Source organism: Pseudomonas sp. Van50, assembly GCF_055390755.1.
In genome coordinates, this window is the sequence record NZ_AP024343.1 from 4,186,479 (window position 1) to 4,244,149 (window position 57,671).

Below are 57,671 nucleotides of genomic sequence, written 5' to 3' on the forward strand. Positions count from 1 at the left end.
TCCCAACAGGCGTGCACCACCCGGAAGCGGCCAGCGTCGACAAACAGCGGCAGCTCATAGAACCATTCGAGAAAGTCATGCCAGTCGCCGGGATGCTGCTCGAACTGGGTCAGTGTCTCGTTGAGCAGGCGGGCATGGCGCGGCGTGTGTTCGCGCACGTAGCGCTGGCCGCTGCCCGGCAATGCCGGTGTGCTCCAGCCCAGGGCGTTGAACTCGTGGTTGCCCATGATGCACAGCGCTTGGCCGGCCATGACCATGTCATGGACGATGTGCAGCGCCTCGCGGATCCGCGGGCCACGGTCGATGATGTCCCCCAGGAACACGGCCATGCGCGACGGATGCCGCCAGACCCCGCCCTGCTTGTGGTAACCGAGTCGGTCCAGCAGGTGTTCCAGGGTCAGGGCGCATCCATGCACGTCACCGATCAAATCGTAACTGCGCGCAGGATCGAGCATCAGTCGCCTCCACCCCCCAACCGACTGCCCCAGCCAAGCTTGGTCCGGCAGACTTCGTAGTAATTGTGATCCAGCGGATGGATCAGGCGCAGCTTCTGCGCTTTTTTGCTGACGGTGATGGTATCGCCCGGCGCGCAGGTGAAATGGTTCTGGCCGTCACAGGACACTTGCGGGTAGATCTGCATATCCTTGGACACGACGATTTTCAGCTCACTGTTGCCATCGACCACGATCGGTCGCCCAGACAAGGTATGGGGGTACATGGGCACAATCACAATAGCGTCGAGCTTGGGATGCATGATCGGCCCGCCGGCCGACAGCGCATAGGCGGTGGAACCGGTGGGGGTGGCGACGATCAGGCCATCGGCTTTCTGGCTGCAGACGAACTGGCCGTCGATGTACAGCTCGAACTCGATCATCCGCGTGGATTTACCGGGGTGCAGCACCACGTCGTTGAGGGCATCGCCCTGGCCGATGGCCTCGGCATGACGGCGGACCTCGGCCTGCAGCAGGAAGCGGTTTTCCACCAGGTAGTGGCCGTCCAGCACCTCGGCGACCTTGATCTCCAGCTCGTCGGGGCGGATATCGGTGAGGAACCCCAGGCTGCCCCGGTTGATCCCCAGCACCGGGATGTTGTGTCGTGCCAGGGCCCGGGCGGCCCCCAGCAGGCTGCCGTCGCCGCCGACCACGATGACCATGTCACAGACTTCGCCGAGCATCTTGCGCGACGACGTCTGCAGGCCATGGCCCGGCAGGACTTCGGCGATGGTATCTTCGAGGATCACATGCAGGTGCCGCTCCAGGAGGAAACGTTTGAGACGGCGAACGGTGTCCAACACCTGCGAACTGCCCAGGCGACCGATGATGCCGATATTGCGAAATTGCTCCATGAGGCTCCTGCGAGGGTCTGCGGCGGGCGAAAAACACGATTATGGGCGAAAGCGCGCCGTAGACAAAATCCTTTAAGCCTTGCCCATGGCGCAATGCTGTTCATCCAAGGTTTAGCTGTACCACTGTGGCGAGGGAGCTTGCTCCCGCTGGACTGCGAAGCAGGCCCCTTGGGGCGGTTGCTATGCAACCGAGCGGGAGCAAGCTCCCTCGCCACGGGTTCTTTACTTTCCTGGAATGAACAGCATTGGCCACAGAGCGGCTATGCTCGCAAAATGATCCTGTTCCCTGAATTGCTGGACTTGCCCCGACGCCTGCACCATCCCGAAGTGCGCGATCTCGCGTGGGCGATCATCGCCCCGCCGATGCTCATCGACACGCCCTGGCCCAGCGCCATCCCCTGGCTGGCAGTGACTGGGTGCAGGAGCCTGGCCGACTGGAACACTGGCTGCGGCAACTGGACCGCGACAGCTATCCGTTGCTGCACTGCCTGTCCCAAGGGCGAACGCGCCGCCTGGGCCTGTATTACGAAAGACTGTGGCAGTTTGCCGTGCAGCATGCCCCAGGCATCGAATTGATCGCCGCGAACCTGCCGATCCGGCGCGAAGGCCATACCCTGGGGGAACTGGACCTGTTGCTACGTGATCGCGACGGCATCCACCACCTGGAGCTGGCTATCAAGTTGTACCTCGGGCCCCAGCACGGAAACGGGCTGGACGCCGCGCAATGGCTGGGCCCGGGCTGCCATGACCGGCTCGACCGCAAGCTGGCGCATCTGCGCGAACACCAACTGCCGATCTCGGCCCGCCCGGAAAGCCGCGAGGCCCTGGCGGCACTGGGAATCGAGCCTTCGGGCCTCGAACTGTTTCGCTCCGAACTCTGGCTGGGCGGGTATTTGCTCTACCCCTGGCCGGGCCAGGCCGAACCACCGGCCGGCGCCCACCCCAGGCATTTACGCGGGCGCTGGCTGCGTCAACGGGACTGGCCTGCGTTCATTGCCCAACGTCCGCCGGGTCGCTGGCAACCCTTGCCCCGCGCCGCCTGGCTGGCCCCGGCGCATTATCCGGCCGAGCAAACCTGGAGCACCGCGCAACTGGAGGCCTGGCGAATGGCCCTGGACCCCATGGCGCCGGCGCAATTGATGGTGCGCCTGAGTGAAAACGCCGAGGGTGATTGGGAAGAAGCCGAGCGGGTGTTCCTGGTGGCGGATCGTTGGCCGGATGTGCCGGGCGGTGGCTGAGCCTTGTGCTGCCTGTCAGGGCCTCATCGCGAGCAAGCTCGCTCCCACATTGGAAAGCACTTTTCTGCAAAAGTGAGTTCCCACACTGGAATGCACGCCCTTGTGGGAGCGAGCTTGCTCGCGATGAAGCCAACTCGGTTCTAGAAGGACAACCGCACAGCCAGCGCCGCCAACGTCACCAGCAACACCGGCACGGTCAGCACAATCCCGACCTTGAAGTAATACCCCCAGCCGATCTGGATGTTCTTGCGCGCCAGCACATGCAGCCACAGCAACGTCGCCAGGCTACCAATCGGCGTGATTTTCGGGCCCAGGTCACTGCCGATGACGTTGGCGTAGATCATCGCCTCCTTCACCGCCCCGGTGGCCTGGCTGGCATCGATGGACAAGGCGCCGATCAGCACCGTCGGCAAATTGTTCATGGCCGACGAGAGCAGCGCCGTCAGCACACCGGTGCCCATGGCCGCGCCCCACACGCCATATTCGGCGAAACCGTCGAGCCAGTGGGCCAGGTAACCGGTCAGCCCGGCGTTGCGCAGGCCATAGACCACCAGGTACATGCCGAGGGAAAAGATCACGATCTGCCAGGGCGCTTCCTTCATTGCCTTGCGGGTGGAGATCTTGTGGCCGTGGGCCGCGACCGCCAGCAGCAACGCAGCACAGACCGCCGAGATCGCACTGATGGGAATCCCCAGCGGCTCCAGGGCAAAGCAGCCCAGCAGCAGGATCACCAGTACCGCCCAGCCGGCATAAAACGTCGCCTTGTCGTGGATCGCCGTCGCCGGATCATCCAGTTGATCGGGGTCATAGTCGCGCGGAATGTCGCGACGGAAGAACCACAGCAGAATGGCCAGGCTGGCCGCCACGCTCACCAGGTTCACCGGCACCATGACCGCCGCGTAACGGTTGAAACCAATGCCGAAGAAGTCCGCCGAGACGATGTTCACCAGGTTCGACACCACCAGCGGCAGGCTCGCACTGTCGGCAATGAAACCGGCGCCCATCACGAACGCGAGGGTCGCCGCCGGGGAAAACCGCAACGCCAGCAGCATCGAGATCACAATAGGGGTCAGGATCAACGCTGCCCCATCATTGGCAAACAACGCCGACACCAGCGCCCCAGCAACACCATGAACGCAAACAGCTTGCGCCCGCTGCCCTTTCCCCAGCGGGCCACATGCAAGGCCGCCCAGGCGAAGAACCCCGCCTCGTCCAGCAGCAGGCTGATGATGATCAGCGCGACGAACGTCCCGGTGGCGTTCCAGATGATCTGCCAGACCAGCGGGATATCACTGACCTGCACCACCCCGCTCAACAAGGCCAGCACCGCCCCCAGCGTCGCACTCCAGCCAACGCCCAGCCCCTTGGGCTGCCAGATCACCAACGTAATGGTCAGCAGGAAAATCAATGACGCGATGAGCATGCGCTACAGCCTTGAAAAAGGGATGGGAAAAAAGTAATCAGCAGCAACGTGCCACCGGACGATCAGGCATGGCATTCAAGCGCTGCACATCCGCTGTCAGCCAGGCGGTACTGGCCGCCAACGCCTGCTCCAGCATCGTACTGACCCAGGCCGGTAACTGCGGGTGCTGGCGGTAATAAACCCACTGCCCCTGGCGTCGGTCGCTGAGCAGCCCAGCGTTGCGCAACTGCGCCAGGTGCCGGGAGATCTTCGGCTGGCTCAGGCCCAGCGCGGCGGTGAGCTCACAGACACACAACTCGCCTTCACGGGCCACCAGCAACGCAATGCGCGTACGGGTGTCATCGGCCAGGGCCTTGAAGACATCGACGGGATTGGGGTAATCGGGCATGGCGTGGGAAGCCTGGGATGAGCGAATGGCGAATATATGGATATTCGAATACTCAGTAAAGCCCTGGATAGGTCGCGCAAAACGCTTTTGTGGCGAGGGAGCTTGCTCCCGCTCGGTTGCGCAGCGACCGCCCAAAGGGGCCTGCTGCGCAGTCCAGCGGGAGCAAGCTCCCTCGCCACGGGGTACGGGTTATGTCAGCTAGCGCGGTTCGCCATTATCCGGCGGATACCCAGCGCCACATGTCGCCGCAAACCATTTGGTTAAGCAGTCAAGATCCGCTTTCTTTATAGCTGGCGAATGCGAATATTATCCACATCGGTGATCCCAATTTCTGTACTGAACCCCAGCATATCGATTGGAGCGTCAGGTGTTAAGACAGTTGAATATGGCTCCCAGCTATGCAGAGGATAGATGAGGAGGCTAAATTGTCGCTGCCCGGATCCATTGCCAAAAAAAACCAAGGGAGTGGCGCCGGAAAGGCTGCGGCAAACAAAGCTAAGCTCATAGCGAACACCCTGCTGGAGTGAAATACGCAACAATGCTCCCCCGTGGTCAGCTGGGGCCTCCCGCCCCATTCGGCCAAAATAGTTACCATCCTCATGAACGACTTCAAACAATTTTGCATCTTCCCAACCATTAGCATTCCCACCATCAAATGGGGTGTAATGATCCACCGTCCGCTCTTCGTTTCGAACCATATAGGTCCGCAACGGAAAAGTAACCGCCTCACTCTGGCTGTTGCTGCGATTGAAAGTAACCCGCAACACCACCTTCAACTGAGATCCATCACGCAGTTTCTCAAGCTCGGCCCGAGGAATCTCTTTAGACAGCCCGGCAGATACTTCGCCCTGGACAACTTCTTTATTGGTGTAAAGCGTAATCGTATAGTCAGACCCATCACTGGCGACCCCTTCGCAGCTTAGCCAGACCCGCTGGCCGGCGGCAATCAGCGGCCAAGGTGCCGCCGTGACACGGGCATCCCCCGTGAAGCTACCCAGGTCCAACTCACTACCAATTCCCCCCTGCGCCGCCTCCGGAATCAGAGGCATCGCCAGGCTGGCCGCAGGCATCGCCTGTACATTCAGCGTAAACGAATCCGAAGGTGGCGACTCCACGCCAGCCTGGATCACCGTATAGGTGACGGTCACCGCCTTGCCCAAGCTAAACGCCACTACGCTGTTGTCGATCGGTACTTCCCAGCCGTCCCTGACGGGCCATTCGTCCGAGGTGTAGGAGCCTTCGGCGGGCGTGCCCGGGGCGCCGGTCCAGGTGACTTTCAGTTTGTCGCTGGGCTGCAGCGCGGCGTTGGCCGGTACCACGATGGTCAGCGAATCCTTGGCATTGACCGGGTTCAGGGTGGCACCGTTGGCCTCTTTCACCGAGGGGGCCGTCAGTTCCAAGGCCGAACCGACCGTCAGGTGCCGGACGATGGAGTTGCCCAGGGGCGTAGCGCCACGGGTGATGGAGTAGCTGACATCCACGGTGCCATTGAGGTTCTCGCTCACATACCTGAACGGCACAGTAAACGGCACCACCTTGCCCGCTGTATTACCCGTCAAGGTTCTCGACTGGTCCGGGGCATTGCTCGACGAGCCGCGCCAGCGCAGCACGACAACATCCTCGGGCAGGGTTGCGGTGTAGGTGGCGATGACGTTGGCGCCGATGACAGGGTTGACGTCGTCCGGGTTCAACACGTCGTTGGGCGCTTCCACGACCGTAGGAATCGGCAGCGACGGCGCCGCGGCACCCACCGTCAACCTCAAGGACTCCGATTCGGGCTGACCGTTCACGCTGTAGTACACCGTGAGCGAACCGCCATCGAGGCGCTTGACCTGCTCTTTGTCCAGGTTCGCCAATACCGGCGCGCCAACCGCCTCATCGCCCACGATGGCCGTCACTTCATGGTAAGTCGGAAGCGTGGTGGAGGTACGACCGTCGCAAATGATGATGATCTCATCGCCAGCGACACGTCCCGGATAGTAGGGAACGGAAAGCGTGTAGAAATTCAGGTCCGGGTCCAGCGTGCCGCCCACGGCTTCCACAATGTCGGGGGCCAGGTATTGGCGGGTATCGCCGATCACGGTCACAGAGGTGCTTTTCGACGGAAGGTCCCTCTCGCCACTGCGGATCCGCACGTAACCCACCGTGGCCCGCCCCTTGGCGATCGCCGCGACATCGGCATGGGGGATGGTGAAATCGTAGAAGTAGGGAATGGTTTGAACCGTTTCCTCCAGCGGACCGACGATCACCGGTGAACTGTCGGCGGCGGTGCCGCGCCAAGTCATGCGCAAGAGATCTCCGATGGCATGCTCGTAGCGGTTGGCGGTAACCCGCACAGTGACCGGATTTCCGGCCAGTTCGGCGAGGTCGATTTCTTCAACGGGAAAACCATTGACCAGCACCAACGGCGGATCGAGCCGGTTATTGTTCAGATCCACCAGAACATGGCTCACCGCCGACCAGCGCCAGTAGCCGCCTGGGTAGTTGCCGCATTCATCAACCACCTGATAGGCCACGGCAAGGGCATCGCTGTCTTCGGCAAGCTCGATGACCTCGAGGGGGACAGTGATGATGATCTCCTCGTCCTCCTCCCCTTCGGCCACCGTGCGGTAGATGTTTTGCGTGCCCCAGGCCAGATTGATCCTGTCATTGCGGCGCATGAACTTGTAAGGCTTGATGGTCACCGGCACACCCGCCGCAGCCTCTTCGGGGCCAACGCCATTTTCAATAATGTCCTGGGGAATCGAGTACTCCAGGCCCGAGTGGCCCGGTGTGCCCTGGTCTTCATCGTAACCGCCGGGTGGGTCGAGTTTGACCAGCAGCTTCCACTTCGGCTCCGACTTCAGGGGATCCGCGGCGCCTGCGGGCAGCACACTGTAGAACACAGGGAAAGCGTCGCCCCTGACGATATGCCCCTCATCGATACGGAAAACCAGACGGTAGTCTTTCTGGTTTGCGTCGATATTCGTACTCCAGACCGGGGTGGTTTCGTCGTTCCAGTAGAGTTTGAAGGCATCACCGATCTCCATGTTGTTCCAGGGATCGACAATGCAGAGCAACCCGCCTTCCACCAGCCTGGCCGGGATGCCGGCGTCATAGTCTTCCACCGGACGCGTCCAACCCGGGAAAATGGGTGGGCGAAGGTCAAGCAGCGTCTGGTTGTCGGGCGAGCAACGCGGGGGGAATCGCTTTTCCATGGAGAACACCTCGATGGTTGAGGGGCTGCCCAATAAAACAGTAGAGGCGCAGTGAACGTAAGGTGATTAGGACGCACTGGAATGAGAGCGTCTACTGTCAGAGTTGACAGTAGGGTGGGGATTTAAAGCGATACATAAAACCCGTGACGAGGGAGCTTGCTCCCGCTCGGTTGCGCAGCGACCGCCCAAAGGGGCCTGCTGCGCAGTCCAGCGGGAGCAAGCTCCCTCGCCACAGGGTTTCTGAAATCCCGGGTATCAGGCCTTCTTATGCTGCTCGACCCACTTGCCATAGGCATCGATGAATTTCTGCAAGAATGGCCTGACGGACTCCGACAGGTTGCCCGCCTCGTCGAACGCCGTCCCGGCGTTACTCAGGTAGCCTTCCGGCTGCTGCATGCAGGGCACGTCAAGGAACACCAGGGACTGGCGCAAATGATGATTGGCGCCGAAACCGCCAATGGCACCCGGCGAAGCACTGATCACCGCACCCGGTTTGCCACTCAGGCAACTCTGGCCGTAGGGACGCGACCCCACATCGATGGCGTTTTTCAACGGTGCCGGCACCGAACGGTTGTACTCCGGCGTGACGAACAACAAGGCATCGGCCGCGCCTACCTGCTGGCGGAAAGTGCTGTAGGCTGCCGGAGGGGAAACATCGATGTCTTCGTTGTAGAGCGGCAACTCGCCAATCTCGATGATGTTCAGCTTGAGGTTGGCTGGCGCCAGGTCAGCCAGTGCCAGCGCGACCTTGCGGTTGATCGATGCCTTGCGCAGGCTGCCCACCAAAACGGCCACTGTGTAGACATTACTCATGAGAGGCTTCTCGACTGTCGGCTCAAAGGAGCCTGTAGTTATAGATGATCGGGGTGACAATTGGACCAGTGGAGCGACAAAAACCGGCCGGCTGGACTATTTTTTTCATGTAGGAAAACTTACCGCGCTTGACCAGGGTCTACAGAACCGCAAATCGAGTGATTTATTTCCAGAGGTTCTAAGCAATGGCAGCAGTACTTGTCGGACAATTTCATGCGCGGGACGCCGAAGGTCGCGTCTATTCAGTGCATGAGTTTCAGGAATCGACCCCGTCGCCCGACGGAAACGGCAAGGAGCCTGTCACTACCTATAAATTGGCTATCGGTGATCGAGTCAACAAACTCGACGACGGAAAATTTATTCTCGTGCAATCTCAAATCGAATTGACGCGCGAACCGGAAACGCCACTGCCCACTCAAACGCCCGCTGAAACGCAAATAGCTTCATAACCGTTGGTTATGAGCAGAAGTCATACCCGGACTTGGGTTAGGATTCAGCCACTCAATGGCTCATCCGCCGAACATGGACTTCTTGCATGCGTTTACGCCACATCGAAGTGATCCAGGCGCTGCTGCAGACCGGCCACCTCGGCACGGCGGCCGAATGGCTGCAACTGCCGGTGGCGGAGGTCGAGGCGATACTGCGCGACGCCGAGGCCCAATTGGGTTTCATGCTGTTCGCCAGCGTGCGCGGTCGCTTGCAGGCCACCCGGGAAACCCTTGAATTGCGCGACGGCATCACGCGGGTGTATGACACCCTCGAACCGGTGCAGCGCCTGGCCAGCAGCCTGAAACACCATCAAGCAGCCCCCTTGCGCATTATCTGCACACCGCCGCTGGCCCAGCGGTTGCTGCCCCAGAGCATCGCCGCCTTGCGTCGTCGCCATCCGGATGCGCCGTGCACCCTGCTCAGCCGACCGACCCGCGACATCGTCCACAGCCTGCTGTTGCGCGAAAGCGACCTGGGCCTGAGCCTGCACGACCCTGAACATCCCGACATCCATTGCCAGATGATCGCCCAGGGCAAACTGCAGTTGCTCGCGCCTCACGGCTGGCTGCAACCCCGTCAAAAATATATTTCGCTTCAGGACCTGGCCGGCCAGCCGTTGGTGGGCCTGGATGGCCATGACCCGCTGAGCCCTGCATTCGAGCATAAACTGGCGGCGCTGCGACCGGCACCCATGATCCAGCTCCGCGTCCAGACCCATCAGATGATGCGCGCCATGGTCGAGGCCGGCGAAGGCCTGGCTATCGTCGACCCGTTCACCGCCTCGGGCGCCAAGGACGGCGGCCTCGATGTCTGCCCGGTATCGCCCGCCATCGCGATTGGCCTCTATGCCTTGAGTCTCAACGGCGCACCCTCTTCACCCGCCCTTCAATCGCTGCTGGAACGAATTACGGAACAAGCCGAGGCGTTGCTGAGCCACTGATCGACATGCCCAGTGGATCGTCGAACAGCCGGTACCAGAACAGCGCGACTTCGGCGGTATGCCGGTCAATGCCGCGATAGCGCAGGTGATCGATACCACCCAGCACGTAACCGCAACGCTCATAGAGCCGGCAGGCGCCCAGATTGTTGTTCTGGGTCTCGAGCATGATGCCCGGCAGTTTTTTCTTGCGGCTCCAGAACTGGGCGACATCGAGCAACGCCTTGGCCACCCCGTGGCGACGGGCCGGGGCGTGTACCGCCAGCTCGTCGATGTGGGCATAGCCGTTCCAGTTGGTGCTGACCACCAGGTGCCCGACGGGCTGGTCATCGAGGTAGGCCATGAAGATCTCGCTGTCCGGGGCATCGCGGAAGCTGCTGAACTCTTCGGGATCGATGCCATAGCACTTGCGATAGGGCACGATGGGCGTCACCGGCCACTGGCTGACGGGACGGCCGATCTGCGCCGTCGCGTAGTCGCTGACTTCAAAGCTGAAATCGCTGCCCCAGATGTAGGCGGCAAAGCCATCATCGACGATGCGCACCGACAGCCCGGGGTGCTTGGGATTCATGACCGGTTGCATACTGGGGAAGGTCCTCATTCCTTGAAGCACCCAACGGCGTGGTGCCATCCATTGCCCTTGTCTTTCAAATCATCACACATCAAGCGGGATCCGTACCGTAGCCTGCCCGTTACCTCAGGGTAGAAGGTCGTGGCGATTGTGGCGAGAAATGAACAATGGATGACCCTGCGGGAGCGAGCCTGTTCGCGATGGCGGTCGTTCAACCAGCATCAATGCTGGATGTGCCGCCGTCATCGCGAGCAAGCTCGCTCCCACAGGAGAGGGTTCATCAGTGCGTGGCGGCCTGTGCCTCGGCCAACTGCGTCCACAATGCCGGAGCACCCGCGGACTTGGCGATGGCTTCCAGACGCGCGGCATGCTCGGCCAGGTCGCTTTCGCTGGCGCGGATGATCCGCGATGGCTGGCGGTCGGCGGGCAAACGGCGAATTTCCGTGGCCTGGTTGCCGGAGCCTTCGCCGGTGCCGTTACCGTCCGAGGCGTTGCCGGCCAGGGACAGGCTGGTCTGGCCGCCGGTCATGGTCAGGTAGACGTCGGCCAGGATCTCGGAGTCGAGCAAGGCGCCGTGCAGTTCACGACCGGAGTTGTCGACACCGTAGCGCTTGCACAAGGCGTCGAGGCTGTTGCGCTGCCCCGGATGCCGTTCCCGGGCCATCATCAGGGTGTCGAGGATGGTGCAATGCTGGGTGATGTCGGCCCGATCGTGCTGCCCCATCAGGGCGAATTCGTTGTTGATGAACCCGACGTCGAACGCCGCGTTGTGGATGATCAACTGCGCGCCCTGGATGAATTCGAAGAACTCATCGGCCACTTCGGCAAAACGCGGCTTGCCCACCAGGAACTCGTTGGTGATGCCGTGGACGCCGATAGCGCCCTCGTCACTTTCACGGTCCGGTTGCAGGTAAACGTGGAAATGGCGACCGGTCAGGCGCCGGCCGATCAGCTCGACACAACCGATTTCAATAATCCGGTGACCATCGGTCACCGGCATGCCGGTGGTTTCGGTATCCAGTACTACAGATCTGTTGGCCATCAGTGTTCAGCTCTCAACGGGCAGTCTTGCAAAAGCGCGGATCTTAACACGCTCACGCCAGTGCATCCGCAATGTCCTGTCAGCCAGGCTTTTTATGGCTTGGCGCTCCCTCGCCACAGGTGTCATCCTGTCCAGATCCTGACAACACCCCTATCAGGCCTGCTTGTAGCCCCGCACCTCATCCACCCCACGATTGGCCAACTGGTCGGCCCGCTCGTTGCCGTGGTGGCCGATGTGGCCACGCACCCATTTCCAGGTGACGTTGTGGCGGTTGACCTGCTCATCCAGCAGTTTCCAGAGGTCGGCGTTTTTCACCGGCTCCTTCGCCGCCGTCTTCCAGCCGCGCTTCTTCCAGTTGGCCATCCACTCGTTGATGCCTTTCATCACGTATTGCGAGTCGGTCACCAGCAATACATCGCAAGGCCGCTTGAGCTCTTCCAGGCCACGGATGGCGCCCATCAGCTCCATGCGATTGTTGGTGGTATTGGCTTCGCCGCCCCAGAGTTCCTTCTCCACGCCCTTGCACACCAGCAACGCGCCCCAGCCGCCCGGGCCGGGGTTGCCCTTGCAGGCGCCATCAGTGAAGAGTTCTACGCTATCGCTCATGCCAATCTATCCAGAAAAAATGCAAAGGCCAGCCGACCAGGCGGTTGAGCCTGTAGTCGAAAGGCCGGCCAGGCCTGCCAAAAGGGGTTATGGCTCGATGTGACGACGATTGACCTTGGCCATCGGCAAGGGAATCAGCTTGCCCATCGGCTCGCGTCGCGCCTGACGCACCGGGCGCAGCCCGACCGCGATCTTGCGCGCCACCAGCAGGTAGAAACCACCGCCGGACAGCTGCCAATCGCCGGCCTTGCGCTCCCAGCCGGCCAGGCGAGCCTGCCACTTGGGTGATGCAAGCGGCGGACGATAGCACCCGAAGCGGCGTTTCTCCAGCGCGAAGCCCAGCAGGTTGAGCCAGTCGCCGACCCTCGACGCCGAGATGCAGCGGGCCTGGCGCAAGGCGTCGTGGGCAAACACATGACGCAACCCCCAGGTGCTCCAGGGGTTGATACCGATGATCAACAGATGCCCGCCGGGGCGCACGCTGCTGGCGGCTTCACGCAGCAAACCGTGGGGCGACAGGCAGAAATCCAGGCCGTGCTGCATGACCACCACGTCGGCGGCATGTTCGCTCAGCGGCCAGGCCTGCTCCTCGCAGACGATCTCCACCCCGGGCAACGGCGCCCCCAGGCGTACGTTGCGCTGGACCTGCGGTGCCGACGGCGGGGTTTGCGCCGAAGGCCCGTAGTGCACCAGATAGCCGCCAAAGAACCGGCCCAACTCGTCTTCGAGCATGCGCCGTTCCTCTTCCAGCAAAAATTGCCCGACAGGGCCGGACAGCCATTCACGGGCCGCGCTGATCAACGCCAGCCAGTCAGGATCAGCCTGAGCGAACGCTTCATCGGTCATTGCATTCTCCAACGCGTCAGGAAGTTCTAAGATGCGCCTTTGTTTTCCGCTTGGCGAATTCCGCGATGATACAGATCAGTGCCCTGCCCGCGTTCACCGATAACTACATCTGGTTGTTACAGGATCACTCCACCCAGCGCTGCGCCGTGGTCGACCCGGGTGATGCCGCGCCAGTACAGGCCTGGCTCGACGCCCATCCGGGCTGGGTCCTGAGCGACATCCTGATCACCCACCATCACCATGATCATGTCGGCGGCGTCCAGGCGCTGAAGAATGCGACGAACGCCACCGTCTACGGCCCGGCCAGCGAAAACATCCCGGCACGGGACCAGGCCCTGCATGACAACGACCAGGTCAGCGTGCTCGGCTGGGACTTCGATGTCTACGCGGTGCCTGGCCATACACTGGGGCACATCGCCTACTACCACCATGGCCTGCTCTTTTGTGGCGACACCCTGTTCGCCGCCGGTTGCGGCCGGCTTTTCGAAGGCACGCCCGCGCAGATGCACCACTCCCTGGGTCGCCTCGCCGCGTTGCCTGAAGATACCCTGGTCTACTGCACCCATGAATACACCCTCAGCAACCTGAAGTTCGCTGCCGCCGTGGAGCCGGGCAACCCGGACATCGCCGCCCGCCTGGAAAAAGTCAGCCGCCAACGCAACGAAGGCATCATGACGCTGCCCTCGACCCTGGCCCTGGAAAAACTCACCAACCCGTTCCTGCGCACGGCTGAAACATCCGTTAAACAAAAAGCAGACGAACGGAGCGGCCAGCGAAACCAGACGCCGAGTGAGGTTTTTGCGGCCTTGAGGGCTTGGAAAGATACGTTCTAAGGCAGCTATCGATTGATACAAAAATTCTGAAAGGTTGACCTGTTGGGGTGCGCTTCCTAGAATCGGCCGACATTTTTGCCCGGAACTTACTTCCAGCCAATGTCGTCATCCATACGCAGGTCCGTCCAGTCAGACACATTGACCCGCTTGGCTCAAGCCATTGCGGTGGCTGTGTCCGCCACCCTGGCGGGCTGCCAGAGCACGAGCCAGCTGCCGCAGACCGACGCGGCGCACACCCCGAATATCGCCGCTCGCGCCAAACAGAAGCCGGTATGGCTCACCGAGAAACCCAGCCCCCAAGTGCCCCAGGACATCTGGGAACGCATGCGCCAGGGCTTCCAATTGCAGGAAACGGCCGGCGTCAACCCGCGCATCGAGCAACAGCGCCTGTGGTTCGCCAGCAACCCTTCCTTCCTGGAAAACGCCGGTGAGCGCGGCAGCCTGTACATCCATTACATCGTCGAACGCCTTGAAGAACGCAACATGCCGCTGGAACTGGCGCTGCTGCCGGTGATCGAGAGCGCCTACAACCCCATGGCCTATTCCCGGGCCAACGCGGTGGGGCTGTGGCAATTCATCCCGTCCACGGGGCGTTACTTCAATCTGCGCCAGACCCGCTTCTATGACGGGCGACGCGACATCACCGCCTCCACCACGGCCGCCATGGACTACCTGACGCGCCTGCATGACATGTTCAACGGCGACTGGTTGCTGGCGCTGGCGGCCTACAACGCCGGTGAAGGCACGGTCAGCCGCGCCATCGAGCGCAATGAGAAGCTTGGCCTGCCCACCGACTACTGGAACCTGCCGCTGCCCAGCGAGACCCAGGCCTATGTGCCGAAGTTGCTGGCGCTGTCCCAGGTGGTGCTCGCACCCGACGCCTATGGCGTGAACCTCAACCCGATCGCCAACGAACCCTATTTCCAGGTCGTCGAGATCAACCAGCGCATGGACCTGTCCAAGGTCGCGGCAGTGGCTAATATCGACGAAGACGAGCTGTTCCAGCTCAATCCGGCCTTCAAGCAGCGCACCACCATCGACGGCCCCCAGCACCTGCTGGTGCCGACGTCCAAGGCCCAGTTGCTGACCGCCAGCCTGTCGACCATGCGTCCGGAAGAACTGATCAGCCAGCGCGCGCTCAAGCCGGTTTTCGAATCAGCTGACGACAGCGAAGTGGAAGGTGCCAGGCGCACCTACCGCGTCAAGCGCGGCGACAACCTGGCCCAGATCGCCAAGGCCAACAACGTCCAGACCAAGGACCTGCAACGCTGGAACAAACTCAGCGGCAACAAGCTCAAGGTCGGCCAGACCCTGGTGATGCAGGACGCCAAGGCCAGCAAGGCCGCCGGCAAGCGCATCAGCACCGTGATAGCCGCCAACAGCAAGGACCAGAAGAAGCAGACCCAATACAAGGTCAAGCAGGGCGATTCGTTGTACGTCGTCGCCAAGCGCTTCAACGTGGAAATGCAGCACCTCAAGCGCTGGAATCCGCGGATGGGTAAGGCACTCAAGCCTGGGCAGATGCTGACGGTCTACTCCCCGCACTGACCGAGGGACTCTCTGTGGCGAGGGAGCTTGCTCCCGCTGGGCTGCGAAGCAGCCCCAAAAGCAGCGACTCAATCCACCTGTCGCACCGAGGTGCCAGATTCGGGGTCGCTTCGCAACCCAGCGGGAGCAAGCTCCCTCGCCACAGTTCAAGCAAACCCTGAAGCTTTGAGCCCGCGCCTTTTTCCTGCCGATACAAGCTGTTACTGTACAGGCCATAAAGCCCAAGCCGCCTGGATCGGATCTCAGACTTGATACGTCCCCTCCTCCTGCTCCTGATCAGCCTGGCCTTGAGCTCTCCCGCCAGCGCAACCATCAGCGAAAGCCATGGCTATGCGCAGTTCGGCACGCTCAAGTACCCGGCCAGATTCACCCACTTCGACTGGGTCAACCCGCAAGCGCCCAAGGGCGGAGTCTTGCGGGTCATGGCATTCGGCACCTTCGATACGCTCAATCCCTACACGTTCAAGGGTAGCAGCCCGGTTTCCACGCCCAATTTCCTGCAATACGGCATCAATGAGCTGAACGAACCGCTGATGGTCGGCACTGGCCAGTACGCACCGTCCGGCGATGAACCGACGTCGAGCTATGGCCTGATCGCCCAGTCGGTGGAATACAGCGAAGACCGCAGCTGGGTAGTCTTCAACCTGCGCCCCGAAGCGCGTTTCCACGATGGCGTGCCCATCACCGCCTATGACGTGGCGTTCTCCTACAGGACGCTGCTCAAGGATGGCCACCCGCAATACCGCACCAACCTGCAGGAGGTGCTGCGGGTCGACATTCTCAACCCGCTGAAAATCCGCTTCGTCTTCAAGCGTTCGGGCAATCCCTTGCTGATCCTGCGCCTGGGAGAGCTGCCGGTGCTGCCCCAGCATTACTGGAAAGGCCGCGACTTCAAGGCGACGACCTTCGAACCGCCCCTGGGCAGCGGGCCGTATCGCATCACCAAAGTGCAGCCAGGCCGCCAACTGGTGTTCGAACGGGTCAAGGACTACTGGGGCAAGGACCTGCCGGTCAATCGCGGCAAGTACAACTACGACCGCATGGACGTGGAGTTCTACCGTGACAGCGAAGTCGCCTTCGAAGCCTTCAAGGCCGGTGAGTTCGACATCTACATCGAACACCAGGCCAAGAACTGGGCCAACGGCTATCAATTCCCGGCGGTCAACCGGGGCGATGTGATCAAGGCGCAGATACCCCACCAGATCCCGACCCAGACCCAGGGCCTGTTCATGAACACCCGGCGCGGCACGTTCGCCGAGGTCAAGGTGCGCGAAGCCCTGGGCTTGATGTTCGACTTCGAGTGGACCAACCGCACCCTGTTCAGCGGCGCCTACAAGCGCACCCTCAGCTATTACCCCAACAGCGAATTCTCCGCCACTGGCCTGCCGGTGGGGCATGAATGGCTGCTGCTCAAGCCATACCGGGATCAATTGCCGCCCAAACTGCTCACCGAACCCTTCAGCTTGCCCAAGACCGACGGGCGCGGCATTCCCCGGGAAACCCTGCGCAAGGCATTGGGACTCTTGAAGGAAGCCGGCTGGAATCTCAACGGCCAACGCCTGCTGAACGCCGACCACCAGCCCCTGAGCTTCGAAATCCTGCTGGTGAACCCGAACCTGGAGCGTATCCTGCAACCCTACGTCGAAAACCTTGCCAGCATCGGTGTTCAAGCCCGGCTGCGCACGGTGGACCGCGCCCAATACAAACAGCGCCTGGACCAGTTCGACTTCGACATGATCCTGCTGACACTGAACCAGACCCTCAGCCCGGGCCTCGAGCAATGGCAGTACTTTCACTCCAGCCAGGTCGGGGTCAAGGGCAGCAAGAACTACGCAGGGATCGCCAACCCGGTGGTCGACCACCTGCTGGAGAAACTGCTCGCCGCCCAGACCCGCGACGAACAGGTCGCCGCCGGCAAGGCCCTGGATCGTGTACTGCTGTGGCAGCATTACTGCATTCCCAACTGGTATCTCAATTATCATCGCCTGGCGTACCGCAACCGGTTCGCCTTCGTCACCACGCCGCCCTATACCCTGGGCCTGAGCGCCTGGTGGCTGAAATCTTCGGAGAAAGATCAATGAAGCCTTTACGTGCCCTGCTCCTGCAGGCCAGCAGCCTGTTGTTCGCCGGGCTGGCCTGCGCCGCGCCGCAGCATGCCGTGACCTTGTACAACGAGCCGCCGAAATACCCCGCCAACTTCCAGCACTTCGACTACGTCAACCCGGACGCGCCCAAGGGCGGCATCTTCCGCCAGGGCGGCTTTGGGGGGTTCGACAGCCTCAACCCGTTCATCAGCAAAGGCGTGCCAGCCGATGACATCGGCCTGATCTACGACACCTTGGCCAAGCAGGGCCTGGACGAACCCTTCACCGAATATGGCCTGATCGCCGAAAAAATCGAGAAAGCCCCGGACAATGGCTGGGTGCGCTTCTACCTGCGCCCCGAAGCCCGTTTCAACGATGGTCATCCGGTACGGGCGGAAGACGTGGTCTTCAGCTTCCAGACCCTGACCAAGGACGGCGCACCAATGTTCCGCGGCTACTACAACGACGTCGCCGAAGTCATCGCCGAAGACCCGCTCAAAGTCCTGTTCAAGTTCAAGCACACCCAAAATCGCGAGCTGCCGCTGATCCTCGGCCAATTGCCAGTACTGCCGAAGCACTGGTGGGCCGAGCGTGACTTCAACAAGGGCAACCTGGAGATTCCCCTGGGCAGCGGCCCCTACAAGGTCGCCGAAGTGAAGGCCGGCCGCTCGATCCGCTATGAGCGGGTGAAGGACTACTGGGGCAAGGACCTGCCGGTCAATCGCGGGTTCTACAACTTCGACGTGCTGGTCACCGACTACTACCGCGACAACACCGTCGCGGTCGAGGCGTTGAAAGCCGGGCAGTTCGATTACTGGCTGGAAATGACCGCCAAGAACTGGGCCAACGCCTACAACATCCCGGCCGTGACCGAAGGCCGGCTGATCAAGGAACAGATCCCCAACGGCAACCCCACCGGCATGCAGGGCTTTGTCTACAACCTGCGCCGGCCGGTCTTCCAGGATGTGCGGGTGCGCAAGGCCTTGAGCCTGTTGCTGGATTTCGAGTGGACCAACAAGCAACTGTTCAACGGCGCCTACGCCCGCACCCGCAGCTATTTCGAGAATTCGGAAATGGCCGCCACCGGCCTGCCCGGCGAAGACGAACTGAAGATTCTCGAGCCCCTGCGCGGCAAAATCCCCGAGCAGGTCTTCAGCGAAGCCTTCCAGCCTTCGATGTGCGACGGCAGCGGCATGATCCGCGACCAGCAGCGCAAGGCCTACCAATTGCTGCAAGAGGCCGGCTGGCGCATCGTCGACGACAAGATGGTCGACGCCCAAGGCAAACCGGTGGTGCTGGAGTTCCTGCTGGCCCAGACCGAGTTCGAGCGTATATTGCTGCCCTTCAAGCGCAACCTGAGTGACCTGGGCATCGACCTGGTGATCCGCCGGGTGGACGTCTCCCAATACATCAACCGCGTGCGCTCCCGGGACTTCGACCTGGTGGTGGGCAGCTTCCCGCAATCCAGCTCACCGGGTAACGAACAGCGTGAGTTCTGGATGTCCGCCGCCGCCGACAAGCCCGGCAGCCGCAACACCATGGGCCTGAAGGACCCGGCCGTGGACCAACTGGTGGAGCAACTGATCAATGCCGACTCGCGCAAGAGCCTGGTGGCTCACGCCCGGGCATTGGACCGGGTCTTGCAATGGGGCTACTACGTGATTCCCAACTGGCACATCAAGACCTGGCGCGTGGCCTACTGGAACCACATCGGTCATCCGAAAATCACGCCGACCTATGACATCGGCACCACCACCTGGTGGGTCAAGCCGGAGGTCAAGCCGGCCGATGAAGTAGAAAAGCAGGTCATCGAGCAGCAAATCGCCGCCCCTGCGAGCGTGGAGTAACAAGATGCTGGCTTACATTTTTCGGCGACTGCTGCTGATCATCCCGACCCTGTTCGGCATTCTGCTGATCAACTTCGTCATCATCCAGGCCGCGCCCGGCGGGCCGGTGGAACAGATGATCGCCAAGCTCGAGGGTTTCGAGGGCGCCACCAGCCGCATTGCCGGCGGCGGTGCCGAGGTGTCGGTGGCCGGTTCTTCCTACCGCGGGGCCCAGGGTCTGGACCCGACGCTGGTCAAGGAAATCGAACGCATGTACGGCTTCGACAAGTCGGCCCCCGAACGCCTGTGGATCATGATCAAGAACTATGCCCACCTGGACTTCGGCGACAGTTTCTTCCGCGATGCCAAGGTCATCGACCTGATCAAGGAAAAGATGCCGGTGTCCATCTCCCTCGGGCTGTGGAGCACCCTGATCATGTACCTGGTGTCGATCCCGCTGGGGATCGCCAAGGCCACGCGGCATGGCAGCCATTTCGATGTGTGGACCAGTTCGGCAATCATCGTCGGCTACGCGATCCCGTCGTTCCTGTTCGCCATCCTGCTGATCGTGGTGTTTGCCGGCGGCAGTTATTTCGACTGGTTCCCGTTGCGCGGGCTGACCTCCAACAACTTCGACGAATTGAGCATGGGCGGCAAGATCCTCGATTACTTCTGGCACCTGGCCTTGCCCGTAACCGCCCTGGTGATTGGCAACTTCGCCACCATGACCCTGCTGACCAAGAACAGCTTCCTCGACGAAATCAACAAGCAATACGTGGTCACCGCCAAGGCCAAGGGCCTGACCCGCCATCGGGTCCTCTACGGCCACGTCTTCCGCAACGCCATGCTGCTGGTGATCGCCGGCTTCCCTTCGGCGTTCATCGGGATCTTCTTCACCGGTTCCTTGCTGGTGGAAGTGATCTTTTCCCTCGACGGCCTGGGCCTGATGAGTTTCGAAGCGGCCATCAACCGCGATTACCCGGTGGTGTTTGGCACCCTGTTCATCTTCACCTTGCTGGGGCTGGTGGTGAAACTGATCGGCGACCTGACCTACACCTTTGTCGATCCGCGCATCGACTTCGAAAGCCGGGAGCATTGAGATGAACCTGTCCCCTCTCAATCGCCGTCGTTTCGAACTGTTCAAGGCCAACAAGCGTGGCTGGTGGTCGCTGTGGCTGTTCCTGATCCTGTTCGGGCTGAGCCTGGGCGCCGAGTTGATCGCCAACGACAAGCCGCTGGTGGTGCATTACGACGACGGCTGGTACTTCCCGGCCCTCAAGCGCTACCCGGAAACCACGTTTGGCGGCGAGTTTCCCCTGGAAGCCAACTACAAGAGCCCGTACATCCGTGAACTGCTGGCGGCCAAGGACGCCTGGGTGCTGTGGGCACCGATTCCGTTCAGCTACCAGAGCATCAACTACGACCTCAAGGTTCCGGCCCCGGCACCGCCCTCCTCCGTCAATTGGCTGGGCACCGATGACCAGGGCCGCGATGTTTTGGCCCGGGTGATCTACGGTTTCCGTATCTCGGTACTGTTCGCCCTGACGCTGACGCTGCTCAGCTCGATCATCGGCGTGATCGCCGGCGCCCTGCAGGGTTTCTATGGCGGCTGGGTGGACCTGGCCGGCCAACGCTTCCTGGAAATCTGGTCCGGGCTGCCGGTGCTGTACCTGCTGATCATCCTCGCCAGTTTCGTGCAGCCGAACTTCTGGTGGCTGCTGGGCATCATGCTGCTGTTTTCCTGGATGAGCCTGGTGGACGTGGTCCGCGCCGAGTTCCTGCGCGGGCGCAACCTGGAATACGTGCGCGCCGCGCGGGCGCTGGGCATGCAGAACGGCGCGATCATGTTCCGGCACATCCTGCCCAACGCCATGGTCTCGACCATGACCTTCATGCCGTTCATCCTCACCGGCGCCATCGGCACCCTCACCGCCCTGGATTTCCTCGGCTTTGGCCTGCCACCAGGCGCACCGTCACTGGGCGAACTGGTGGCCCAGGGCAAATCCAACCTCCAGGCGCCGTGGCTGGGCATCAGTGCGTTCGCCGTGCTGGCCGTGATGCTGAGCCTGTTGGTGTTCATCGGCGAGTCCGCTCGCGATGCCTTCGATCCGAGGAAGTGATATGAACCAGGACAATCTGATCGAAGTGCGCGACCTGGCGGTGGAGTTCATTGTCGGCGAACGCCGCCAGCGCGTGGTCGAGGGCGTCAGCTTCGACATCAAGCGCGGCGAAACCCTGGCCCTGGTGGGTGAAAGTGGCTCGGGCAAGTCGGTCACCGCTCACTCGATCCTGCGCTTGCTGCCCTACCCGCTGGCCCATCACCCCACCGGGACCATCCAGTACGCCGGCCAGGATTTGCTGGGATTGAAGGAAAAGACCATCCGCCATATCCGCGGCAACCGGATCGCGATGATTTTCCAGGAGCCGATGACCTCCCTCAACCCGCTGCACTGCATTGAAAAACAGATCAATGAAGTGCTGGGCATCCACAAGGGCCTGAGCGGCAAGGTCGCGACCCGCCGGACCCTGGAATTGCTGGAACTGGTCGGCATTCCCGAGCCCCACAAGCGCCTCAAGGCCCTGCCCCACGAGTTGTCCGGCGGCCAGCGCCAGCGAGTGATGATCGCCATGGCCCTGGCCAACGAGCCGGAGCTGCTGATCGCCGACGAACCGACCACCGCCCTGGACGTCACTGTCCAGCTGAAAATCCTGCAATTGCTCAAGGAGTTGCAGGCACGATTGGGTATGTCGTTGCTGCTGATCAGCCACGATTTGAACCTGGTGCGAAGAATTGCGCATCGCGTATGTGTCATGCAGCGCGGTTGCATCGTCGAACAGGCATCGTGCGAAGAGTTGTTCCGCGCGCCGCAGCATCCGTACACTCGGGAACTGCTGGGCGCCGAGCCCAGCGGCACCCCGGCGAACAACGTCGTCGGCCCGCCGCTGTTGCAGGTCGAGGACCTGAAAGTCTGGTTCCCGATCAAGAAAGGCCTGTTCAAACGCACGGTGGACTACATCAAGGCCGTGGACGGCATCCGCTTCAGCCTGCCCCAGGGCCAGACCCTGGGTATCGTCGGCGAAAGCGGTTCCGGCAAATCCACCCTGGGGCTGGCAATCCTGCGGTTGATCGGTAGCCAGGGCGGGATCCGCTTCGAAGGCAAGCCGCTGGACAGCCTGACGCAGCAACAGGTCCGGCCACTGCGCCGGGAGATGCAAGTGGTGTTTCAGGACCCGTTCGGCAGCCTGAGCCCACGGATGTGTGTCAGCCAGATCGTCGGCGAAGGCCTGCGAATCCACAAGATCGGCACCGCGGCCGAACAGGAACAAGCGATAATCGCGGCATTGAAGGAGGTAGGCCTGGACCCGGAAACCCGGAACCGCTACCCCCATGAATTTTCCGGAGGGCAACGGCAGCGTATCGCCATTGCCCGGGCCCTGGTGCTCAAGCCGGCGTTGATTCTGCTGGATGAACCAACGTCGGCCCTGGACCGTACCGTGCAACGCCAAGTGGTGGAGCTGTTGCGGTCGTTGCAAACCAAGTACAACCTGACGTACCTGTTTATCAGCCATGACCTGGCTGTCGTCAAAGCGCTGAGCCACCAATTGATGGTGGTCAAGCATGGCCAAGTGGTCGAACAAGGTGATGCCCGCAGCATATTCGCCGCGCCGCAGCACCCCTATACACAGCAGTTGCTGGAGGCCGCCTTCCTGGCCCCAACAACTGCCGAATAACCTGAAAAGAGGAGCAACACATGGGTTTTCTCGCCGGTAAGCGCGTACTGATCGTCGGTGTCGCCAGCAAGCTGTCCATCGCATCCGGCATCGCCGCCGCCATGCATCGCGAGGGCGCTGAGCTTGCCTTCACTTATCAGAACGACAAACTCAAGGGTCGTGTCGAAGAGTTCGCACAAGGCTGGGGCTCGAGCCCTGAACTGTGCTTCCCGTGCGATGTGGCCAGCGATGAAGAAATCGCCAAGGTCTTCGAAGCGCTGAGCAAGAAGTGGGACGGCCTGGACTGCATCGTGCACTCCGTAGGCTTCGCCCCGGGCGACCAGTTGGACGGCGACTTCACCGAAGCCACCACCCGCGAAGGTTTCCGCATTGCCCACGACATCAGCGCCTACAGCTTCGTGGCCCTGGCCAAGGCCGGTCGCGAAATGATGAAAGGCCGCAACGGCAGCCTGCTGACCCTTTCGTACCTGGGCGCCGAGCGCACCATGCCGAACTACAACGTCATGGGCATGGCCAAGGCCTCCCTGGAAGCCGGCGTACGTTACCTGGCCGGTTCCCTGGGCCCGGACGGTACCCGCGTCAACTGCGTATCGGCCGGCCCCATCCGCACCCTCGCCGCTTCCGGCATCAAGAACTTCCGCAAGATGCTGGCCGCCAACGAAGCCCAAACCCCGCTGCGTCGCAACGTCACCATCGAAGAAGTCGGCAACGCCGGCGCCTTCCTGTGCTCGGACCTGGCATCGGGCATCAGCGGTGAAATCATGTACGTGGACGGCGGCTTCAACACCACCGCCATGGGTAACCTCGAAGAGTAATCTTCACGCTACAGCAAAAACGCCGCTTGCCCTGGAAAGGCCAAGCGGCGTTTTTTATGCCCACCACACCTCCCCGTGGGAGCGAGCTTGCTCGCGATGGCGGTGGGTCTGTTTGCATTGATGTTGGATATACCGCCGTCATCGCGAGCAAGCTCGCTCCCACATTGGTTCCAGGTGTTCATAGAAATCGCGTCCACCACACATCCTCTGTGGGAGCGAGCTTGCTCGCGATGGCGGTGGGTCAGCTGGCATCAATGCTGAATGTCAGCGGCGCAACGCCTGTTTCTGGGCATACATGGCCGCATCCGCGTCGGCCAACAGGTTGTCGATCGACGAATGCCGCCGAGGGTCGTACTCGATCTGGCCCACGCTGAAACGAATGTCATAGCCACGCTGCAACATCGCATTGCGCTCATCGAGGATTTCCTTGAGGCGCGCCATGATCGCCGAAGTCTCGACATAGGAAGAGCCGGTGAGCAGCGCCACGAACTCATCACCGCCCAGGCGACCGATCACATCACTTTCGCGAAAGGCGATACGCAGCACATCAGCGAAGGTTTTCAGCGCGCTGTCACCTTCGGCATGCCCATAGCGATCGTTGATCGGCTTGAAGTCGTTGAGGTCGAAGAACAGCAGCGTCGCCGGTCGCGACAAGCGATCACACACATTCAACGCATGCTGGGCCAAGGTCTTGAAGCCGCGCCGATTGGATAACAGCGTCAACTCGTCCATGCTCGCCATCTGCACCGCAACCATTTCCTGCTCGGCCATGCGCGCCAAGTCGCGCAGCAGTTCGCGCTCTTCGTCATTGAGCTGGCGCGGCTTGGTGTCGAGCAGGCACAACGTGCCAAGCTTGCTGCCATCCTCCAACCCCAGCGGATGCCCGGCGTAGAAGCGAATGCCAGGCGTGTCCGTGACCAATGGATTGTCGTGAAACCGCTCGTCCTGCTCCGCGTCGCAGATTTCCAGGATCTGATCCTGCAAAATCGCATGCCCACAAAAGGAAACTTCCCGCGGGGTTTCGCTTGCATCCAGGCCGGCACTGGACTTGAACCACTGCCGGTTGGCGTCCACCAGGGACACCAGGGCGATGGGCACGTCAAACAGACGCCGGGCAAGGCGAGTCAGGCGGTCAAACCGCTCTTCGGGTGCAGTATCGAGTAGCTTGAGCGAATGCAGATTCTTGAGGCGAACGGCCTCGTTGTCCGGTTTACCTGGCGCAAGCATCGGGAACTCCATGGGCGAGACTTCATGGAGTCTAGTTCAGGACCACTACCATTCAAACCGAACGGCCAAATCAATCAGGCATTTACCGGCCAGGGCTAATACACTGCTTCACAGGTTCAAGACGAGGACGCTGACCGATGAAGCACGCCCCCCATGACGCCGCCCCACGCTTCTGGCGCGACGCGGCCCTGCCCTTCATCGAAGCCCGGGCCATCGCCGACGGGCGCAAGGTCTGCTATTCGCGCCACTCCCATGACCATTTTTCCATCGGAGCGATCACCGCCGGGCGCAGCACCTATATTCATGAGCGGTCGAATTTCCAGGTGCAGAGCGGCACGGTGGTGCTGATGAACCCCGGCGATGTCCATGCGTGCAACCCGATCGACGATGAGCCGTGGTCGTATGTCATGCTGTACGTCGATACCCAGTGGCTCAGGGATTTGCAACGTCGTATCGGTTTCGATGAAACCCTGGACTTCCAGAGCTTTTCCACGACCCACAGCCGTGATGTCGAGCTGTTTGCCGCGCTGCAAGGGTTATATGAGCAACTGGTGGATGAGCGACTCGGCACCGACCGCAAGCGCAGCGCCGCCGAGGCGTTTTTCACTGACCTGCAACAACGGCTCAACCCTGCCGGCCGGCCGGACCGGGGCAGCCACCCGGGATTGATGCGGGCAGCGCAGTTTATTCATGATCATTGCACCGAAGCCTTAAGGCTCGAAGACATCTGCGCCGCCGCACAACTGTCGCCGTCCTACCTGAGCCGTGCCTTCAAGCGCCACTATGGGATGACGCCCCATGCTTTCCTGGTCAACCGCCGGATCCAGTTCGCCCGCCGCCAGTTACGCGAAGGCAAGCTGATCGCCGACGTGGCGCTGGACAGCGGGTTCGCCGACCAGGCGCATTTCCAGCGCGCTTTCAAGCAACACTTGGCGGCTACTCCGGGCCAGTATCGCGGTTGATGCGCCGCTCTGACTTAAATACATTCTGTGGCGAGGGAGCTTGCTCCCGCTCGACTCAAGGCAACACCAAATACACCGCGCTTGCCACCAACAACACCGCCATCGCCCGGTTGAACAGGCGCATGGTCGCCGAATTCCCCAGCCAAGTACGCAGAAAACTGCCAGCGTAGGCCCAGCAGCCCACCGAGACGTAGCAGATCACCAGATAAACCGCCGCAAACTGCCACACCAGCCGCGCCTCACCGTCGGCGACGAACGCCCCCATCCCCGCCACACAGGCCAGCCAGGCCTTGGGATTGAGCCATTGCATCAGCGCGCCGTAGAACATCGACGGGGCCCGGTCCTCGTCCTTGGCGCCCAGGTGCCCGTCGTCCGTCGCCAGTTTCCAGGCCATGAACAACAGGAACGCCACGCCGCCCAGTTGCACCACCCATGTGAGCCCAGGCCAGCGTTGTAGCACTTCATGCAACCCGAGCCCCATCAACACCAATAACAAGACAAAACCCAGGGTCGCGCCGGCCACGTGGCGCAAGGTCGCTCGAAACCCGTACCGAGCCCCGGAACTGAGGGCCACAATGTTGACCGGCCCCGGCGTAATGGAGGCGACCAAGGCAAACGCCGCCATGGAAAGAATCAGACTCATCGCAAACCTTCTTCATATCTGTGAGGTGGCGACCAAGGTAAATCGTCTGTTTCCACCGGTATTGAAGAAAACTGCCTCATGAGGGGATCCACGCTGAGCTCATCCATCGAAGCAAAACCTGCGTCCACAAAAAAGCCGCGACGCCTGGATCAGGCATCGCGGCTTTTTTGCCGAATCAGCGGTCGTTCTTGATCGAAGAACTGGTCGCGTTGGTCAATCCCTTGGTGTTATGGGTACCCGGCGTCGCGGTGGAAATCGCCGACGCCTTGGTCAGGCCGCGCGTATCACGGTCCTTGGCGATGGTCGACGTCAGCGAAGCCTTGCTGGTGCGATCGGTGCGAGTGGTGCCGGTGTGCTTGCCACTCAAGCCATGATCGCGGGTGCGGGTGCCAGCATGGTCGCTGGCCAGTCCCTTGCCAAGGCCGCTGGAATCGCTGGACTTACCACTGCCCTGGCCACCGCCGACACCACCCCCGTGGCCACCACCATTACCGCCGCCGTTTCCTCCGCCATTTCCTCCCCCATTACCGCCGCCACCGCCGTTGCCACCGCCTGCGGCATAGCTGGAACCGATAGGCGACAGGTCGGCAGGCAGCAAGGCCGAAGCACCAAACGCCAGGGCGCAGACAGCAATGGCAATCAGGGATTTCTTATGTTTGGACATGATGTCTCCGAAAGACAAAAACAACGGTTGAACCTTTAAGACTCAGAGGTTCAAATTTTGTTCGTGAGCATCCGACCAACTGCTCGCAAAATTCACTGTCGATTTTCCGGTGGAGTCGTCTCGGGCACGGTTCTATGCTCTGCCCCATGAACCTACAAGACTCGCTGCTCCCGCCCCACGCCGAGATGGTCCGCGCCATGCTCGAACGAGACACCGCCTACGAGGGGGTGTTCTTCACTGCGGTCAAGACCACCGGCATCTTCTGTCGTCCCAGTTGCACCGCGCGCAAGCCGAAGCCGGAGAACGTGGAGTTCTTCGCCCATGCCGACGAAGCCATGTCGGCCGGCTACCGCGCCTGCCTGCGCTGCAAGCCGCTGGACGCCGCCGCCATCGCGCCGGACTGGATCCAGGCCCTGCTCAAAGCGGTGGACGCCGAACCCGACCTGCGCTGGACCGACGCCCTGCTGCTGGAACAAGGTATCGAACCGCTGAAACTGCGGCGCTGGTTCAAGCAACATTTCGGCATGACCTTTCACGCCTACCTGCGCACCCGCCGCTTGGGCATCGCCCTGGGCGGCATCAAGGACGGCACTTCCATCGACAATGCGGCGTTCGATTCCGGTTATGAGTCGTTGAGCGGTTTTCGGGACGCTTTCGTCAAATCCTTCCACATCACACCGGGCCGCGCCGCCCTCAGTGAACCCCTGTTGTTCACCCGCCTGACCACGCCACTGGGGCCGATGCTGGCCATGGCCGAACGGCGGGGCCTGGTGCTGCTGGAATTCCTCGACCGCCCGGCCCTGACCAAGGAGCTGGAAGAGCTGCAGCGACGTTACGGCTACACGGTCGCGCCGGGGCACAACGCTCACCTGCAACAGATCGAAACCGAACTGGTCGACTATTTCGCTGGCAAGCTCACGACGTTCAATGTCCCGCTACACATGCCCGGCAGCGCCTTCGCCGCGCGGGTCTGGGCCGAGTTGCAAAAAATCCCCTACGGCGAAACCCGCAGCTACGGCGGCATCGCCACGGCCCTGGGCAGCCCTGGTGCCAGCCGCGCCGTGGGCCTGGCCAACGGGCAGAATCGCCTGGCCATCGTCATTCCCTGCCACCGGGTGATCGGTGCGGATGGCTCGTTGACCGGTTATGGTGGCGGCCAGCCACGCAAGGCGCTTCTGTTGCGGCTGGAAAAAGCCGCGGTGCAGGTTTCACTGCCCCTGGCGTTTTGAGCGTCCCGGAGAACGAACACCTGATGCCTGTGCCCTACCACGATGCCAGTGCCTTCCTGGCCAACCTCGACGAAGACTGGCGACGGCATGTCGCGACGATCGGCCCTTGCCTGCTGCAACCCAAGCCGGCCCGCGATCCCTATGAAGCCCTGGTCCGGGCGATTGCCTACCAGCAACTGCACGCCAAGGCCGGCGATGCGATTCTGGGCCGATTGCTGGCGTTGTTCCCGGCGCAGACATTCCCCACACCCGTACAGATCCTGGCGACCGACGTTGCTCAATTGCGCGGTTGTGGATTTTCCGCCAGCAAGATCGCGACCATCCAGGGCATCGCCCAAGCGGCCCTGGACGGGGTGGTGCCGGATTACGCCACGGCGCGGGCAATGGAGGACGAAGCGTTGATCGAGCGCCTGATCAGCCTGCGTGGCGTCGGGCGCTGGACGGTGGAAATGCTGCTGATCTACAGCCTGGAGCGGCCGGACATCCTGCCGGCCGACGACTTTGGGGTGCGGGAAGGTTATCGGCGGATGAAGGGGCTGGAGCACCAACCCAGCCGCAAGCAGATGGTCGAGATCGGCCTGGCCTGGAGCCCTTATCGGACGGTGGCGGCGTGGTACTTGTGGCGGGTGCCCGGTCGTTAGACCGTGTCATCGTTCATCGCGAGCAAGCTCGCTCCCACATTGGACTTGGAAAGTTCACAAATCCCCTGTGGGAGCGAGCTTGCTCGCGATGGCGTCCGCATGTCAGTCACGAGTTCAACAGTCCAGAACAACAGGCCGCCCGAGCTGTCCAGAGTCATTACAGTCCCCAATCGGAGGTTCCCATGCAGCTCGAAGGATCCTGCCACTGCGGCGCCGTGTCGTTCAGCCTGGCCTGTGCCCACCCCTACCCTTACCAACGCTGCTACTGCTCGATCTGTCGCAAGACCCAGGGCGGCGGCGGTTATGCGATCAACCTGGGGGGCGATGCCCAAAGCCTGAAGGTGCACGGTCGCAAGCACATCTCGATCTACCATGCACGGCTCAAGGACGAAGGCGATAAACGCGCCCACCGCAGCAGTGCCGAACGGCATTTCTGCTCCCTGTGCGGTTCGGGGTTGTGGTTGTTCAGCCCCGAATGGCCGGACCTGGTGCACCCGTTTGCCTCAGCCATCGACACACCGCTGCCGGTACCGCCGGAGCACACCCACTTGATGCTCGGTTCCAAGGCGCCGTGGGTGGAGATCGAGGCGCATAAGGGCGATCAGCGGTTCGATGTCTATCCCGAGGAATCCATTGCCCAGTGGCATGAACGCCTGGGGCTGGTTACTTAGAGATGCAGTGCTGCATAGGGCCCCATCGCGAGCAAGCTCGCTCCCACAGGGGGTGAACTTCCCAAGTCCAATGTGGGAGCGAGCTTGCTCGCGATAGCGTCAGTACCGGCACCTCTGCACTATCGAGCCGGTGCACCACTGTGGAACCGAAACTCCACATCCGGCGATTCAATCAACTCGCGCTCGGCCTCACGGACCTTGTCGATCACCTGGGCAATGTCCTTGGCGTCGCCGTACTGGTAGGCCAGTTTCAGGTAACCCTGGAAATGCCGGGCTTCGCTTTTCAGCAAGCCGAAATAGAACTTGCCCAGTTCCTCGTCCAAGTGCGGCACCAAAGCTTCGAAGCGCTCGCAGCTGCGGGCTTCGATGAAGGCACCGACCACCAGGGTGTCCACCAGCTTGACCGGTTCGTGGCTGCGCACCACCTTGCGCAGCCCCGAGGCATAACGCCCGGCGGAGAGCTGGCGCAAGCCGATCTTGCGTTTTTTCATCAGGCGCATGACCTGCTCGTGATGCACCAGCTCTTCCCGGGCCAGGCGCGACATCAGGTTGATCAGGTCGACGTGGGAATGGTATTTGGCGATCAGGCTCAGGGCGGTGCTGGCCGCCTTGAATTCGCAGTTCTTGTGGTCGATCAGCAACGTTTCCTGGTCGGCCAGCGCGGCCTGGACCCAGGCATCGGGGGTGCGACAACCAAGGAATTCGTGGATTTCGGGAAGATTCATGGGGCTCACGGGCAAAGGTAGTCGAGCGAAGGGCGCCGATTATACCGGCCTGTCTCCAGACCACCAGCCACCGCCATTGATATGCATCAAGTCAGCGACTCGCCCATAGCAACTAGACTGCCCCACAACAACTATAGTTGAGCAATGCCAGCCTTTTCATTTGCAGGAGAACGCCGATCATGCAAGCCATTCGCAGCATCCTGGTGGTCATTGAGCCCGAACATTCGGAAAGCCTGGCGCTCAAGCGCGCCAAACTGATTGCCGGTGTGACCCAGGCACACCTGCACCTGTTGGTGTGCGACAAAAAGCACGATCACGCCGGCATGCTCGGCGTGCTGAAGGCCGCGCTGTTGGCGGACGGCTACAGCGTGACCACCGAACAGGCCTGGAACGAAAGCCTCTACGAAACCATCATCGACGTGCAGCAAGCTGAAGGTTGCGGGCTGGTGATCAAACAGCACTTCCCCGACAGCCCATTGAAAAAAGCCCTGCTGACCCCGGCGGACTGGAAACTGCTACGCCATTGCCCCACCCCGGTGCTGCTGGTGAAAACCGCCGGCTCCTGGAAAGACAAGGTGATCCTGGCCGCCATCGACGTTGGCAATACCGACGACGAACACCGTCACCTGCACTCCACCATCATCGACCATGGCTACGACATCGCCCTCCTTGCCAAGGCGCACCTGCATGTCATCAGCGCCCATCCCACGCCAATGCTCTCGTCCGCCGACCCGACCTTCCAGCTCAAGGAAACCATCGAGGCCCGATATCGCGAACAATGCCGGGCGTTCCAGGCCGAGTTCGACATCGACGACCAGCATCTGCACATCGAAGAAGGCCCGGCGGACGTACTGATCCCGTTCATGGCGCGCAAGCTGCAGGCGGCGGTGACGGTGATCGGCACCGTGGCCCGTTCAGGGTTGTCCGGGGTGTTGATCGGCAATACCGCCGAGGCGGTGCTCGATACGCTGGAAAGCGACATACTGGTGCTCAAGCCGCAGGAGGTCGAGGACCATCTGGTAGAGCTGGCGGCCAAGGAATAAAGCTCCCTGGCACAAAAGCTCCTTTGCACTGGCCGGGTCAGCCGCCGATCGCATCCTTCAGGAACCCGGGCGCGATGTACCGCTGGTAATGGGCTTCGGACAGAAGGAAAAACTCCCGATCAATGGCATCGCGCAGGTCCGGCAGGTCCCAATCGCGAAACTCCGGCATCAGTACCATGCCATAGGCTTCCAGGTTGTTGATCACCCGCGCGCCCCGGGCGATCAACTGGTAGGCCCAGCAATATTCCGACTGGTGCGGCACAAAACGGATCTTGCGCGATTCCAGTTGCTGGCGCAGCAACCCGGGGTCGAAAACCTCCAACTTGGCCACCATCACCTGCACCAACAGTTGTTCGAGCCGCATCCACACCGCGCGTTTTTCGTCCTCGTTGTAGCCGTTCCAGTGAATCACTTCATGGTGGAACCGCTTGCAGCCACGGCACACCAGGTCACCGTAGACAGTGGAGCAAAGGCCGACGCAGGGGGTCTTGATGAGCTGGTTGGGCATAGGGGAAAGCACACGCAAAAGCAGGACAGGCTGGCATGTTAGCCCTTTGTCTAAGATTGATCACCCCTCAAACTTGAGCGCCCAACTTACCTTTAATTTTTTTTTCCCGTAGAATCAGCCAGCCTTTTAAGGCGCCAATGTCCGTTAGAAGCTGTTTTCAAAGCGTCACGAGCACAGTCGTTCCTTCAGAGCGGTGTTGGCGAAGGGTCTTTCCAGCGGGGAAAGCCCAACGCCAACCCTCATCAGCTCCCGTTCTGCAGGCGTAAAACTTTGAAAGCAGCTTCTGTGAGGAACTCCGGAAACTCTGGCGTGGTGGCTCAAAAAGCCGCCGACGCGCATGAGTACCGTGGGTTTCTGGATGAGCGTCCCGGACACCCATTTGGGACCACTGATGAGGGTAATAACTGTGCTTGAAGCCTACCGCAAACATATCGAAGAGCGCGCAGCCCTGGGTATCGTTCCCCAGCCGCTTAACGCCGAACAAACCGCAGGCCTGATCGAGCTGCTGAAAAATCCTCCGGCTGGCGAAGAAGCTTTCCTCGTTGACCTGATCACCAATCGCGTTCCGCCTGGAGTCGACGAAGCCGCCTACGTCAAGGCCGGTTTCCTTTCCGCCCTGGCCAAGGGCCAGGCCCAATCCCCTCTGCTGGACAAGAAGCGCGCCGTTGAACTGCTCGGCACCATGCAGGGCGGCTACAACATCGTGACCCTGGTGGAACTGCTGGACGACGCCGAACTGGCGCCGGTAGCCGCCAAGGAACTCAAGCACACCCTGCTGATGTTCGATGCCTTCCACGACGTGGCTGAAAAAGCCAAGAACGGTAACGTTCACGCCAAGGCCGTGCTGCAATCCTGGGCCGACGGCGAGTGGTTCAAGAACCGCCCTGTGCTGGCCGACAAGATCAGCCTGCGGGTGTTCAAGGTCACCGGCGAAACCAACACCGACGACCTGTCCCCTGCCCCTGATGCCTGGTCCCGCCCGGACATCCCGCTGCACGCCCTGGCCATGCTGAAAATGGCCCGTGACGGCATCGTGCCTGATGAACAAGGCAAGACCGGCCCGATGAAGCAGATCGAAGAGATGCGTGGCCAAGGCTTCCCGATCGCCTACGTCGGTGACGTGGTCGGTACCGGTTCGTCGCGCAAATCGGCGACCAACTCGGTGCTGTGGTTCTTCGGTGACGACGTTCCTTTCGTTCCGAACAAGCGCGCCGGCGGTTTCTGCTTCGGCAGCAAGATCGCACCGATTTTCTACAACACCATGGAAGACGCCGGCGCCCTGCCGATCGAATTCGATGTGTCCAACATGCACATGGGCGACGTGATCGACCTGTACCCGCATGCTGGCAAAGTCTGCAAGCACGGTACCGATGAAGTCCTGACCACCTTCGAAATGAAGACCCCGGTCCTGTTGGACGAAGTCCGTGCCGGCGGTCGTATCCCGCTGATCATCGGCCGTGGCCTGACCGAGAAGGCACGCGCCGAACTGGGCCTGCCAGCGTTCGATCTGTTCAAGAAGCCTGAAGCCCCCGCTGAAAGCACCAAGGGTTTCACCCTGGCGCAGAAGATGGTCGGCAAGGCTTGCGGTCTGGCGGAAGGCCAAGGCGTGCGCCCGGGTACCTACTGCGAACCGAAGATGACCACCGTGGGTTCCCAGGACACCACCGGTCCGATGACCCGTGACGAACTGAAAGACCTGGCGTGCCTGGGCTTCTCGGCTGACCTGGTAATGCAGTCCTTCTGCCACACCGCGGCCTATCCGAAGCCGATCGACGTGACTACCCACCACACCCTGCCTGACTTCATCATGACCCGCGGCGGCGTTTCCCTGCGTCCGGGCGACGGCATCATCCACTCGTGGCTGAACCGCATGCTGCTGCCAGACACCGTGGGTACCGGTGGTGACTCGCACACCCGCTTCCCGATGGGCATCTCGTTCCCGGCCGGTTCCGGCCTGGTCGCGTTCGCCGCTGCCACCGGTGTCATGCCGCTGGACATGCCGGAATCGATCCTGGTGCGCTTCAAAGGCAAAATGAAACCTGGCATCACCCTGCGTGACCTGGTTCATGCCATTCCGTACTTCGCCATCCAGAACGGCCTGCTGACCGTCGAGAAGAAAGGCAAGAAAAACGCCTTCTCCGGCCGCATCCTGGAAATCGAAGGCCTGGAAGGCCTGACCCTGGAACAGGCTTTCGAATTGTCCGACGCCTCGGCCGAACGTTCGGCTGCCGGTTGCACCATCAAGCTGTCGAAAGAGTCGATCACCGAGTACCTGCAATCGAACATCACCCTGCTGCGCTGGATGATCGGCGAAGGCTACGGTGATGCACGTACCCTGGAACGTCGCGCCCAAGCGATGGAAGCCTGGGTCGCCAACCCGCAACTGATGGAAGCCGACGCCGACGCCGAATACGCCGAAGTCATCGAAATCGATCTGGCCGACATCAGCGAGCCTGTACTCTGCGCGCCGAACGACCCGGACGATGCCCGTCTGCTGTCCAGCGTTGCTGGCGAGAAGATCGACGAAGTGTTCATCGGTTCGTGCATGACCAACATCGGTCACTTCCGCGCAGCCGGTAAACTGCTGGAGCAGGTCAAGGGTCAGCTGCCAACCCGTCTGTGGCTGTCGCCGCCGACCAAGATGGACGCTCACCAGCTCACCGAAGAAGGCTACTACGGCATCTACGGCAAGGCCGGCGCACGGATGGAAATGCCAGGCTGCTCGCTGTGCATGGGTAACCAGGCGCGCGTCGAGCCGAACTCCACCGTGGTGTCGACCTCGACCCGTAACTTCCCGAACCGTCTGGGTGACGGCGCGAACGTCTACCTGGCTTCGGCCGAGCTGGCGTCCGTGGCTTCGATCCTGGGTCGCCTGCCGACCGTCGAGGAGTACATGGAATACGCCGGCAAGATCGACAGCATGGCAGCGGACGTATACCGCTACCTGAGCTTCGACCAGATCGCCGAGTTCCGTGAAGCGGCTGCAAACGCCAACATCCCGGTCGTTCAAGCGTAAAGCTTAAAACGCCCGACTGAAAACGCCGCCCTTCTTGCGAGGGGCGGCGTTTTTTTATGCCTGTCATTTCGATGCCAGCCGAACCACCGCTTTCGCGAGCAAGCCCGCTCCCACAGGGGTTCGGTGGTGTACTGCGATGCTGCATCCAGCCTGGTCCTTGTGGCGAGGGAGCTTGCTCCCTCGCCACGGGTAATGGTGTCGACTTGCAGACTTGTGCACGCCACCACAACCATTGTGGTCCAGTCAGGCCATCAGGGAGTAGACCAACGCCGTAATCGCCACCAAACCCACCAACACAACGAAGACGTTGGAGGCCTGGCCGCGATAGCGGGCCATGGCCGGGACTTTGCGGATGGCGTACATCGGCATCAGGAACAGGATGGCTGCGATGACCGGGCCGCCCAGGGTTTCGATCATGCCCAGAATGCTCGGGTTGAGGGTGGCGACGATCCAGCACACCACCAGCATGAACGCTGCGGTGAGGCGGTCCAGGGTCTTGGGTGCCGGACGGCGGCCGCTCTTGACGATCAGGCCCTTGAGGCCTTCGCTGGCACCGATGTAGTGCCCCAGGAACGATTTGGAAATGGCGACAAACGCGATCAACGGCGCGGCAAAGGCGATGGTCGGATTGCTGAAATGGTTAGCCAGGTACGACAGGATCGACAGGTTCTGCGCCTTGGCCTCGGCCAATTGCGCCGGGGTCAGGGTCAGCACGCAACTGAACACGAAGAACAGCACCATCACCACCATCAGCACATGGGCGCGCGACAGGATCTGCGAACTGCGCTCCTCGGCGTTGGCGCCGTAGCGACGCTTCTGGTCCACCGCAAACGCCGAGATGATCGGCGAGTGGTTGAACGAGAACACCATCACCGGGATCGCCAGCCACAAGGTATGCAACAACGCCGAAGGTTCCGGCGGCGTCGACGCCGTGCTCAGGATACCGCCGCTCCAGTGGGGAATCAGGAACACCGCCAGAAACAGCAGCGCCACGATGAACGGGTAGACCATCAGGCTCATGGCCTTGACGATCGCCTGCTCGCCGCAACGGACCACCGCCAGCAGGCCGAGGATCAGCACCAGGGACAGCACGGCCCGAGGGGGCGACTGGATGTGCAACTGATGTTCCAGGAAGCTGCCCACCGTGTTGGTCAGCGCCACGCTGTAGATCAGCAGGATCGGGAAAATGGCAAAGAAGTACAAAAGCGTGATCAGCGCACCGGCCTTGAGGCCGAAATGCTCTTCCACCACCTCGGTGATGTCCGCGCCATCGCGACCGGACAACACGAAACGGGTCAGGCCCCGATGGGCATAGAACGTCATGGGGAACGCCAGCAACGCCAGGATCAGCAGCGGCCAAAAGCCACCCAGGCCCGCATTGATGGGTAAGAACAGAGTGCCGGCACCGATGGCGGTGCCAAACAGACCCAGCATCCAGGTGGTGTCCTGGCGACTCCATTGGCTGAGGGTGGCTGGGACTGTCGTTTCAAAGCGCTCTTCGACGCTATTGGCCTGATCATTCATCCGGTCGGATCTCCGCTTTCCGGTCACATGCACCCGGCCGGGACGAGTCGGAAAACCCCGACAGGCAGCGCCCTGACCGAAACAGGGGCGCGATTGTCCGGGATTCACGAGCAGAAGCAAAGACTTAGCTGAGGAGCGGTTATGCGGATCAGATCGCCGCAGTGGAATTGTCCCTGTATTTCCCTGCATCCCCTGTGGGAGCGAGCTTGCTCGCGATGCAGGCGACTCGGGGTGCAAGTTGCTACCGAGGCGCTGCTATCGCGGGCAAGCCTTGCTCCCACAAAGCTCGCTCCCACCATTGGATCGGAGTACGAGCAGCGAGACAGGCCATCTGTCAGGCGCCCACACAAAGGCACCACGGCAACCGAAATGCACATAAAAAGCCAAGCCCCCTGCCCCCGGCTCCTACAATCAGGTTGAATAGCCACAATCGATCCAGCGCCCACAGGAGCCCAGCATGACCGCAACCGTTCTGGTACTGGTTGAAACCGTCAATGAATACCTGCCGATTCTCGAACGGCAGGGTTACCACCTGGAATTGGCGCCCACGCCGGCCGAACGCAAGACAGCGATTTTCGAACACGGTGAACGCTTCAGTGCGGTACTGACCCGCGGCCCCCTGGGTTTGACGGCGGAAGAAATCGGCGCCCTGCCCAATCTGCAAATCATCTGCGTGATCGGTGCCGGTTACGAGCAGGTGGACCTGCAGGCCGCGCGCCAGCGGGGCATCGTGGTAACCAACGGCGCCGGGGTCAACGCGTCGTCGGTGGCCGACCATGCCATGGCACTGCTGCTGGCGCTGGTGCGCGACATCCCCCGGCCGATGCGAGTGTGCGCCGTGGCGAGTGGGCCAAGGTCATGCGCCCTTCCCTGGCCGGCAAGCGCCTGGGCGTGCTGGGCCTGGGCGCGGTGGGCATGGCCATTGCCAAGCGCGCCGCCCTCGGCTTCGACATGAGCGTCAGCTACCACAATCGCCGGCTGCGCAACGACGTGCCCTACACCTTCTGCGCCACGCCCACGGAACTGGCCCGGGTCTCGGACTTCCTGATCGTCGCCACGCCCGGCGGCCTGGATACCCGGCAGTTGATCAACAAACAGGCCCTCGACGCCCTGGGCCCCCATGGCTTCCTGGTGAACATCGCCCGCGCCAGTGTGGTCGCCACCGCCGACCTGATCAGCGCCCTGGAACAGCGGCGGATCGCCGGCGCGGCCCTGGACGTGTTCGATCACGAACCCGAAGTGCCGGACGCGCTGAAAAACCTGCCAAACGTCGTACTGACGCCCCATGTGGCCGGCCTGTCGCCGGAAGCGACGCGTGGCACGGTGGAGTTGGTCGGCCAGAACCTGAACGCGTTCTTTGCCGGCAAACCGGTGTTGACGCCGGTGCCGCTACCCGACGTGCAGCTTTAAAGCACCCCCAGCAAGGTCCACAACCGTCGGGATTCGGCATCGGCACTGATCAGTTCGCCCAGCAGCTCGCTCAGCGGCTTGTTGCCCCACTCCACGCCACGCCGGATCAGGTAGGGCACCGGGCTATGGGGCTCGGTACGGGCCAGATAACCGGCGATCACCAGTAGCTGCCGGTAGGCCTCTTCACGATTGGCCGGCTCCTGGAAGACCTGGGCAGCCGCCTGGGGCTGGGGCGTCGACGTCGTCGCCGGGGACGTTTGCACCGGCACGACGGTGGGTTGTTGTGGGTGCATCGCGATGAACTCCTCTACCAGTGTCAGCAACGCCTGAATCACGTCCTGCAGGGATTTGTAGCCCGGGCCAGGTTGCCCAGGTAAGCGTCGCTCCAGGCTTCGAGCCGTTGCAGGTGCTGCAGGCTCAACATCAGGCTGCCCTGGCGATGCAACCAGAACGACAAGGGAGTGCTGCGAATCAGTTCGCTGAGTTTCTTTTGGTCGTTGCGCGCCGCTTCCGCCGACGCCTTGGCGTTCTTGCTGTCGTTGACCAACACTTGCTGACGTTGCAAGCGTTGCCAGTCGTCCAGGCAGAAACTGGCAAACGCCGGGTCCCGACCATCGAGCAATGGCACCCGCGTCAGCAACACTTCACTGTAGCGCCGGGCCAGCCACTCCAAGGGGATCACTCGCCACGACTGGTCGCCTTCATCGGCCTGGGGATGCAACTGCTCCGGATAGCGTTCACACAACCCCGCCACCAGCGCCAGGCTGCCTGGCAACCCCTCCAGCCCGGCCCGATGCAACCAGGCCTCTCCCAGCCAGGCACTGATCATCAAGTCCTTGCTGCGCTCGAGCAGCAGCGTGGTCGCGAGCCGTTCCAGGTCCGGCCACAGGGCGCGCTTGATCGAAGACTGCCACACACCGGTAGGCAAGCTGGTGTCGTCCTCCCGGCGCAATTCGCGCAGTTGGTCGTATTCCGGCTCGTAGCGCAGGTCGAGACCACAGGGTAACTCGGCACTGATCGGCTCGAGCAACTGAGTGACCAACTCGGGCAAAGGCGATATCGGCACGCTCACAGGCCCTCCTCACGGGTGGCGATGGCGGGGCTCGATGAGGTCGCCATGAAAGGTGATCGGGGTGCCCGCGTCGGCAGCGGCGGGATCGACAACGGCAGCTTGGAACCCTGGCTCATCAACGACAGGCGCACGAACATCCGTGTCTGCTCCGCCGTGCGGGCCTGGGTCTGGGCAGTGACCGGCAGTTGCAGGGCCAGGGGAAAATCGGTGTAGTCGACATTCGGCTGACGCTGGGCCGATCCCAGCGCGCGCATCAGGCGCAGCAATGACCACGGCCCCTGGTACTCCCAGCCAGCCTCCAGGTCGCGCACCACCAGGTTCGGTTGCAATGGATCGTTGGCCGGACGCTGGTAGCCGTTGCGGGCCCAGCGCAAGGTCAGGCGCACGGGCTGGCCGACCATCCACCGCAGGTTCTGCTGGCCGCCGCCGGGGTAGCTGATCTGTTGGTTGCCGGCGTCCAGGCTCCAGGCGATCACCTGGTCAGCGCCGCGCTCTTCATCACGATCGGTCCGCCAGCGCACGTCCATCTCCACCCCCAGAATGCCACTCTTGTCGCGCACGAACAGCGGCCCGAGCCAGGTGCCGGCCTGTTTCAAACGGTTGAGAAAATCCTCGGCCGCCAGGCGGTCCGGCGTCTGGCTCAACACCAGCCCGGCCTGGGCCAGGGGCAGGCGTGTGTCGATCAGCTCCAGCAGGTGCTGGACCCGCGCCGGGTCGGCATCGCTGGCGCGCACATCCTGGGCGAACGGAAAACGCCCGGCCAGGTATTGATTGAAATAGTTGGCCACGTCATTCCAGGCGCTCGCCGCCTGGTTCTGTTGCAGGTACAGGCACCGTTGCAGGGCGCCCTGCTGCAACGCGACCGTACGCTGGGCCAGGTCACCGCGCCCGCTGGGCAGGCTGGAGGTCTGCAAGATCTGCGCACAGGACGTGGTGTCCATGGTGATGAAGTCCCGGCTCACCAATTGCTCCAATTGGGCCGCCGAGCTGGCCGGGTTCTGGTTCTTGTACTTGAGCAATTCATCGTTGAGGGCCATGAAGCGCGCCACCTGGTCGTGCTCCAGGGCCGACAGGTTGTCCTGCTGGACGATCAACCATTCCAGGGCGGGCATTCGCTGCTCGGCGACCTGCAGCATCACGCCGAACTGCTGGCTCAGGCTCAGCTTCAAGTCTTGTGGATCGCTGGCACCGTACAGCTGCAAGCCGAAGTTCTTCGAACCGTCCCAGCGCTGGACATCGGCCCGCTGGCTGAACAGCGGCTGGGCATCGATTTCGTCCAGGCCACTCTTGATCTGCGCCAATGCCCGGCGATTGAGCAGACGCTGGAAACGGATCGCCAGGTCGCCGCGGTGCACATCCATGAAGGCTTTTTGCAGCGCCACGGCCTGGGTCGTTTGCACATTGAAGCCCATGCCGGGCAACGACGCGTTGCTTTCATCCAGGCTCAACCACATGGCCCGTGCCGCGGCGCCTTCGGCGGCCTGCATCAGTGCGTCACGGTAATCCGGCGGAATGCGCGGCAGTTCTTCGCTGGCATAGCTCTTGTAGCTGGCGAAGTAGTTCAGGGCGACACTGAAATCATCACTGCCATCGCCCTGGCCCATCGCATCGGGGTTGCTGTCCGACGGATCCTTCTGCATGGCCAACGCCACGAAATCGCGCTTGAACAGTGCCTGCACCGCACCGTCCAGCGCCGTGACATGGTCCTGCAAAACCAGCAGGCCGCTGCCCTGTTGCACCAGCAGGTTGTCCCGGGAGCCGGTCTGGACGATCCACTGGTCACGAAAACTCTGCTGCAACTTCGCCGCCTGGCTCTCCAGGTCCTGCTCGATATCCGGCCCCAGCAAAGCGCTGTGACTGACCTTGTCCAGCATCTGGCTGTAGCCGGGTACCAGGTCCTGGCCCTTGCCTCGGCCCCAGGCCGAATTGGTCAGGCTGACCAGCGTCTGCAAATCGTCGATCAGCGCCATCAGGTCTTCAAGCTCGCTCAAGGAATTGCCACTGCCGGCCTCCAGCCGTTGCAGGTGCAGCTTGAGGTAACCGGCCTGGCGCACGAAGTTGTCCGCCAGGAAGTAATGGTCCAGCCAGCGCTGCATCAGGCCGGTGAAGTTATCGGAGATCACCGGGCGCTCGGCGTTCAGGTCCAACCCTTTCAAATCGCTGTTCTGGGCATCGAACAGCACCCGGTTGTAGAAATGTGCGCGGCTCAAGGTGCCGGTGTTGAGTCCCAGGGACAACGCGGTATTGCTCAGTTGCACCAGTTCGTCCAGCGGCGCCTTGGGGTCGTTCACCACCTGGCTGAACATCTGGTTGTGCTGCTCCAGGCGTACCGCCAGGTCCACCAGTGCCTTGGCCTTCACGTAGCTCTGCCATTGCGCCGGGTCTTCACTCTCGACGTTGCCCCGGCGCTCGGTGTTGCGGATGGACTTGAGTTGCTCCAGGTCTGCGTTCAACAGATCCCGCAATGGCAAGATCCAATGATGCCGGGCGGTCAGGCGCAACCCATTCTCCAGTTGCGTGTCCACGGAAGAAAACCACGAGGTGGGAAAGACCACCGAGACAAAGCGCCAGCGCGGGGCTTTTTCCAACACGTTCCAGTAGTTCTGCACGTTGTGCCGGGTCGGCTCCAGTTGCGGTTCGTCGGGGTCGACGACGAGGTGGTTCTTATGGGCGCTGAGGATCAACCGCGACAACCCTTCGGCTTGCTCCACCGAATCGTGCCAGACCCACACCATGCCCCCCAGCCACACCAGGCCCACCACCAACGCCACCGCCGCGGCCAACCGATGCCCACGCTGGCGCAAGCGCAACAGCCGTGGCACAGGCTGGGCCAGGCCACGCTCGGCCACCAGCCGCCGCGACCACAATTGCCGGGCGAACACGGTTTGCCCCTGGGCGCTGTCGGCGGCGGTCAACCCGTCGTCACTGACGGCCGGCGCCTGGCTGGCGGTGAAATACACCCCGCGAAAGCGCGGCGCTTCACCTTGGGCGTTGCCCTGGAACACCGGCTCCAGCAGGATCTGCAAGGCCCGCCGCAAGCCTTCGAAACGCTCCGGCAAACCATAGAGATCGTTACCCAATTGTCCCGACAGCGCACCGATCTCGATGATCGACTGCGACAGCGCGGCGTTGACCTGGTCCAGGGCCTGATCACTCCACTGCGACTGCCACGCCGCATCCGGCAAATACGGCGACGACCAGCCCAGCATCGACTCCCGTGCCTCGGCGGGCAGCGCACTGACCAGTTCCTGGAACCCGGGCAGTTCTTCCATCCCGGTCATCACCACATACACCGGCAGGCTGAGACCGAAGCGTTGCAAAAGGTCGATGAAGCAGCGCCGGACCTTGAGGCTAAGCTCGGTGGTGTGCTCGATGTCATCGAGGGTGCTGAACGGCACGGTCCAGATCACCGCATCCAATGGCCGTTTGCTGCGCAAGCGCAACATCAGCCCGAGCAGGCGCCACCAGTTGCCCCGTTGCCGGTTCATGCCTTCATCGGGCAGGAACAACGCCTGGGGCACCACCAGCACCGCGCCTTCGGCATCGGAAAACCAGCGCCCGAACCAGGCCGCCTTGTCGGTCGGTTGCAAGCGCCACTGGGCGCACAGTCGGGCACCGTCGGTTTCATTGCCGAGCATCATCAGCCAGGGCATCTGATAGCGGTCCCGGGTGCCCTGCTCCTGTTCCATGTGGCGCACCGCCCCATAGAAACTGCGGATCGCCGCCCCGCCCTGGGTCCGCAGCCACCAGATCAGGGCCGCGATCAACAGCACCACGACGATGGCGATCAATACCAGGGCAACGATGCTCAGGGTGCTCATGAGTCCTGCTCCTGAACCACCGCCGACTCGTTCAGTTGCAACACCGGCTCGAGTTCCAAACGGATGTCACGCCAGAACACCTGCCCCAAGCCGGTCAGCAACAACACCATCGCCAGGATCGCCAGCCCCAGGCGCAAGCCGTCCGGCAACGACTGCTGCACCGGCATGCGCACCGGCGGTGTCGCCGCGGCCAACGCCAGGCGCTGGCTGACGTCGACGTAATCGGGGTCGTGTTGCCAGGCGAAGGTGAACAGCGCCGCGCGCCACTTGGCCTGCTGGACCTGGCCGGGCTCGTCCCGCAATCGCCCCTGGAACCCCAGGATCAGGCACTGCAGGTAGACGTTCGCCAGGTCCCGGGTACCGGGCATCTGCTCGTCCAGCAATTTCTTGATCGCCGCCGGCAAGCGCTCGCCGGCCTGGCGACTGGCATACATGCGTGATTCGAGGGGGTGCTGCTGCCAGGCCAGTTGGCCGGGCCAAGGGCTGAACAACAGGGTTTCGTCCACCAGCGCGACGAAGGCATAGACCAGCGCCTTGACCTGCTCGGTGGCCGCATCGCCGACGGTGGCGAAGGCCACCCGCCACAGGCGTTGGGCACTGCGCCCGGAAAACTCCACCACCCGGTTGACCAAAACCGCGGGGTCGCTGTCCCTGGGCAAGTCTTGCCACTCCTGGGACCACTTCAGCCAGGCCTGGCGAAAAGCGCTGCTCAGCGGCGCCTCATGCAGACTCCGAACCGCCCCGCCACTTCCGTCAGGCATACGACTCCCCTTTTGCGATCAGGCACTTTCACTGGCTTGCGCCACGAACAACACCACTTGCCACGGGCTGCTGGCCTGGGCCGATGCCGGTGCCACGATGTGCAGCGGCAATTGCCCGTCGAACCATTGCCCGCTGGCGGCCACCACGAACAAACGGGTGTCGTCGCCGACGCTGTAGGCCACCTGTTCGTTGCGGCTCATGGCCTGGTGGGACAAACCGCTCATGCGTTGCCGGCTCAGCAGCGGGACGTGGCGCGCCGACGCGATGATCGCCCCGCGCAACCAGTCGGCCGCCGCCTGCTCGCTGGCACCGTTGGGCATGCGCAGGCCGATCACCAGGCGTTGATCCGGCTGGTCGTCCGGCAACTGGATCGAGAAGACCTGCTCGTTGCGCTCGAAGGCCAGGCTGCGATAGCCGGCACGGACCAGCTCCAGGGTGGTTTCCAGCCAATCCAGCAACGGCTCGTAGCCATGCTGCAACTCGAGAAAATCCAACGGTGCGAAGGCCGGGACGCCCGCCAGCGGATCGAGGGCCGACCAGCTCCCGGCCAGCCCCAGCAGCAAACCGTAGAGTGCCTGGGGCGTCGCCACGCGGGTGTTCAGCGCCCCTTCGACTTCCGGCAAGCGCGCCCACAAGGCGGTCAATTGCCGACGAATCTCCATGGCATCGTCCTGGTTGCCGGCCGCCTGGGCCTGACGCAAGCGACCGGCGAGGAACATGCACTTTTCCCGGGCCCGGGCACACACCCCGGCGACCCGCCGGCCGAGGACCGATTCCGGCAACAGGACCGGCGTTGGTGGCGTGTAGGGCACGCGCCAGAAGCCACCGCCCTCCTTGCGGATGCGCAGCAACGGCAGGCAGATCGAATCGGCCTTGCTCAGTTGCGTGCACAACCTCGGGTTGGGTCGCCAGACAGTGATCGATTCGGGAAACTCACCGCTGGTGAGGTCCGGCAACGCCTCGCCGACCACCGACTGCAAACGGCCCTTGAGCGGCAGCAGTTGCCCGGCGCGCCACAGTGGGCTGACGGCCAGGTACACGGTCACGGTGGCGTCGGCGGTCTTGTCGATGGCCTCGGTGATGTCCAGCTCCAGCGTCGGCCCGACGCCAGCCTGCAGGTTGACCGGCAAGCCATCCGGCAAGGTCCCTTGCAATTGCAGCAGCCGTACCTGGCCGGCACTGAGGGCCGACGGGTCGACCTCCAACTGGCTGACGCCCCAGAACCAAGGGTTGCAGGCCCCGGCGAAATGCGCAGCCAAGGCCTCGGCACGCAGCCCCTGCAATTGAAAATGCTGGGGCAGCAATTGCATGCCCTCATGCCAGCACACCGCGTCAGGTAACAGACTCATACGACTCCCTTCGACATCCCAATGTCGCCGCCCATGGCGGCCCGCGGTTTACTCAAGGCTGATGGTCATCACGCTGGCCATCGTTGACGAGGGTCATCTCGCGACTGTCGAACTTCAGCCAGGCCTTGCGCTGATCGTCCAGCCGAAGCCGGTGGGCTCCGGGAGTGTTATAGCTGGCGAAGACCAAAAGTCCAGCGGCGCGCCGGCCCTCCAACGGGAAGGGTTGGCGGTCGATGAATTGCCCCGGGACCAGCTCCAGCCCCCACACCGACATGAGTTGACGATAGTCGCGCTGGAACTGTTCGCGCTCGGCGAACCATTGGCTGGCGGTGATGCCCGACAGCTGCTTGAGCAGGTCCGGGTCGTTCACCGCGATGAAATCCACCGCGATCGGCGTGTCGTCATTGGCCCGGGGCGCGACGTCCAGGGTCAGGCTGTCCAGGTCGACACTGGGGGCAAAGAGCGAGCAACCGGTGAGTGCCAGGCTCAAAAAAAATCCATAAAAAAACCCACGCAAAATGAATCTTCCTTTTCTCAGCGGTCAAAAATTGTTTTTGCTTGCTTTTTTATAGACCTGTTCTAGCGTCTTGGGTAGTTCGACCCACACGGTTGAATGGACCAGGTTCGTCAAGGGAATGACAGGTTTTCTGCCGCCCGTTTGCAACCTGCGGATCAGCAAGGGAATGCGATGAGCGGGACTCCCGATGCATTGCTCCCACACATGCATCGGAGTCGGCCGCCATGGCAGAAAGTACCCAGCACAAGCTCGACAGAGTCCGTCCTCCCCGCGTCCAGATCACCTATGACGTGGAAATCGGCAACGCCATCGAGAAAAAAGAATTGCCACTGGTGGTCGGCATTCTGGCCGACCTCTCGGGCAAGCCGTTGGACCCGCTGCCCAAGCTCAATGAGCGGCGCTTCACGGAAATCGATCGGGACAACTTCAACGAGGTGCTCGCCTCCATCTCCCCCCGCGCCACGCTGCAGGTGAACAACACCCTCAGCGGCGACGACAGCAAGCTCAACATCGAGCTCAACTTCCGCCACATCGACGACTTCGACCCGGTCAAGGTCGTGGAGCAGGTCACGCCGTTGCGTCGGTTGTTCGAAGCGCGCCAACGCCTGCGGGATCTGTTGACCAAGCTCGACGGCAACGATGACCTGGACAAATTGCTGCGTGACGTGATCGCCAACACCGAGGGCCTGCAGGAGATCAAGTCGGCCCGGCCCCAGGACGCGACGCAGGAGTTGCCGACCGTCGCCGCCAACGATGACCCTGCCCCGGCCGAACCACAGGCCTGATCGCGCGCATCATTCAAGGGAGATACCGCCATGCCTGCTTCATCCAGCGCTCAAACCAGCGAGAGCACGACCCAGACCCTGTCCCTGCTGGACAAGATCATCGCCGAAGGCCGCATGGCCCACGACGACAGCCAGCAAGACTACGCCCGCGACATGCTGGCCGAATTCGCCACCCAGGTCCTCGACGAAGGCATGGCCATCGACAAGGACACGGTGGCGATGATCAACGACCGCATCAGCCAGATCGACGAGTTGATCAGCGCCCAGCTCAACGAAGTGCTGCACCACCCCGACCTGCAGAAACTCGAAGCCTCCTGGCGCGGCCTGCACCTGCTGGTGCAGAACACCGAAACCAGCACCCGGTTGAAATTGCGCCTGCTCAACGTCACTCAGAAAGAACTGCAGAACGACCTGGAAAAAGCCGTCGAATTCGACCAGAGCGCGCTGTTCAAGAAAATCTACGAAGAAGAATACGGCACCTTTGGCGGGCATCCGTTCAGCCTGCTGGTGGGTGACTACACCTTTGGCCGGCATCCCCAGGACATCGGCCTGCTGGAAAAACTCTCGAACGTCGCCGCTGCCGCGCACGCCCCGTTCATCGCCGCCGCCAGCCCGCGGTTGTTCGACATGACCAGCTTCACCGAACTGGCGATCCCCCGGGACCTGTCGAAGATTTTCGAGAGCCAGGAACTGATCAAGTGGCGCGCCTTCCGGGAAAGCGAAGACTCGCGTTATGTGTCCCTGGTGTTGCCGCACTTCCTGCTGCGCCTGCCCTACGGCCCGGACACGCTGCCGGTGGAAGGCATCAACTACGTCGAAGACGTCAACGGCACCGACCACAGCAAATACCTGTGGGGCAATGCCGCCTGGACGCTGGCGCAACGCATTACCGAAGCCTTCGCCAAATATGGCTGGTGCGCGGCGATTCGCGGGGCCGAAGGTGGTGGCGCGGTCGAAGGCCTGCCGGCCCATACCTTCCGTACCAGCTCCGGGGACCTGTCGCTCAAATGCCCGACCGAAGTGGCGATCACCGACCGCCGTGAAAAAGAACTCAACGACCTGGGCTTCATCTCCCTGTGCCACAAGAAAAACAGCGACGTGGCGGTGTTCTTCGGCGGCCAGACCACCAACAAGGCCAAGGTCTACAACACCAACGAGGCCAACGCCAACGCGCGGATCTCGGCGATGTTGCCGTATGTACTCGCGGCTTCGCGTTTTGCCCATTACCTGAAGGTGATCATGCGTGACAAGGTCGGCAGTTTCATGACCCGCGACAACGTGCAGACCTACCTCAACAACTGGATTGCCGACTACGTGCTGATCAATGACAACGCGCCGCAAGAGATCAAGGCGCAGTACCCATTGCGCGAAGCCCGGGTGGACGTGACGGAGGTGGCCGGCAAGCCCGGCGCCTACAAGGCCACGGTGTTCCTGCGGCCGCACTTCCAACTGGAGGAGTTGACCGCGTCGATCCGCCTGGTGGCGACCCTGCCGCCGCCGGTAGCTGCCTGACCGCTGCGTGGCTATGTGGCTATGTGGCTATGTGGCTAGGGAGCTTGCTCCCGCTGGGGCGCGAAACGGCCCTGTTTTTTAGGACTGCTGCGCAGCCCAGCGGGAGCAAGCTCCCTAGCCACAGGTTCAGCGTTCGTCTTTAACGGATCGGTATCGGGTAACACCCCACTCGACTTCAGGAGTTCCACACAATGGATGCAATCATTCTCGACCTCGGCGGCGACATCAAGGGCGACAGCCTGCTGGAGGGGTTCACGGACAAGATCGAGGTCATGTCCTACAGCCATAACGTGGCAATGCAGGTCACCAACGACGTCAGTAACTCGGAGCGCACCTCCGGCCGGCCCCACATCGGCGAATTCACCCTGACCAAATTCGTCGACAGCTCCACCCCCACCCTCAATGAGTATTGCTGCGCCGGCAAGCCAATCCCGCAAGCCGTCATCACCATCGGCCGCAACGCCGCCGAGGGCAGCGGCAAACTCATGCCCTTCATCATCTACACCCTGACCAACGTCGTGCTGTCCAACGTCAGTGTCAGTGGCGGCACCGGCGGCAAACCGGTGGAAACCCTGTCGCTGAACTTCACCAAGATCAAATGGGAACTCACCGCACAGAAAGACGACGGTACCAAGGAAGGCACGGCGGGCACGACCTGGGACCTGGCCGCCAACAAAATGACCAAGTAAGGCAGCCGCGCCCATGGCTGGCTTCGGGCTGCGCCCACCCCTGTTCGAACGCCTGGCCAGCCCGGCGGACGACACCGGGCGGGCGTTCGACCGACAGGCGTTGCAAGACTCGGTGCATGCCGAACTGTCGCGCCTGTTCAATACCCGACGCGGTCCACGGGCGCTGACCGATCCACCGAGCATCCTCGACTACGGCATCGCCGACTGGACCGCGCTGCAACAGCAGCGCAGCGATGACCGGCGCCAACTGACCCGGGAAATCCGCCAGGCCATCACCCACTTCGAACCTCGCCTGCGTCTGGGCGAGGTCCAGGTCTGCCCGGTGCCAGGCCATCCGCAGCAACTGTGCATTCGGCTGTCGGGCGAGTTGCGGGGCGACCTGCATGCCTGGCCCGTGGCCTTTGTCATCGAGCCCGCCGGCGACGGCCTGGAGGTACGCCATGAGCGACTCGATTGACCCGCAACTGCTGGACTATTACCAACGGGAGCTGACCTGGTTGCGTCACGCCGGGAGCCTGTTCGCCGAGCGTTATCCCAAGGTCGCCCGGCGCCTGGAGCTGTCCCCCGGTGAATGCCCCGACCCCCACGTCGAGCGCCTGCTGGAAGGGTTCGCCCTGCTGGCCGCGCGCTTGCAACGGCGGCTGGACGACGATTACGCCGAATTCAGCGATGCCCTGCTCGAACAGCTCTACCCGCTGGCCATGCGGCCCTTGCCGTCGTGTGCCATCGTGCAGTTCGAGCCCGACCCGAGCAAAGGCAACTTGAACGAGGGCTACCCGCTGCCCCGCGACACACCGCTGTTCGTCACCACCGACACAGGCCAGAGCATTCATTTTCGCACCACGGCCGCCGTACATCTGTGGCCAGTCCACGTCAGCGAAGCGCTGCTGCTGGGCAGCGATGAAACCCAGGCGCTGACCGGGGTGGTCCAGGCCCGTTCGGCCTTGCGCCTGGAATTGCGATGCCTGGGAGAAAGCCAGTGGTCGACGCTGGGAATCGACTCGCTGCGGGTGCACCTGGCGGCGTCACCGATGATCAACGCCGGGCTGTACGATTTGCTGGGTGCCCACGCCATCAAGGTCCTGGCCGGCGCGCCGGGCAGCGTGCCGGAGCCGTTGGCCGGCTTGCCGCAGATCGTCGGCTTCGCCAGCGACCAGGTCTTGTTGCCGGACGAGGACGGCGTGCACCCTGGCATGCGCCTGCTGGCCGAGTACTTTGCCTTCCCGGATAAATTCGGTTTCTTCGACCTGCCCCTGGCCGGCGCCACCAGCGACAGCCAGGCCTTGTATCTGTACATCGTGTTCGACCGGGCACCCGGCAGTCGCCTGCCGCTCCAGGCCAGCGACATCGCCCTCGGCTGTACGCCGGTGATCAACCTGTTCCCCCGCACGTCCGAGCCGCTGCGCCCGGATGGCACCCGTAGCGAGTACCGGTTGGTGGCCGACAGTCACCGGGAAAACAGCGTCGAGATCCACAGCATCCGGGGCATGCGCGCCATCTCCGGCCAGGGCGTGCGCAAAGTGCCGGCCTACTACGGCAGCCAGCATGGCAGCGACCAAACCTGCTACTGGCATGCGCGCCGGGTCAGCGGCATGAGCCCGAACCGGCTGGGCACCGACTTGATGGTCAGCCTGGTGGACACCCGGTTCGACCCGCTGGTCGACACCCGCGACTACAGCCTCACCGCCGAACTGCTGTGCACCAACCGCCATCTGGCCCAAAGCCTGCCGGCCGGTACGCCGCTGGGTTTCGAGCGCCCGGGACCGGTGGCCTGGGCGCGCCTGCGCAACCCACCCAGCCCGCAAAGCCTGCCGCGCCTAGACGGTGAATCGCGCTGGCGGCTGGTGTCGCAATTGACCCTCAACCATCTGTCACTGGTCGAAGGCCCCCAGGCACTGGACGCACTGCGTGAGATTCTCGAATTGCACAACCTGCGGGACGAAGCCAGCGCCCACCGACAGATCGAAGGGGTCACCGGACTGGGCTGCGAGCGCGTCATCGCCCATGTCGGCGAAGACGCCTGGCGCGGCTGGCGCAACGGCCTGGAGGTGCGCCTGCACCTGGATCCGCAACATTTTGTCGGCAGCAGCGCCGTGCTCTTCTCCGGTGTGCTGGCGCAGTTCTTTTCCCTTTACGCCACTGCCAACCGCTTCGTACGCACGGTGCTGGTCCAGTCCGACAAGGAGGTGAAGACATGGCAACCCCAAGCCGGCAAACCCCTGGTGCTCTGAACCTGAGCGAGCGACTGCGACGCGACCCGCAACGCTTCGAATGGCTCCAGGCGCTGTTGTTGCTCGAACGCGAACACCCCCAGGCCGAGCCCTTGGGCAGCGGCACCGCGCCGCACGCCGAAGCCTTGCGCCTGCGCGGGCCCTTGACGCCGCTGTTCGCCGCCAGTGAAGTCGAGAGCCTGGACCACGAACCCGGCTTGCCGCCCACCTTGACCACACCGATCTTCGGCCTCGGAGGCCCGGACGGCCCGCTGCCCTACGCCTACCAGGAATGGCTGCAACAGCGAGCGCGGGCGAAGGATCACGCCCCGGCGGAATTCCTCGACCTGTTCCAGCATCGCCTGCTCAGCCTGCTTTACAAGGTGATGCGCAAACATCGCATCGCCCTCGGTTTCACCGCCCCAGGCGCGTCCGCCGTACACGCACAGCTGCGAGCGTTGACCGGCCTGCTGCCCAAGGCCTTGCAGGAGCGCCAGGCCGCCCCCGACTCGGCGGTCCTGGCCTGCACCGCGCTGTACGCCGATGGCCGGCGTTCCCTGGACGGGTTCGCGGCGATTGTTCGCGAGCAGTTCGGCTTGCCCGTGGAACTGAGTGCCTACGAAGGTGGCTGGCGTGAAATCCCGCCCGCCAGTCGCAGCCGCCTGCAACCGGGCGGGCGCAACCTGCGCCTGGGCCGCAACGCGGTGGCCGGCACCCGGGTCTGGGACGAACATGCCGGCGTGCGCCTGACCCTCGGCCCGCTGAGCACGGCCCAGGCCAGCGGATTGCTGCCCACCGGCGAGACCCATCCGCTGCTCGCCAGCCTTTACGCCCTGTATTTCGGCCCCGACCTGGACTGCACCCTGGTGCTGCTGGTCCGCGGTGCAGGCCCGCTGCAACTGGGTCGCCAGGCAGCGCCACGGCTGAACTGGAACGGTGGCCTGCAACGCCAGCCAAGCCTGGCCGTGCAACGGATCGAAACCCGCCTTCGCCAGCCGGAGATTGCCTGAAATGGAACTGGCCAGCCTGATCGGACGCCTCAACCCGGACAACCGCCGCGCCCTGGAACGGGCCGCGCAACGCTGCATGCAGCGCAGCCACCACTACGTGGAAATCGAACACCTGCTGCTGGAGTTGCTCGACATCGAGGGCGGTGACTTCGCCTGCCTGCTGCCGCGTTTCGGCCTGGAACGTGACGCGGTGGCCGCGGAAACCAACAAGGCCCTGGACCTGTTCAAATCCGGCAGCACCCGCACGCCCGCCCTGTCGGCGCACACCATCGGCCTGCTGGAAGATGCCGTGGTCCAGGCCAGTGTGTTGGGCCTGGACAGCATCCGCTCCGGGCTGTTGCTGCTGGCACTGCTGGACCGTGATGAGCGCCGCAGCCTGCTGCTCAACAGCGCCTCGTCGCTGCTGCGCATTCCCCGCGACGCCCTGCGCGCCCAGCTATTGGAATGGACTGAAAGCTCCCGTGAGCATGTCGCTGGCGTGCGCCCGGCCAAGCCCGGCGAGGCGCCACAGAAACAGGACCCGGTGCTGGACCAGTACACCCAGGACCTGACCGCCGACGCCCGGAACGGTCGCATCGACCCCATCGTCGGCCGCGACGGCGAAATCCGTCAGTGCATCGACATCCTGCTCAGGCGCCGGCAGAACAACCCGATCCTGGTGGGCGCGCCGGGCGTCGGCAAGACCGCCGTGGTGGAAGGCCTGGCCCTGCGGATCGCTGCCGGGGATGTGCCGCCATCGTTGCAGGAAGTCACCCTGCGCGTCCTCGACCTGGGCCTGTTACAGGCCGGCGCCGGGGTCAAGGGCGAATTCGAACAACGCCTCAAGGGCGTGATCGACGCGGTACGCAGCGCCGAAAAACCGATCATCCTGTTCATTGACGAAGCCCACACGCTGATCGGCGCCGGCGGTGCGGAGGGCGGCAGCGATGCGGCCAATCTGCTCAAGCCGGCCCTGGCCCGGGGCGAATTGCGCACCCTGGCCGCCACCACCTGGCTGGAATACAAAAAATATTTCGAGAAAGACCCGGCCCTGGCCCGCCGCTTCCAGTTGGTGCAGGTCGAAGAACCGGACGAACTCACCGCCGTGGAAATGCTCCGCGGCGTGGCGAGCAAACTGGAACAGCACCACGGCGTGCAAGTGTTGGACGCCGCCATCCACGAGGCGGTGAAACTGTCCCACCGCTACATCTCCGGGCGGCAGTTGCCGGACAAAGCCATCAGCGTGCTCGACACCGCCTGCGCCCGTGTCGCCCTCGGTCAACACGACGTGCCGCCGCCGCTGGAAAGCCTGCGCCACCGACAGAACAGCCTCAAGGATGAAGTCGAACGCCTGCGCCGCGAGCAGGCCACTGGCCTGGATCACCGCGAGCGCATCACCCTGCTGGAGGGCGAATCGACCAGCAATGTGCAGGCCATCCGTGAGCTGGAAACCCGCTGGGGCGAAGAGCGCGAAGCCGTGCGCGAACTGCTCGACACCCGGCGCGAACTGCTGGCCCTGAGCGAACGGGCCGACAGTGAAAAAGCCGACACCGAGGTCGATAACCGCATCGACCACCTGGCCGCCGAACTGCTGCGCCTGGAAGCCGGCCTCGATGCCATTCGCCAGGACGATCCGCTGGTGCCCGAACAGGTGGACAGCAAGACCGTCGCCGCCGTGATCGCCGGCTGGACCGGCATCCCGGTGGGCAAGATGCTCGCCGACGAAGCCCACGCCGTGCGCACCCTCGGCCAGCGCATGGGCCAGCGAGTCATGGGCCAAAGTACGGCGCTGAACACCATCGCCCAGCGCCTGCAAGCCTACCGCGCCGGCCTCACCGACCCACAGAAACCGGTCGGCGTGTTCCTGCTGGTGGGCCCCACCGGCGTGGGCAAGACCGAAACCGCCTACGCCTTGGCCGATGCCTTGTACGGCGGTGAACGCAACCTGATCAGCATCAACCTCTCGGAGTACCAGGAAGCCCACACCGTCAGCCAACTCAAAGGCGCCCCGCCCGGCTACGTCGGCTACGGCAGCGGTGGCGTGCTCACCGAAGCGGTGCGGCGCAAACCCTATTCCGTGGTGCTGCTGGATGAAATCGAAAAGGCCCACCCGGACGTGCTCGAAGCCTTCTACAACGTCTTCGACAAAGGCCTGATGGAAGACGGCACCGGCCTGGTGGTGGACTTCAAGAACACCGTGATGCTCGCCACCAGCAACGTCGGCGCCGAACTGCTGCTGGACACGCCGGTGGCGCAACTGGGCACCGACGCCTTCAACGAGGCCTTGCACAAGGTGCTGCTGCAAGCGTTCCGCCCGGCGTTTCTGGCGCGCATGACGGTGGTGGCGTACCGGCCGCTGGATGAGGCGACGCTGGAAGGGATTGTGTTGGCGAAGTTGGAGAAATTGCGCGGGCGCTACAAGGCGGCGACTGGCAAGCAGTTCGAATTCGATGCCGGGATCGTCAAGGCCGTGTTGGCCAAATGCAGCGCGGCGGGGGCACGGGATGTCGAGAATGTGTTGATGACACAGGTGACAGGGAAGTTGGCGGAGTGGGTGTTGGAGTAATACTGCTAAACCGGCCGACTTTTACAACAGCTTCTTACTCAGCGGAGACAGCCATCATGACGGAAGGAGACTTTTTGAACGTTGTATTGCAAGCGGCTGGCGTCCATCCGCAAGACTTCTCCGGCACACCCAGCCAGTTCAATAAAAGCTGGACTTCGAACGGCCCGTGGGAAAGCGCCGCCCAAGTTGAGATTTCCTACCACCTCCAACGTGGCTACGGGATCACTGCCAAGGTCAGGGAGATCAGTTACCCCTGGCCTTACAGCGCAGAGAAGGTGGATTTCTATTTCGTTCTTCTGGGAAAGAGTTATGCAGTGGAAATCAAGGTAGAGAGCACAAACGGAGATTTCGGGGGTGCGAACCTTCAGGAATCCATCACCCGGGATGTCAACAAGCTCCACGGGTTCAAGGCTGATAATCGCTGGGTCGTTGTCGTCGCTACAAGCCAGAAAAATCGTGAGTTGCTGGACAAGACATTGAACCGTGGTGATTCATGGGTCTTCGACGCCGAGGGGTCCTTTACCGCTTATCTCTGCAACATAGACACGTACCCTCATGGCCTTCCTTTCAGTCGATCGAACGAATTAAGCGCGCCGTACAATTTCATCACCACTCATTACAGCTGACGCCTGCGTTTTTCTTGAAGTCGTGAGGACTTTCAATGCCCCGCTCCACCGACAGCAACACCACCCTCTCCCTCACCGCCGCCACGCTGTCGGCGCTCTACCCCGACTCGCTGTCCGGCGAAGAACGCCTCAATGCCCTGGGCTCGCACATTCTCAACGGCATCAACGACGGCGCCTCGCTGGACCTCACCACGGCGGTCGCCAGCCACGTGACCACCACGCTGCACAAGGACGCCCTGCTGCGCCCGCTGGATGGGCTGGTCGCCGAAATCCGCCAACTGCCCGCCGACGCCACCGCCGAGCGCTATCAACTGGTACTGCGCCCCTGGCTCTGGTGGCTGAGCCTTGCCAGCAATAACCGCGTGTTCCAGAACCTTGCCACCTCGGACATCGTCACCACGATCTTCAAGGCCCACGCGTTTACCGATTTCCAGCTCAAACTCAGCGGCAGTTACACGCCAAGGGAGTACTGCGTCCAGTACGGCGAAACCGATCTGGCCTTCGTTTCCCGACTGCTGGAAGAAGATGGGATCTTTTGGTTCTTCAGCCATGAAGCCGGTAAGCACACCCTGGTGCTGGCCGACAGCAACGACGCCTTCGCACCGATTCCCAACGGGCCGACTGTGAATTATCTCGGGCAGGGAATGGGCGAGCGGGAACTGCACGGCATCCGCTCAGGGCAGGTGTGCCTGCAGGCGGTGGCCGGGGTTTACCAAGCCACCGATTATGAATTCACCACGCCGACCACATCGCTCTTCAGCCAGGCCGAAGCCGTGGCCGGACCCAACTCGATGTACGAACATCCGGGCGGCTACAACGCCAAGGCCCAGGGTGATGCACTGACCAAACAGCGGGTGGACGGCCTGCGCAGCCAGGAGAAACGTTTTGTCGGCGAGAGCGACTGTCGCTGGTTGGTGCCGGGGTATTGGTTCACCCTCGCCGGCCATGAAGACACGACGCTGAATATCGACTGGGTGGTGACCTCAGTCAGCCACGAAGCCAGCCATGAAAGCTACCGCAATCGCTTCGAAGCGATCCCCAAGGCCACCGCTTATCGACCGGCCCGCACCACATCAAAACCGCGCATGCACACCCAGACGGCCGTGGTGGTGGGCAAGGCCGGCGAAGAGATCTGGACCGATGAATACGGGCGGATCAAGTTGCAGTTCCCCTGGGACCGTACCGGCAAGAACGACGAGACTTCCTCCTGCTGGGTGCGCGTGGTCCTGCCCTGGAGCGGCAAAGGTTTTGGCATGCAGTTCGTGCCGCGAATCGGCCAGGAAGTCATCGTGACCTTCATCGACGGCGACCCGGATCGTCCCTTGGTCACCGGTTGCGTCTATAACGGCGACAACGCCCTGCCTTACGCGCTGCCGGCGAACCAGACCCAATCCGGAATCAAGACCAACTCGTCCAAGGGCGGCGGCGGATTCAACGAGTTGCGTTTCGAAGACAAGAAGGACGCCGAAGAGGTGTTTCTCCAGGCGCAAAAGGACTTCAACATCAACGTGCTCAACGACACCACCGCCACCGTCGGCCATGACGAAACCCTCACGGTGCAAAACGCCCGCACCCGCACGGTGAAGGAAGGCGACGAGACCGTCACCCTGGAGAAAGGCAAGCGCAGCGTGACCATCCAGACCGGCAGCGACAGCCTCGATGTGAAGGACACCCGCACCGTCACCGTGGGCTCGGACCAGACCCACAGCACCGGCGGCAACTACGACCACAAGGTCACCGGCAATTACAGCCTGACGGTGGACGGCAACCTGACCATCAAGGTCAGCGGCACCCTGACCCTGCAAAGCGGCGGCAGCTTCGCCATCAAGAGCGGCGCGGACCTGGCAGCCCAGGCCAGCACGTCCATCAGCCAGAAAGCCGGCACGGCCCTGAGCAACCAGGCCGGGACGTCATTGGAAAACAAGGCTGGCACCACCCTGACCAACGACGCCGGCATCAGCCTGGTGAACAAGGCGGCCGCCGAACAGACGGTGGACGGTGGCGGCATGCTGACCATCAAGGGTGGCCTGGTGAAGGTCAACTGACGGGAGCACGGCGATGACCACGAAAAGACTGGACCTGGAACGCGGCGACAGCCGGCTGGACGGGCAACTGGTCGATGGCCGGCTCGACGGCCCGCTGCACATCGAAGAAGCTCAACGCCCGCAGGCAAAACTCAACTACAGCCAAGGTGAACTGCAGGGCACCAGCACCCTGTATCACCCCAATGGCAAGGTCTCGGCGGTCCTGCCGTTCGTAAAGGGAAAATTGCAGGGCGTGGCGAGTTTTTACGCGGCCGAAGGCGGCTTGCAACGCCAGGCCACGTATCGCCGAGGGTTGCTGCACGGTGAGGCCAACAACTACTTCCCCGACGGGCAACTGGCCGAAGCCGAGGTCTATCGCGACGGTGTGCGCGACGGCCGCTACCGCCGCCTGCACCCCAACGGCAACCCGGCGGTCGAAGCCCGCTACCTCAACGGCCAACTGCTGGAACCGGCCCAAGCCTACGCCCAGGACGGCCGCCCACTGGACGCCGAGGGCAAACCGATCTCCCGGCTGCGCTGGTGGTTCAAGCGCTGGAATGACCCCGCTTAAACATGCCCCCTGACTTTCCTGTGGGAGCGAGCTTGCTCGCGAAAGCGGTGGATCAGCTTGAATCGATGGTGACTGTGCCGCCGCCATCGCGAGCAAGCTCGCTCCCACAATTTGGCCCTGCGTTGTATGCAAAGCTCATGAACACCCAGATCCCCTGTGGGAGCGAGCTTGCTCGCGAAAGC

Annotated in this window: 45 protein-coding genes and 4 pseudogenes (1 of these 49 only partly in view); 28 read left to right on the top strand and 21 right to left on the bottom strand. The window is 62.4% G+C overall.

Annotated elements, in window-relative coordinates; genetic code table 11:
• Nucleotides 1-458 carry the start of a metallophosphoesterase gene (locus ACZ5M5_RS17670; protein ID WP_177431676.1) on the bottom strand. 517 nt of this gene lie to the left of the window's left edge, so 458 of the gene's 975 nt are visible here — the first part of the coding sequence; its start codon is at nucleotides 456-458; the stop codon falls past the left edge of the window.
• On the bottom strand, nucleotides 455-1,345 hold the full coding sequence (locus ACZ5M5_RS17675) for an NAD(+) kinase (RefSeq protein WP_003180647.1): 891 nt from the start codon (nucleotides 1,343-1,345) through the stop codon (nucleotides 455-457). Before ACZ5M5_RS17675 ends, ACZ5M5_RS17670 begins: the two co-directional genes overlap by 4 nt.
• A gap of 273 nt (nucleotides 1,346-1,618) precedes the next feature.
• Here ACZ5M5_RS17675 and ACZ5M5_RS17680 point away from each other — a divergent pair.
• A pseudogene (locus ACZ5M5_RS17680) lies at nucleotides 1,619-2,583 on the top strand (DUF1853 family protein).
• 140 nt (nucleotides 2,584-2,723) lie between these two features.
• On the opposite strand, the pseudogene ACZ5M5_RS17685 reads toward ACZ5M5_RS17680, so the two are convergent.
• The 4 genes and pseudogenes from ACZ5M5_RS17685 to ACZ5M5_RS17700 form a co-directional block, all read right to left on the bottom strand.
• Nucleotides 2,724-4,006 (bottom strand): annotated as a pseudogene (locus tag ACZ5M5_RS17685) (arsenic transporter).
• 37 nt (nucleotides 4,007-4,043) lie between these two features.
• Complete coding sequence (locus ACZ5M5_RS17690) at nucleotides 4,044-4,394, bottom strand: metalloregulator ArsR/SmtB family transcription factor (protein ID WP_103308047.1); 351 nt, start codon at nucleotides 4,392-4,394, stop codon at nucleotides 4,044-4,046.
• Nucleotides 4,395-4,678: 284 nt separating this feature from the next.
• Nucleotides 4,679-7,591 carry a hypothetical protein gene (locus tag ACZ5M5_RS17695; protein ID WP_464737706.1) on the bottom strand — a complete coding sequence of 971 codons (2,913 nt, stop codon included), beginning with the start codon at nucleotides 7,589-7,591 and terminating at the stop codon, nucleotides 4,679-4,681.
• 255 nt (nucleotides 7,592-7,846) lie between these two features.
• Nucleotides 7,847-8,404: an NADPH-dependent FMN reductase gene (locus ACZ5M5_RS17700; protein WP_092252343.1), complete on the bottom strand. Its 558-nt coding sequence runs from the start codon at nucleotides 8,402-8,404 to the stop codon at nucleotides 7,847-7,849.
• A 185-nt stretch (nucleotides 8,405-8,589) separates the two neighbouring features.
• On the opposite strand from ACZ5M5_RS17700, the gene ACZ5M5_RS17705 reads away from it, so the two are divergent.
• Both ACZ5M5_RS17705 and ACZ5M5_RS17710 read left to right on the top strand, forming a co-directional pair.
• Nucleotides 8,590-8,853, top strand: coding sequence for a hypothetical protein (locus ACZ5M5_RS17705; protein ID WP_081015420.1), 264 nt, complete (start codon nucleotides 8,590-8,592; stop codon nucleotides 8,851-8,853).
• Between the two features lie 86 nt (nucleotides 8,854-8,939).
• Nucleotides 8,940-9,833 (top strand): LysR family transcriptional regulator, encoded by an 894-nt coding sequence (locus ACZ5M5_RS17710; protein ID WP_060741974.1) that lies wholly within the window; start codon nucleotides 8,940-8,942, stop codon nucleotides 9,831-9,833.
• Here ACZ5M5_RS17710 and ACZ5M5_RS17715 read toward each other — a convergent pair.
• The 4 genes from ACZ5M5_RS17715 to ACZ5M5_RS17730 all read right to left on the bottom strand — a co-directional run bounded on the left by ACZ5M5_RS17715 (nucleotide 9,799) and on the right by ACZ5M5_RS17730 (nucleotide 12,895).
• Nucleotides 9,799-10,413: a GNAT family N-acetyltransferase gene (locus ACZ5M5_RS17715; RefSeq protein ID WP_060741973.1), complete on the bottom strand. Its 615-nt coding sequence runs from the start codon at nucleotides 10,411-10,413 to the stop codon at nucleotides 9,799-9,801. The genes ACZ5M5_RS17710 and ACZ5M5_RS17715 overlap by 35 nt on opposite strands.
• A gap of 268 nt (nucleotides 10,414-10,681) precedes the next feature.
• Nucleotides 10,682-11,443, bottom strand: coding sequence for a DNA polymerase III subunit epsilon (gene dnaQ / locus ACZ5M5_RS17720; RefSeq protein ID WP_060741972.1), 762 nt, complete (start codon nucleotides 11,441-11,443; stop codon nucleotides 10,682-10,684).
• Between the two features lie 153 nt (nucleotides 11,444-11,596).
• Entirely contained in the window at nucleotides 11,597-12,049 is a 453-nt protein-coding gene (gene rnhA / locus ACZ5M5_RS17725; RefSeq protein ID WP_030142629.1) for a ribonuclease HI, read from the bottom strand.
• A gap of 87 nt (nucleotides 12,050-12,136) precedes the next feature.
• Nucleotides 12,137-12,895 (bottom strand): class I SAM-dependent methyltransferase, encoded by a 759-nt coding sequence (locus tag ACZ5M5_RS17730; RefSeq protein WP_053119806.1) that lies wholly within the window; start codon nucleotides 12,893-12,895, stop codon nucleotides 12,137-12,139.
• Nucleotides 12,896-12,960: 65 nt separating this feature from the next.
• On the opposite strand from ACZ5M5_RS17730, the gene gloB reads away from it, so the two are divergent.
• The 8 genes from gloB to fabI all read left to right on the top strand — a co-directional run bounded on the left by gloB (nucleotide 12,961) and on the right by fabI (nucleotide 23,733).
• The gene (gloB, locus tag ACZ5M5_RS17735; RefSeq protein ID WP_103308071.1) at nucleotides 12,961-13,728 is read left to right on the top strand and encodes a hydroxyacylglutathione hydrolase; all 768 of its coding nucleotides are present in this window, start codon (nucleotides 12,961-12,963) and stop codon (nucleotides 13,726-13,728) included.
• A gap of 99 nt (nucleotides 13,729-13,827) precedes the next feature.
• Nucleotides 13,828-15,276, top strand: coding sequence for a transglycosylase SLT domain-containing protein (locus ACZ5M5_RS17740; RefSeq protein WP_464737707.1), 1,449 nt, complete (start codon nucleotides 13,828-13,830; stop codon nucleotides 15,274-15,276).
• Nucleotides 15,277-15,524: 248 nt separating this feature from the next.
• On the top strand, nucleotides 15,525-17,357 hold the full coding sequence (locus tag ACZ5M5_RS17745; RefSeq protein ID WP_103308053.1) for an extracellular solute-binding protein: 1,833 nt from the start codon (nucleotides 15,525-15,527) through the stop codon (nucleotides 17,355-17,357).
• The gene (locus tag ACZ5M5_RS17750; protein WP_103308054.1) at nucleotides 17,354-19,207 is read left to right on the top strand and encodes an extracellular solute-binding protein; all 1,854 of its coding nucleotides are present in this window, start codon (nucleotides 17,354-17,356) and stop codon (nucleotides 19,205-19,207) included. The genes ACZ5M5_RS17745 and ACZ5M5_RS17750 overlap by 4 nt, the downstream gene beginning before the upstream one ends.
• 4 nt (nucleotides 19,208-19,211) lie before the next feature.
• On the top strand, nucleotides 19,212-20,285 hold the full coding sequence (locus tag ACZ5M5_RS17755; RefSeq protein WP_060741968.1) for a microcin C ABC transporter permease YejB: 1,074 nt from the start codon (nucleotides 19,212-19,214) through the stop codon (nucleotides 20,283-20,285).
• A gap of 1 nt (nucleotide 20,286) precedes the next feature.
• A complete protein-coding gene (locus ACZ5M5_RS17760; protein WP_060741967.1) occupies nucleotides 20,287-21,306 on the top strand; it encodes an ABC transporter permease in 1,020 nt (339 codons plus the stop codon).
• Between the two features lies 1 nt (nucleotide 21,307).
• The gene (locus tag ACZ5M5_RS17765) at nucleotides 21,308-22,918 is read left to right on the top strand and encodes an ABC transporter ATP-binding protein (RefSeq protein WP_060741966.1); all 1,611 of its coding nucleotides are present in this window, start codon (nucleotides 21,308-21,310) and stop codon (nucleotides 22,916-22,918) included.
• A 20-nt stretch (nucleotides 22,919-22,938) separates the two neighbouring features.
• Nucleotides 22,939-23,733, top strand: coding sequence for an enoyl-ACP reductase FabI (gene fabI / locus ACZ5M5_RS17770; protein ID WP_025213267.1), 795 nt, complete (start codon nucleotides 22,939-22,941; stop codon nucleotides 23,731-23,733).
• Nucleotides 23,734-23,997: 264 nt separating this feature from the next.
• On the opposite strand, the gene ACZ5M5_RS17775 is transcribed toward fabI, so the two are convergent.
• Nucleotides 23,998-24,960, bottom strand: coding sequence for a GGDEF domain-containing protein (locus tag ACZ5M5_RS17775; RefSeq protein WP_464737708.1), 963 nt, complete (start codon nucleotides 24,958-24,960; stop codon nucleotides 23,998-24,000).
• Nucleotides 24,961-25,097: 137 nt separating this feature from the next.
• Between ACZ5M5_RS17775 and ACZ5M5_RS17780 the strand changes: the two genes are divergently transcribed.
• The gene (locus ACZ5M5_RS17780) at nucleotides 25,098-25,922 is read left to right on the top strand and encodes a helix-turn-helix transcriptional regulator (protein ID WP_103308056.1); all 825 of its coding nucleotides are present in this window, start codon (nucleotides 25,098-25,100) and stop codon (nucleotides 25,920-25,922) included.
• A 55-nt stretch (nucleotides 25,923-25,977) separates the two neighbouring features.
• On the opposite strand, the gene ACZ5M5_RS17785 is transcribed toward ACZ5M5_RS17780, so the two are convergent.
• Both ACZ5M5_RS17785 and ACZ5M5_RS17790 read right to left on the bottom strand, forming a co-directional pair.
• Nucleotides 25,978-26,565, bottom strand: a complete 588-nt coding sequence (locus ACZ5M5_RS17785) for a LysE family translocator (RefSeq protein WP_464737709.1) — start codon at nucleotides 26,563-26,565, stop codon at nucleotides 25,978-25,980.
• Between the two features lie 175 nt (nucleotides 26,566-26,740).
• Nucleotides 26,741-27,229 carry a hypothetical protein gene (locus ACZ5M5_RS17790; RefSeq protein ID WP_060741962.1) on the bottom strand — a complete coding sequence of 163 codons (489 nt, stop codon included), beginning with the start codon at nucleotides 27,227-27,229 and terminating at the stop codon, nucleotides 26,741-26,743.
• Nucleotides 27,230-27,375: 146 nt separating this feature from the next.
• Here ACZ5M5_RS17790 and ACZ5M5_RS17795 point away from each other — a divergent pair, with 146 nt between their 5' ends.
• The 3 genes from ACZ5M5_RS17795 (at nucleotide 27,376) to ACZ5M5_RS17805 (ending at nucleotide 29,770) form a co-directional block, all read left to right on the top strand.
• A complete protein-coding gene (locus ACZ5M5_RS17795) occupies nucleotides 27,376-28,458 on the top strand; it encodes a bifunctional transcriptional activator/DNA repair enzyme AdaA (RefSeq protein ID WP_464737710.1) in 1,083 nt (360 codons plus the stop codon).
• A gap of 23 nt (nucleotides 28,459-28,481) precedes the next feature.
• On the top strand, nucleotides 28,482-29,099 hold the full coding sequence (locus ACZ5M5_RS17800) for a DNA-3-methyladenine glycosylase family protein (protein ID WP_060741960.1): 618 nt from the start codon (nucleotides 28,482-28,484) through the stop codon (nucleotides 29,097-29,099).
• A gap of 182 nt (nucleotides 29,100-29,281) precedes the next feature.
• Nucleotides 29,282-29,770 (top strand): GFA family protein, encoded by a 489-nt coding sequence (locus ACZ5M5_RS17805; protein ID WP_060741959.1) that lies wholly within the window; start codon nucleotides 29,282-29,284, stop codon nucleotides 29,768-29,770.
• A 119-nt stretch (nucleotides 29,771-29,889) separates the two neighbouring features.
• On the opposite strand, the gene ACZ5M5_RS17810 is transcribed toward ACZ5M5_RS17805, so the two are convergent.
• Nucleotides 29,890-30,495: a MiaE family protein gene (locus ACZ5M5_RS17810; RefSeq protein ID WP_464737711.1), complete on the bottom strand. Its 606-nt coding sequence runs from the start codon at nucleotides 30,493-30,495 to the stop codon at nucleotides 29,890-29,892.
• 179 nt (nucleotides 30,496-30,674) lie between these two features.
• Here ACZ5M5_RS17810 and ACZ5M5_RS17815 point away from each other — a divergent pair, with 179 nt between their 5' ends.
• Nucleotides 30,675-31,538, top strand: coding sequence for a universal stress protein (locus ACZ5M5_RS17815; RefSeq protein WP_464737712.1), 864 nt, complete (start codon nucleotides 30,675-30,677; stop codon nucleotides 31,536-31,538).
• Between the two features lie 37 nt (nucleotides 31,539-31,575).
• Here the strand turns inward: ACZ5M5_RS17815 and ACZ5M5_RS17820 are convergent, their stop codons facing one another.
• On the bottom strand, nucleotides 31,576-32,046 hold the full coding sequence (locus ACZ5M5_RS17820) for a DUF1289 domain-containing protein (RefSeq protein WP_060741956.1): 471 nt from the start codon (nucleotides 32,044-32,046) through the stop codon (nucleotides 31,576-31,578).
• Nucleotides 32,047-32,452: 406 nt separating this feature from the next.
• On the opposite strand from ACZ5M5_RS17820, the gene acnB reads away from it, so the two are divergent.
• Complete coding sequence (gene acnB, locus ACZ5M5_RS17825) at nucleotides 32,453-35,062, top strand: bifunctional aconitate hydratase 2/2-methylisocitrate dehydratase (protein ID WP_060741955.1); 2,610 nt, start codon at nucleotides 32,453-32,455, stop codon at nucleotides 35,060-35,062.
• A 243-nt stretch (nucleotides 35,063-35,305) separates the two neighbouring features.
• Here acnB and ACZ5M5_RS17830 read toward each other — a convergent pair whose 3' ends face one another.
• Entirely contained in the window at nucleotides 35,306-36,586 is a 1,281-nt protein-coding gene (locus tag ACZ5M5_RS17830; RefSeq protein WP_464737713.1) for a serine/threonine transporter, read from the bottom strand.
• Between the two features lie 457 nt (nucleotides 36,587-37,043).
• Here ACZ5M5_RS17830 and ACZ5M5_RS17835 point away from each other — a divergent pair.
• Nucleotides 37,044-37,996 (top strand): annotated as a pseudogene (locus ACZ5M5_RS17835) (2-hydroxyacid dehydrogenase).
• On the opposite strand, the pseudogene tssA reads toward ACZ5M5_RS17835, so the two are convergent.
• The 5 genes and pseudogenes from tssA to ACZ5M5_RS17860 form a co-directional block, all read right to left on the bottom strand.
• A pseudogene (tssA, locus tag ACZ5M5_RS17840) lies at nucleotides 37,993-39,068 on the bottom strand (type VI secretion system protein TssA). The pseudogenes ACZ5M5_RS17835 and tssA sit on opposite strands and share 4 nt — an antisense overlap.
• A complete protein-coding gene (locus tag ACZ5M5_RS17845; RefSeq protein ID WP_464737714.1) occupies nucleotides 39,065-42,889 on the bottom strand; it encodes a type VI secretion system protein in 3,825 nt (1,274 codons plus the stop codon). The pseudogene tssA and the gene ACZ5M5_RS17845 overlap by 4 nt, the downstream one beginning before the upstream one ends.
• The gene (locus ACZ5M5_RS17850; RefSeq protein WP_464737715.1) at nucleotides 42,886-43,650 is read right to left on the bottom strand and encodes a DotU family type IV/VI secretion system protein; all 765 of its coding nucleotides are present in this window, start codon (nucleotides 43,648-43,650) and stop codon (nucleotides 42,886-42,888) included. Before ACZ5M5_RS17850 ends, ACZ5M5_RS17845 begins: the two co-directional genes overlap by 4 nt.
• 18 nt (nucleotides 43,651-43,668) lie before the next feature.
• Complete coding sequence (gene tssK / locus ACZ5M5_RS17855; RefSeq protein WP_060741949.1) at nucleotides 43,669-45,000, bottom strand: type VI secretion system baseplate subunit TssK; 1,332 nt, start codon at nucleotides 44,998-45,000, stop codon at nucleotides 43,669-43,671.
• Between the two features lie 52 nt (nucleotides 45,001-45,052).
• A complete protein-coding gene (locus ACZ5M5_RS17860; protein ID WP_060741948.1) occupies nucleotides 45,053-45,517 on the bottom strand; it encodes a hypothetical protein in 465 nt (154 codons plus the stop codon).
• A 224-nt stretch (nucleotides 45,518-45,741) separates the two neighbouring features.
• On the opposite strand from ACZ5M5_RS17860, the gene tssB reads away from it, so the two are divergent.
• The 10 genes from tssB (at nucleotide 45,742) to ACZ5M5_RS17910 (ending at nucleotide 57,489) form a co-directional block, all read left to right on the top strand.
• Nucleotides 45,742-46,302 (top strand): type VI secretion system contractile sheath small subunit, encoded by a 561-nt coding sequence (tssB, locus tag ACZ5M5_RS17865; protein ID WP_060741947.1) that lies wholly within the window; start codon nucleotides 45,742-45,744, stop codon nucleotides 46,300-46,302.
• Nucleotides 46,303-46,332: 30 nt separating this feature from the next.
• The gene (tssC, locus tag ACZ5M5_RS17870) at nucleotides 46,333-47,814 is read left to right on the top strand and encodes a type VI secretion system contractile sheath large subunit (RefSeq protein ID WP_060741946.1); all 1,482 of its coding nucleotides are present in this window, start codon (nucleotides 46,333-46,335) and stop codon (nucleotides 47,812-47,814) included.
• A gap of 191 nt (nucleotides 47,815-48,005) precedes the next feature.
• Nucleotides 48,006-48,503 (top strand): Hcp family type VI secretion system effector, encoded by a 498-nt coding sequence (locus ACZ5M5_RS17875; RefSeq protein WP_046063980.1) that lies wholly within the window; start codon nucleotides 48,006-48,008, stop codon nucleotides 48,501-48,503.
• 13 nt (nucleotides 48,504-48,516) lie between these two features.
• Nucleotides 48,517-48,960 carry a type VI secretion system baseplate subunit TssE gene (gene tssE / locus ACZ5M5_RS17880; RefSeq protein ID WP_060741945.1) on the top strand — a complete coding sequence of 148 codons (444 nt, stop codon included), beginning with the start codon at nucleotides 48,517-48,519 and terminating at the stop codon, nucleotides 48,958-48,960.
• Nucleotides 48,944-50,734, top strand: a complete 1,791-nt coding sequence (gene tssF / locus ACZ5M5_RS17885) for a type VI secretion system baseplate subunit TssF (protein WP_103308064.1) — start codon at nucleotides 48,944-48,946, stop codon at nucleotides 50,732-50,734. The genes tssE and tssF overlap by 17 nt, the downstream gene beginning before the upstream one ends.
• Entirely contained in the window at nucleotides 50,698-51,723 is a 1,026-nt protein-coding gene (gene tssG, locus ACZ5M5_RS17890) for a type VI secretion system baseplate subunit TssG (protein WP_060741943.1), read from the top strand. The genes tssF and tssG overlap by 37 nt, the downstream gene beginning before the upstream one ends.
• Before the next feature lies 1 nt (nucleotide 51,724).
• Nucleotides 51,725-54,268, top strand: a complete 2,544-nt coding sequence (gene tssH, locus ACZ5M5_RS17895) for a type VI secretion system ATPase TssH (RefSeq protein ID WP_103308066.1) — start codon at nucleotides 51,725-51,727, stop codon at nucleotides 54,266-54,268.
• Nucleotides 54,269-54,342: 74 nt separating this feature from the next.
• Nucleotides 54,343-54,894: a hypothetical protein gene (locus ACZ5M5_RS17900; protein WP_225613510.1), complete on the top strand. Its 552-nt coding sequence runs from the start codon at nucleotides 54,343-54,345 to the stop codon at nucleotides 54,892-54,894.
• A 35-nt stretch (nucleotides 54,895-54,929) separates the two neighbouring features.
• On the top strand, nucleotides 54,930-56,939 hold the full coding sequence (locus ACZ5M5_RS17905; RefSeq protein ID WP_060741940.1) for a type VI secretion system Vgr family protein: 2,010 nt from the start codon (nucleotides 54,930-54,932) through the stop codon (nucleotides 56,937-56,939).
• Between the two features lie 13 nt (nucleotides 56,940-56,952).
• Entirely contained in the window at nucleotides 56,953-57,489 is a 537-nt protein-coding gene (locus ACZ5M5_RS17910; protein ID WP_464737716.1) for a toxin-antitoxin system YwqK family antitoxin, read from the top strand.
• Nucleotides 57,490-57,671: the final 182 nt, after the last annotated feature.

What these genes read in the sequence shown, in the direction of transcription:
- ACZ5M5_RS17795 (WP_464737710.1), top strand. Translation starts at nt 27,376, where the DNA reads ATGAACCTACAAGACTCGCTGCTCCCGCCCCACGCCGAGATGGTCCGC.
- ACZ5M5_RS17820 (WP_060741956.1), bottom strand. Translation starts at nt 32,046, where the DNA reads ATGCCCAACCAGCTCATCAAGACCCCCTGCGTCGGCCTTTGCTCCACT.
- tssE (WP_060741945.1), top strand. Translation starts at nt 48,517, where the DNA reads ATGGCTGGCTTCGGGCTGCGCCCACCCCTGTTCGAACGCCTGGCCAGC.
- ACZ5M5_RS17800 (WP_060741960.1), top strand. Translation starts at nt 28,482, where the DNA reads ATGCCTGTGCCCTACCACGATGCCAGTGCCTTCCTGGCCAACCTCGAC.
- ACZ5M5_RS17740 (WP_464737707.1), top strand. Translation starts at nt 13,828, where the DNA reads ATGTCGTCATCCATACGCAGGTCCGTCCAGTCAGACACATTGACCCGC.
- fabI (WP_025213267.1), top strand. Translation starts at nt 22,939, where the DNA reads ATGGGTTTTCTCGCCGGTAAGCGCGTACTGATCGTCGGTGTCGCCAGC.
- ACZ5M5_RS17690 (WP_103308047.1), bottom strand. Translation starts at nt 4,394, where the DNA reads ATGCCCGATTACCCCAATCCCGTCGATGTCTTCAAGGCCCTGGCCGAT.
- tssF (WP_103308064.1), top strand. Translation starts at nt 48,944, where the DNA reads ATGAGCGACTCGATTGACCCGCAACTGCTGGACTATTACCAACGGGAG.
- ACZ5M5_RS17760 (WP_060741967.1), top strand. Translation starts at nt 20,287, where the DNA reads ATGAACCTGTCCCCTCTCAATCGCCGTCGTTTCGAACTGTTCAAGGCC.
- ACZ5M5_RS17905 (WP_060741940.1), top strand. Translation starts at nt 54,930, where the DNA reads ATGCCCCGCTCCACCGACAGCAACACCACCCTCTCCCTCACCGCCGCC.
- ACZ5M5_RS17815 (WP_464737712.1), top strand. Translation starts at nt 30,675, where the DNA reads ATGCAAGCCATTCGCAGCATCCTGGTGGTCATTGAGCCCGAACATTCG.
- ACZ5M5_RS17695 (WP_464737706.1), bottom strand. Translation starts at nt 7,591, where the DNA reads ATGGAAAAGCGATTCCCCCCGCGTTGCTCGCCCGACAACCAGACGCTG.
- ACZ5M5_RS17810 (WP_464737711.1), bottom strand. Translation starts at nt 30,495, where the DNA reads ATGAATCTTCCCGAAATCCACGAATTCCTTGGTTGTCGCACCCCCGAT.
- rnhA (WP_030142629.1), bottom strand. Translation starts at nt 12,049, where the DNA reads ATGAGCGATAGCGTAGAACTCTTCACTGATGGCGCCTGCAAGGGCAAC.
- ACZ5M5_RS17780 (WP_103308056.1), top strand. Translation starts at nt 25,098, where the DNA reads ATGAAGCACGCCCCCCATGACGCCGCCCCACGCTTCTGGCGCGACGCG.
- ACZ5M5_RS17845 (WP_464737714.1), bottom strand. Translation starts at nt 42,889, where the DNA reads ATGAGCACCCTGAGCATCGTTGCCCTGGTATTGATCGCCATCGTCGTG.
- ACZ5M5_RS17755 (WP_060741968.1), top strand. Translation starts at nt 19,212, where the DNA reads ATGCTGGCTTACATTTTTCGGCGACTGCTGCTGATCATCCCGACCCTG.
- tssC (WP_060741946.1), top strand. Translation starts at nt 46,333, where the DNA reads ATGCCTGCTTCATCCAGCGCTCAAACCAGCGAGAGCACGACCCAGACC.
- ACZ5M5_RS17750 (WP_103308054.1), top strand. Translation starts at nt 17,354, where the DNA reads ATGAAGCCTTTACGTGCCCTGCTCCTGCAGGCCAGCAGCCTGTTGTTC.
- ACZ5M5_RS17910 (WP_464737716.1), top strand. Translation starts at nt 56,953, where the DNA reads ATGACCACGAAAAGACTGGACCTGGAACGCGGCGACAGCCGGCTGGAC.
- ACZ5M5_RS17830 (WP_464737713.1), bottom strand. Translation starts at nt 36,586, where the DNA reads ATGAATGATCAGGCCAATAGCGTCGAAGAGCGCTTTGAAACGACAGTC.
- ACZ5M5_RS17850 (WP_464737715.1), bottom strand. Translation starts at nt 43,650, where the DNA reads ATGCCTGACGGAAGTGGCGGGGCGGTTCGGAGTCTGCATGAGGCGCCG.
- dnaQ (WP_060741972.1), bottom strand. Translation starts at nt 11,443, where the DNA reads ATGGCCAACAGATCTGTAGTACTGGATACCGAAACCACCGGCATGCCG.
- ACZ5M5_RS17715 (WP_060741973.1), bottom strand. Translation starts at nt 10,413, where the DNA reads ATGCAACCGGTCATGAATCCCAAGCACCCCGGGCTGTCGGTGCGCATC.
- ACZ5M5_RS17705 (WP_081015420.1), top strand. Translation starts at nt 8,590, where the DNA reads ATGGCAGCAGTACTTGTCGGACAATTTCATGCGCGGGACGCCGAAGGT.
- ACZ5M5_RS17805 (WP_060741959.1), top strand. Translation starts at nt 29,282, where the DNA reads ATGCAGCTCGAAGGATCCTGCCACTGCGGCGCCGTGTCGTTCAGCCTG.
- ACZ5M5_RS17675 (WP_003180647.1), bottom strand. Translation starts at nt 1,345, where the DNA reads ATGGAGCAATTTCGCAATATCGGCATCATCGGTCGCCTGGGCAGTTCG.
- tssG (WP_060741943.1), top strand. Translation starts at nt 50,698, where the DNA reads ATGGCAACCCCAAGCCGGCAAACCCCTGGTGCTCTGAACCTGAGCGAG.
- ACZ5M5_RS17785 (WP_464737709.1), bottom strand. Translation starts at nt 26,565, where the DNA reads ATGAGTCTGATTCTTTCCATGGCGGCGTTTGCCTTGGTCGCCTCCATT.
- tssH (WP_103308066.1), top strand. Translation starts at nt 51,725, where the DNA reads ATGGAACTGGCCAGCCTGATCGGACGCCTCAACCCGGACAACCGCCGC.
- ACZ5M5_RS17790 (WP_060741962.1), bottom strand. Translation starts at nt 27,229, where the DNA reads ATGTCCAAACATAAGAAATCCCTGATTGCCATTGCTGTCTGCGCCCTG.
- ACZ5M5_RS17700 (WP_092252343.1), bottom strand. Translation starts at nt 8,404, where the DNA reads ATGAGTAATGTCTACACAGTGGCCGTTTTGGTGGGCAGCCTGCGCAAG.
- gloB (WP_103308071.1), top strand. Translation starts at nt 12,961, where the DNA reads ATGATACAGATCAGTGCCCTGCCCGCGTTCACCGATAACTACATCTGG.
- ACZ5M5_RS17775 (WP_464737708.1), bottom strand. Translation starts at nt 24,960, where the DNA reads ATGCTTGCGCCAGGTAAACCGGACAACGAGGCCGTTCGCCTCAAGAAT.
- ACZ5M5_RS17730 (WP_053119806.1), bottom strand. Translation starts at nt 12,895, where the DNA reads ATGACCGATGAAGCGTTCGCTCAGGCTGATCCTGACTGGCTGGCGTTG.
- tssK (WP_060741949.1), bottom strand. Translation starts at nt 45,000, where the DNA reads ATGAGTCTGTTACCTGACGCGGTGTGCTGGCATGAGGGCATGCAATTG.
- tssB (WP_060741947.1), top strand. Translation starts at nt 45,742, where the DNA reads ATGGCAGAAAGTACCCAGCACAAGCTCGACAGAGTCCGTCCTCCCCGC.
- ACZ5M5_RS17875 (WP_046063980.1), top strand. Translation starts at nt 48,006, where the DNA reads ATGGATGCAATCATTCTCGACCTCGGCGGCGACATCAAGGGCGACAGC.
- ACZ5M5_RS17765 (WP_060741966.1), top strand. Translation starts at nt 21,308, where the DNA reads ATGAACCAGGACAATCTGATCGAAGTGCGCGACCTGGCGGTGGAGTTC.
- ACZ5M5_RS17710 (WP_060741974.1), top strand. Translation starts at nt 8,940, where the DNA reads ATGCGTTTACGCCACATCGAAGTGATCCAGGCGCTGCTGCAGACCGGC.